The organism is Kitasatospora sp. NPDC057965 (assembly GCF_042887135.1).
In the GTDB taxonomy this organism is placed as follows: Bacteria; Actinomycetota; Actinomycetes; order Streptomycetales; family Streptomycetaceae; genus Kitasatospora.
Map to the genome: position 1 here is coordinate 1 of NZ_JBHVPZ010000040.1, position 55485 is coordinate 55485.

Annotated in this window: 55 protein-coding genes and 1 pseudogene (1 of these 56 only partly in view); 19 read left to right on the forward strand and 37 right to left on the reverse strand. The window is 73.0% G+C overall.

Features of this window, described 5'->3' with window-relative positions; all coding sequences use genetic code 11:
- Positions 1-81: 81 nt before the first annotated feature.
- The 7 genes from ACFVVU_RS34795 to ACFVVU_RS34825 all read right to left on the reverse strand — a co-directional run bounded on the left by ACFVVU_RS34795 (position 82) and on the right by ACFVVU_RS34825 (position 6693).
- Entirely contained in the window at positions 82-1296 is a 1215-nt protein-coding gene (locus ACFVVU_RS34795; protein WP_387793925.1) for a hypothetical protein, read from the reverse strand.
- Positions 1297-1418: 122 nt separating this feature from the next.
- Positions 1419-1913 carry a DUF3180 domain-containing protein gene (locus ACFVVU_RS34800; protein WP_380689025.1) on the reverse strand — a complete coding sequence of 165 codons (495 nt, stop codon included), beginning with the start codon at positions 1911-1913 and terminating at the stop codon, positions 1419-1421.
- Positions 1914-2071: 158 nt separating this feature from the next.
- Positions 2072-2671 (reverse strand): 2-amino-4-hydroxy-6-hydroxymethyldihydropteridine diphosphokinase, encoded by a 600-nt coding sequence (gene folK / locus ACFVVU_RS34805; RefSeq protein ID WP_380689023.1) that lies wholly within the window; start codon positions 2669-2671, stop codon positions 2072-2074.
- 58 nt (positions 2672-2729) lie between these two features.
- Complete coding sequence (gene folB, locus ACFVVU_RS34810; protein ID WP_350570091.1) at positions 2730-3089, reverse strand: dihydroneopterin aldolase; 360 nt, start codon at positions 3087-3089, stop codon at positions 2730-2732.
- Between the two features lie 258 nt (positions 3090-3347).
- Positions 3348-3848, reverse strand: coding sequence for a nuclear transport factor 2 family protein (locus ACFVVU_RS34815; RefSeq protein ID WP_355357491.1), 501 nt, complete (start codon positions 3846-3848; stop codon positions 3348-3350).
- A 24-nt stretch (positions 3849-3872) separates the two neighbouring features.
- Positions 3873-4745, reverse strand: a complete 873-nt coding sequence (gene folP / locus ACFVVU_RS34820) for a dihydropteroate synthase (protein ID WP_387793926.1) — start codon at positions 4743-4745, stop codon at positions 3873-3875.
- A 112-nt stretch (positions 4746-4857) separates the two neighbouring features.
- Entirely contained in the window at positions 4858-6693 is a 1836-nt protein-coding gene (locus tag ACFVVU_RS34825) for a phosphatidylglycerol lysyltransferase domain-containing protein (protein ID WP_380683539.1), read from the reverse strand.
- Positions 6694-7070: 377 nt separating this feature from the next.
- On the opposite strand from ACFVVU_RS34825, the gene ACFVVU_RS34830 reads away from it, so the two are divergent.
- On the forward strand, positions 7071-8225 hold the full coding sequence (locus ACFVVU_RS34830) for an alpha/beta hydrolase (protein ID WP_380683538.1): 1155 nt from the start codon (positions 7071-7073) through the stop codon (positions 8223-8225).
- Positions 8226-8376: 151 nt separating this feature from the next.
- Positions 8377-9171, forward strand: a complete 795-nt coding sequence (locus tag ACFVVU_RS34835) for a ferritin-like domain-containing protein (protein WP_380683537.1) — start codon at positions 8377-8379, stop codon at positions 9169-9171.
- 64 nt (positions 9172-9235) lie between these two features.
- Here ACFVVU_RS34835 and folE read toward each other — a convergent pair whose 3' ends face one another.
- The 6 genes from folE to dacB all read right to left on the reverse strand — a co-directional run bounded on the left by folE (position 9236) and on the right by dacB (position 17603).
- Positions 9236-9841: a GTP cyclohydrolase I FolE gene (gene folE, locus ACFVVU_RS34840; RefSeq protein WP_030309924.1), complete on the reverse strand. Its 606-nt coding sequence runs from the start codon at positions 9839-9841 to the stop codon at positions 9236-9238.
- Positions 9842-9953: 112 nt separating this feature from the next.
- Positions 9954-12005, reverse strand: coding sequence for an ATP-dependent zinc metalloprotease FtsH (gene ftsH / locus ACFVVU_RS34845; RefSeq protein ID WP_355357475.1), 2052 nt, complete (start codon positions 12003-12005; stop codon positions 9954-9956).
- Between the two features lie 226 nt (positions 12006-12231).
- Positions 12232-12786: a hypoxanthine phosphoribosyltransferase gene (hpt, locus tag ACFVVU_RS34850; protein ID WP_049654051.1), complete on the reverse strand. Its 555-nt coding sequence runs from the start codon at positions 12784-12786 to the stop codon at positions 12232-12234.
- Positions 12787-12857: 71 nt separating this feature from the next.
- Entirely contained in the window at positions 12858-14015 is a 1158-nt protein-coding gene (gene tilS, locus ACFVVU_RS34855; RefSeq protein WP_380683536.1) for a tRNA lysidine(34) synthetase TilS, read from the reverse strand.
- A gap of 265 nt (positions 14016-14280) precedes the next feature.
- Positions 14281-15462: a zinc-dependent metalloprotease gene (locus tag ACFVVU_RS34860; protein ID WP_380683535.1), complete on the reverse strand. Its 1182-nt coding sequence runs from the start codon at positions 15460-15462 to the stop codon at positions 14281-14283.
- A gap of 536 nt (positions 15463-15998) precedes the next feature.
- Positions 15999-17603, reverse strand: coding sequence for a D-alanyl-D-alanine carboxypeptidase/D-alanyl-D-alanine-endopeptidase (dacB, locus tag ACFVVU_RS34865; RefSeq protein WP_387793927.1), 1605 nt, complete (start codon positions 17601-17603; stop codon positions 15999-16001).
- Between the two features lie 143 nt (positions 17604-17746).
- Between dacB and ACFVVU_RS34870 the strand changes: the two genes are divergently transcribed.
- Both ACFVVU_RS34870 and ACFVVU_RS34875 read left to right on the forward strand, forming a co-directional pair.
- Positions 17747-18238 (forward strand): inorganic diphosphatase, encoded by a 492-nt coding sequence (locus ACFVVU_RS34870; RefSeq protein ID WP_030397564.1) that lies wholly within the window; start codon positions 17747-17749, stop codon positions 18236-18238.
- Positions 18239-18456: 218 nt separating this feature from the next.
- Positions 18457-19131 (forward strand): heme oxygenase (biliverdin-producing), encoded by a 675-nt coding sequence (locus tag ACFVVU_RS34875; RefSeq protein ID WP_387793928.1) that lies wholly within the window; start codon positions 18457-18459, stop codon positions 19129-19131.
- A gap of 118 nt (positions 19132-19249) precedes the next feature.
- On the opposite strand, the gene ACFVVU_RS34880 is transcribed toward ACFVVU_RS34875, so the two are convergent.
- The 3 genes from ACFVVU_RS34880 to ACFVVU_RS34890 are packed head-to-tail and all read right to left on the reverse strand — an operon-like array spanning position 19250 to position 20069.
- On the reverse strand, positions 19250-19492 hold the full coding sequence (locus tag ACFVVU_RS34880; RefSeq protein ID WP_387793929.1) for a hypothetical protein: 243 nt from the start codon (positions 19490-19492) through the stop codon (positions 19250-19252).
- Complete coding sequence (locus ACFVVU_RS34885) at positions 19489-19704, reverse strand: hypothetical protein (protein WP_380683531.1); 216 nt, start codon at positions 19702-19704, stop codon at positions 19489-19491. The genes ACFVVU_RS34880 and ACFVVU_RS34885 overlap by 4 nt, the downstream gene beginning before the upstream one ends.
- Positions 19701-20069 carry an ATP-binding protein gene (locus ACFVVU_RS34890; RefSeq protein WP_387793930.1) on the reverse strand — a complete coding sequence of 123 codons (369 nt, stop codon included), beginning with the start codon at positions 20067-20069 and terminating at the stop codon, positions 19701-19703. The genes ACFVVU_RS34885 and ACFVVU_RS34890 overlap by 4 nt, the downstream gene beginning before the upstream one ends.
- A 312-nt stretch (positions 20070-20381) precedes the next feature.
- On the opposite strand from ACFVVU_RS34890, the gene ACFVVU_RS34895 reads away from it, so the two are divergent.
- Complete coding sequence (locus ACFVVU_RS34895) at positions 20382-21242, forward strand: helix-turn-helix domain-containing protein (RefSeq protein ID WP_387793931.1); 861 nt, start codon at positions 20382-20384, stop codon at positions 21240-21242.
- 11 nt (positions 21243-21253) lie between these two features.
- On the forward strand, positions 21254-21448 hold the full coding sequence (locus ACFVVU_RS34900) for a DUF397 domain-containing protein (RefSeq protein ID WP_387793932.1): 195 nt from the start codon (positions 21254-21256) through the stop codon (positions 21446-21448).
- Between the two features lie 155 nt (positions 21449-21603).
- On the opposite strand, the gene ACFVVU_RS34905 is transcribed toward ACFVVU_RS34900, so the two are convergent.
- Positions 21604-23274, reverse strand: coding sequence for an HtaA domain-containing protein (locus ACFVVU_RS34905; protein WP_387793933.1), 1671 nt, complete (start codon positions 23272-23274; stop codon positions 21604-21606).
- 46 nt (positions 23275-23320) lie between these two features.
- A complete protein-coding gene (locus ACFVVU_RS34910; RefSeq protein WP_387793934.1) occupies positions 23321-24868 on the reverse strand; it encodes an HtaA domain-containing protein in 1548 nt (515 codons plus the stop codon).
- 161 nt (positions 24869-25029) lie between these two features.
- Here ACFVVU_RS34910 and ACFVVU_RS34915 point away from each other — a divergent pair, with 161 nt between their 5' ends.
- From ACFVVU_RS34915 to ACFVVU_RS34925, 3 genes are read left to right on the forward strand one after another with little or no spacing between them, the layout of a single operon-like run.
- Positions 25030-26055 carry a hemin ABC transporter substrate-binding protein gene (locus tag ACFVVU_RS34915; RefSeq protein WP_387793935.1) on the forward strand — a complete coding sequence of 342 codons (1026 nt, stop codon included), beginning with the start codon at positions 25030-25032 and terminating at the stop codon, positions 26053-26055.
- Complete coding sequence (locus ACFVVU_RS34920; protein WP_387793936.1) at positions 26052-27122, forward strand: FecCD family ABC transporter permease; 1071 nt, start codon at positions 26052-26054, stop codon at positions 27120-27122. The genes ACFVVU_RS34915 and ACFVVU_RS34920 overlap by 4 nt, the downstream gene beginning before the upstream one ends.
- Complete coding sequence (locus tag ACFVVU_RS34925; protein WP_387793937.1) at positions 27119-28012, forward strand: heme ABC transporter ATP-binding protein; 894 nt, start codon at positions 27119-27121, stop codon at positions 28010-28012. The genes ACFVVU_RS34920 and ACFVVU_RS34925 overlap by 4 nt, the downstream gene beginning before the upstream one ends.
- On the opposite strand, the gene ACFVVU_RS34930 is transcribed toward ACFVVU_RS34925, so the two are convergent.
- The 3 genes from ACFVVU_RS34930 to ACFVVU_RS34940 all read right to left on the reverse strand — a co-directional run bounded on the left by ACFVVU_RS34930 (position 27954) and on the right by ACFVVU_RS34940 (position 29899).
- Positions 27954-28172 (reverse strand): dodecin, encoded by a 219-nt coding sequence (locus ACFVVU_RS34930; RefSeq protein ID WP_387793938.1) that lies wholly within the window; start codon positions 28170-28172, stop codon positions 27954-27956. The two genes, ACFVVU_RS34925 and ACFVVU_RS34930, sit on opposite strands and share 59 nt — an antisense overlap.
- Positions 28173-28270: 98 nt before the next feature.
- A complete protein-coding gene (locus tag ACFVVU_RS34935; protein WP_380681973.1) occupies positions 28271-29230 on the reverse strand; it encodes an asparaginase in 960 nt (319 codons plus the stop codon).
- Positions 29231-29308: 78 nt separating this feature from the next.
- Complete coding sequence (locus ACFVVU_RS34940) at positions 29309-29899, reverse strand: ABC transporter substrate-binding protein (RefSeq protein ID WP_387793939.1); 591 nt, start codon at positions 29897-29899, stop codon at positions 29309-29311.
- A gap of 535 nt (positions 29900-30434) precedes the next feature.
- Between ACFVVU_RS34940 and dtd the strand changes: the two genes are divergently transcribed.
- Positions 30435-30875, forward strand: a complete 441-nt coding sequence (gene dtd / locus ACFVVU_RS34945) for a D-aminoacyl-tRNA deacylase (protein WP_380681975.1) — start codon at positions 30435-30437, stop codon at positions 30873-30875.
- Positions 30876-30888: 13 nt separating this feature from the next.
- Here dtd and ACFVVU_RS34950 read toward each other — a convergent pair whose 3' ends face one another.
- The 3 genes from ACFVVU_RS34950 to ACFVVU_RS34960 all read right to left on the reverse strand — a co-directional run bounded on the left by ACFVVU_RS34950 (position 30889) and on the right by ACFVVU_RS34960 (position 33047).
- Positions 30889-31851 carry a YgfZ/GcvT domain-containing protein gene (locus ACFVVU_RS34950; protein WP_387793954.1) on the reverse strand — a complete coding sequence of 321 codons (963 nt, stop codon included), beginning with the start codon at positions 31849-31851 and terminating at the stop codon, positions 30889-30891.
- A 19-nt stretch (positions 31852-31870) separates the two neighbouring features.
- Positions 31871-32335: a Fur family transcriptional regulator gene (locus ACFVVU_RS34955; RefSeq protein WP_380681976.1), complete on the reverse strand. Its 465-nt coding sequence runs from the start codon at positions 32333-32335 to the stop codon at positions 31871-31873.
- 109 nt (positions 32336-32444) lie between these two features.
- Entirely contained in the window at positions 32445-33047 is a 603-nt protein-coding gene (locus tag ACFVVU_RS34960; protein WP_380681977.1) for an FABP family protein, read from the reverse strand.
- Positions 33048-33322: 275 nt separating this feature from the next.
- Between ACFVVU_RS34960 and ACFVVU_RS34965 the strand changes: the two genes are divergently transcribed.
- The gene (locus tag ACFVVU_RS34965; protein ID WP_380681978.1) at positions 33323-33688 is read left to right on the forward strand and encodes a DsrE family protein; all 366 of its coding nucleotides are present in this window, start codon (positions 33323-33325) and stop codon (positions 33686-33688) included.
- Positions 33689-33698: 10 nt separating this feature from the next.
- On the opposite strand, the gene ACFVVU_RS34970 is transcribed toward ACFVVU_RS34965, so the two are convergent.
- The 7 genes from ACFVVU_RS34970 to ACFVVU_RS35000 all read right to left on the reverse strand — a co-directional run bounded on the left by ACFVVU_RS34970 (position 33699) and on the right by ACFVVU_RS35000 (position 38612).
- Positions 33699-33944, reverse strand: a complete 246-nt coding sequence (locus ACFVVU_RS34970; protein WP_387793955.1) for a hypothetical protein — start codon at positions 33942-33944, stop codon at positions 33699-33701.
- Positions 33945-34057: 113 nt separating this feature from the next.
- The gene (locus ACFVVU_RS34975; protein ID WP_344343425.1) at positions 34058-34348 is read right to left on the reverse strand and encodes a DUF1416 domain-containing protein; all 291 of its coding nucleotides are present in this window, start codon (positions 34346-34348) and stop codon (positions 34058-34060) included.
- A gap of 40 nt (positions 34349-34388) precedes the next feature.
- Entirely contained in the window at positions 34389-35222 is an 834-nt protein-coding gene (locus ACFVVU_RS34980) for a sulfurtransferase (RefSeq protein WP_380681995.1), read from the reverse strand.
- A 251-nt stretch (positions 35223-35473) separates the two neighbouring features.
- Positions 35474-35554 carry an Ms5788A family Cys-rich leader peptide gene (locus ACFVVU_RS34985; RefSeq protein ID WP_350517234.1) on the reverse strand — a complete coding sequence of 27 codons (81 nt, stop codon included), beginning with the start codon at positions 35552-35554 and terminating at the stop codon, positions 35474-35476.
- A gap of 236 nt (positions 35555-35790) precedes the next feature.
- Positions 35791-36507, reverse strand: coding sequence for a DUF2993 domain-containing protein (locus ACFVVU_RS34990; protein ID WP_387793940.1), 717 nt, complete (start codon positions 36505-36507; stop codon positions 35791-35793).
- A gap of 195 nt (positions 36508-36702) precedes the next feature.
- On the reverse strand, positions 36703-38307 hold the full coding sequence (locus tag ACFVVU_RS34995; protein ID WP_387793941.1) for a hypothetical protein: 1605 nt from the start codon (positions 38305-38307) through the stop codon (positions 36703-36705).
- A gap of 5 nt (positions 38308-38312) precedes the next feature.
- A complete protein-coding gene (locus ACFVVU_RS35000; RefSeq protein ID WP_380681982.1) occupies positions 38313-38612 on the reverse strand; it encodes a MoaD/ThiS family protein in 300 nt (99 codons plus the stop codon).
- Between the two features lie 681 nt (positions 38613-39293).
- Here ACFVVU_RS35000 and ACFVVU_RS35005 point away from each other — a divergent pair.
- The 5 genes from ACFVVU_RS35005 (at position 39294) to ACFVVU_RS35025 (ending at position 44833) form a co-directional block, all read left to right on the forward strand.
- The gene (locus ACFVVU_RS35005; protein ID WP_380681983.1) at positions 39294-40037 is read left to right on the forward strand and encodes a response regulator transcription factor; all 744 of its coding nucleotides are present in this window, start codon (positions 39294-39296) and stop codon (positions 40035-40037) included.
- A gap of 146 nt (positions 40038-40183) precedes the next feature.
- Positions 40184-41230 carry a LacI family DNA-binding transcriptional regulator gene (locus ACFVVU_RS35010; RefSeq protein WP_380681984.1) on the forward strand — a complete coding sequence of 349 codons (1047 nt, stop codon included), beginning with the start codon at positions 40184-40186 and terminating at the stop codon, positions 41228-41230.
- Between the two features lie 94 nt (positions 41231-41324).
- Positions 41325-42500: a S1C family serine protease gene (locus ACFVVU_RS35015; protein ID WP_387793942.1), complete on the forward strand. Its 1176-nt coding sequence runs from the start codon at positions 41325-41327 to the stop codon at positions 42498-42500.
- A 57-nt stretch (positions 42501-42557) separates the two neighbouring features.
- Positions 42558-43334, forward strand: a complete 777-nt coding sequence (locus ACFVVU_RS35020; protein WP_380681986.1) for a response regulator transcription factor — start codon at positions 42558-42560, stop codon at positions 43332-43334.
- Positions 43331-44833 carry a sensor histidine kinase gene (locus ACFVVU_RS35025; RefSeq protein WP_387793943.1) on the forward strand — a complete coding sequence of 501 codons (1503 nt, stop codon included), beginning with the start codon at positions 43331-43333 and terminating at the stop codon, positions 44831-44833. The genes ACFVVU_RS35020 and ACFVVU_RS35025 overlap by 4 nt, the downstream gene beginning before the upstream one ends.
- Before the next feature lie 66 nt (positions 44834-44899).
- Here the strand turns inward: ACFVVU_RS35025 and ACFVVU_RS35030 are convergent, their stop codons facing one another.
- The 6 genes from ACFVVU_RS35030 to ACFVVU_RS35055 all read right to left on the reverse strand — a co-directional run bounded on the left by ACFVVU_RS35030 (position 44900) and on the right by ACFVVU_RS35055 (position 52654).
- Positions 44900-46690, reverse strand: coding sequence for a bifunctional metallophosphatase/5'-nucleotidase (locus ACFVVU_RS35030; RefSeq protein ID WP_387793944.1), 1791 nt, complete (start codon positions 46688-46690; stop codon positions 44900-44902).
- A 179-nt stretch (positions 46691-46869) separates the two neighbouring features.
- Complete coding sequence (locus ACFVVU_RS35035; protein WP_380681989.1) at positions 46870-48219, reverse strand: ATP-binding protein; 1350 nt, start codon at positions 48217-48219, stop codon at positions 46870-46872.
- Between the two features lie 38 nt (positions 48220-48257).
- Entirely contained in the window at positions 48258-49832 is a 1575-nt protein-coding gene (locus ACFVVU_RS35040) for an SCO6880 family protein (RefSeq protein ID WP_380681990.1), read from the reverse strand.
- 7 nt (positions 49833-49839) lie between these two features.
- Complete coding sequence (locus ACFVVU_RS35045) at positions 49840-50889, reverse strand: hypothetical protein (protein WP_380714744.1); 1050 nt, start codon at positions 50887-50889, stop codon at positions 49840-49842.
- A gap of 319 nt (positions 50890-51208) precedes the next feature.
- Positions 51209-52012, reverse strand: a complete 804-nt coding sequence (locus tag ACFVVU_RS35050; protein ID WP_380681992.1) for a hypothetical protein — start codon at positions 52010-52012, stop codon at positions 51209-51211.
- 291 nt (positions 52013-52303) lie between these two features.
- Positions 52304-52654: a hypothetical protein gene (locus tag ACFVVU_RS35055; protein WP_355357364.1), complete on the reverse strand. Its 351-nt coding sequence runs from the start codon at positions 52652-52654 to the stop codon at positions 52304-52306.
- A gap of 248 nt (positions 52655-52902) precedes the next feature.
- Between ACFVVU_RS35055 and ACFVVU_RS35060 the strand changes: the two are divergent.
- The 3 genes and pseudogenes from ACFVVU_RS35060 to ACFVVU_RS35070 all read left to right on the forward strand — a co-directional run.
- Positions 52903-53910, forward strand: a pseudogene (locus tag ACFVVU_RS35060) (NlpC/P60 family protein); the annotation flags it as partial.
- 408 nt (positions 53911-54318) lie between these two features.
- On the forward strand, positions 54319-55038 hold the full coding sequence (locus ACFVVU_RS35065; protein ID WP_387793945.1) for a phosphatase PAP2 family protein: 720 nt from the start codon (positions 54319-54321) through the stop codon (positions 55036-55038).
- Positions 55039-55448: 410 nt separating this feature from the next.
- Positions 55449-55485, forward strand: partial view of a hypothetical protein gene (locus tag ACFVVU_RS35070; protein ID WP_387793946.1) — the 5' end (the start) only. Its footprint extends 902 nt past the window's final position; the window shows 37 of its 939 coding nt (coding positions 1-37); it begins with the start codon at positions 55449-55451; its stop codon lies off the right edge, out of view.

The following is a 55485-nucleotide window of genomic DNA, read 5'->3' on the forward strand; positions in this document are numbered from 1 at the left end:
GGGGGGGGCCCGGCCACCGGGGGGGGGGGGGCGGGGCCCCCCCCCCCCCCCCCGCCGCTCGTCGTCCGCCGGCCGCCCGCCTCAGCGCGAGGCGCGCAGCTCCGGGACCTCGATCTGCTCGGTCTCGTCGTGCGGGGTCAGGTCGACCACCTCGGGGGCGTCCTCCTCGACCTTCGGCAGCACCCGGGTCTCCGCCTCCGGGCCCGTCGCGGCCGGCACGGGCTCCTGCGACTGCTCCGGGGCCCGTGCATCGGCCCGGACCCGGGCCTGCTCGGCCTGCTCCTGCGCCTGGGCCGCGAGCGCCTCGTCACCGACCACGTCCGCCAGGTCCGCCCGCTCGCCGAGCTCCGCGACGCTGCGCACGGCCGGCGCCGGGGCGGCCGCGCGGACCGCCGCGCCGGCGCCGCGGCCGAAGAAGCTGAAGCCCTGCGGGCGCGGGGCCGCCGAGGCCGCCGGGCGCGGACGCTGCCGCTCGGCCGCCCGTACCGGCGGCACGGCGGGCGCACCGCCGAGCTGCCCGACGGTCGCCGTCAGCGCCGGCCGGACCGCCGCCGCGGGGTCGGCGGGAGCCGCCGGAGCGGCCGCGGACGGCGCCGTCCCGGGAGCGGGCACCGAGGGAACGACCGGGGCCGGAACCGCCGGAGCGACCCGCTGGGGCGCGGACGTCGTCGCGGGCGCCGTCCGCGCGCGCAGCGCGACCTCCGCACCCGCCGCGCGCTCCGCCGCCCGCCGGGCCTCCTGCTCGCGCTGGGCCTCCTGCTGCGCCGCCCGCCGCTCCAGCTGCCGCAGCACGGCCGCGGCGCGGACGTACGCGGCCGGACTGGCCGGGTGCCTGGGCCGGCTCGCGGCGAGCGCCCGCTGGGCCGCCTCGGCCTCCTTGAGCGCCTGCTCGGCGACCGTCACGGCCCGCTCCTTGAGCAGCCGGGCGATCTCCGTCTCGGCCTTCGCCAGCCGGGACTTCTCCGCGGTCAGCCGGCGCCCGAACCTGGTCGCCCGCTCCTCGGCCACCTCGGCCGCGTACTCGGCCTCGGCGAGCTGCTCCTCGAACCGCTCGTCGGCCCGCAGCCGCTGGGCGACGGAGAGCTCGGCCGCCGCCCGCGCGGCCCGGTCACGCTGCCGCAGCAGCACGGCGAAGCCGAGCGTGGCGAGCACCGCGGCCGCGCCCACCGAACGGACCAGCACGGTGTCCTGACTGAAAAGCAGCGCCCCCAACGCGGCGACGATGAGCACGCCGGCGGCGGTGGGGGGAAGGACCCGGCCGAGGACGGAGGAATGACGGTGGCGTCCGCGAGACATGCCACGAAACTAGCGTGCGAATTGGGGCCGTGTCAGCCCAGGGTCCGGTTCGGCCCTTGACAGCGCACCGGTTTTACCGGACGCATCCGGAAAATAACTCAAGATCACCGGAAATGCGCTGGTCAGCGATGGGTGGGCGCCGGCCCGTGGCCGCCCGGGTCGTCATGGTTCTCCGGCAGCCGGCAGACGTGCTGCAGCCAGAGCGCCGCCGCGATCACGGCCGCGCCGGCCAGTACCGCGAAGCCGGCGGTGATCGCCTGGTCCTTGCGGGCCGGCACGTCCAGCTCGCCCAGCAGGTAGATCCCGGCGCCCGCGTAGACCCCGGTGACCACCGCCGAGACCAGCGCGCTGGCCTGCCCGAGCACCACCGCCCGGGCCGCGCCCAGCGGGTCCACCCGCTTCGCCCCGGGCTGCCGCTCGCGCACCGCCTTGAGCCGCGAGCGCAGCGAGAGCGCGGTCGCGAGCAGGATCACCGCCACCGCGGCCAGCACCACCGGCGCCGCGCCCGGTACCGCGGGCAGCGTGTCCAGGGCGGCCCACAGCTTGGCGCCGGCCCAGGACAGCGCCGTCGTGGCGGCGGTGATGCCGATCAGCAGACGGAGGCGAAGCAGCTTCACTCGGACGAGGTCCTTTCCCGGGCGGCGGGTACGAGGGCGTCAGGCCACCGTACCGGGCCCCGGCCCAACGGGCCCCCGACCGGGGCGTGCCCCTAGGTCTACGCCCGGCGGCCCGGCAGGAGTTCCCCGACCTGCACGGACCGCCCCGGACGAACGGCCTACTCGGGCAGCGTCAGCCGGATGTCCTCGCGCCGCCGGACGCCCTGGGTGTCCGGGCCGCCGAGCGCCGCCAGCAGCTCGGCCACCGGCCCGTGCCCGGGCACCTCGGCGTCCGGCTGGGCGTCCAGCCACGGGGCGAGCACGAAGGCCCGCTCGTGCGAGCGCGGGTGCGGCAGCAGCAGCTGCGGGTCCTCGCTGACGACGCCCTCGTAGACCAGGATGTCGACGTCCAGGGTGCGCGGGCCCCAGTGGACGCTGCGGACCCGTCCGAAGGCGTCCTCGATCGCGTTGCCGCGCTCCAGCAGGTCGCGCGGCGGCAGCGAGGTGCGCAGGACGACCACCGCGTTGTAGTAGGCGGGCTGCTCGGCGGGGCCGCCCACGGCCTCCGTCTCGTACACCGCGGAGACGGCCTTGACCTTCAGCCCGGGCGTGTCGGCGAGGGCGTCCACGGCCCCCTGGAGGGTGTCCAGGCGGTTGCCGAGGTTGGAGCCGAGGGCGACCACGGCGCAGCGCTGGCTGTGCAGGGTCGTGTCGACCGAGTCCACCCGCTGCTCCAGGTCGAAGGCGCTCGGCGCGGCGTTCGGGTCACTTGTGGTCATCGGACTTCCCCTATGGCTGAGACGGGCCCTGCGGCGGGCACCGGACGGACCTGGCGGGTCATCCGCGGGTCCGGTGGATGGTCACGGTCACGTCGTCGAACGGCACGGTGATCGGGGCGTCCGGCTTGTGCACGGTCACCTCGACCTCCTCCACCGGCTCGTGCTTCAGGCACTGGTCCGCGATCCGCTGGGCCAGGGTCTCGATCAGCTCCACCGGCTCGCCGGCGATGATCGCGGTGACCTCCTCGGCCACGATGCCGTAGTGCGCCGTACGGGTCAGGTCGTCGTCGGCGGCGGCGGGGCGGGTGTCCAGGTACAGCACCAGGTCCACCACGAAGGTCTGGCCTTCGGCCCGCTCGCGCTCGAAGACGCCGTGGTGACCGCGGGCGCGCAGGCCCCTCAGGGTGACGCGGTCCAGCAAACGAATCACTGCTCCCAGTCGGACGGGCCCCGTCCCGGGCAAGAGCGACGGGCAGGGCGGAGACGGGCGTCGCGCCCGCCGCTGACCTTTTCGAATCTACCCGCGCGCGCCGACAACACCCGACCGTCCTACCCGGCACGAACCGTCGCCACGCGCACCGGAATGGCGATTGACGTGAACGTTCGGTGACTTGTCGGGAATTGCCCGGTCACCGTCCGGCGACGTTTTCCCGTGATTTCCCGCCGCGGCCCGGAATCAGTCCTCGTCGTCCTCGTCGGCGCTGGTCAGAACGGGTGAACCGTGGTGCGACCACAGTTTCCACCCGCCCGGGGTGCGCCGGAAGAGATTGGTGGACACGACCTTTCCCCCGACCAGTGGCCCGAGCTCGCCCTCCTGTTCGGCCTCGCCGCCGGAAAGGATGTTCTCGGTGCACGTGACAAGGGCCACATCGCCGTGCACCTCCGCTTCCTCGTCGGTGAGGATGAACTGGATGTACTCGGTGTTCGCCATGATCAGCATGTACGAGCGGGTCACCTGGGCCCGTCCGCGCAGCACCGGCCACCCCGGGTGGACGCAGACCACGCCCCCCTTGTCGTCCGCCTCGCCGGCGCCCAGCCAGGCGTCCTCGACCGCCGCGAGGTCACCGGTCTCCAGCGCCTCGTAGAGCGCCCGGTTGGCGGCCAGGACCGCCTCCCGGTCCTCCCCGCCGGCCCGTCGGCCCGCCGTCTCCCCGCTCAACCTGCCGTCACCCGCCATGACCCTCCCGTCTTCGCCAAGCGCTCATCCCTGCCGGGCGGCGCGCTGCCAGGCCGCGACCACCCGGACGGCGTCCGCGGTACCGGCCACGTCGTGCACCCGCACCGCCCAGGCACCGGCCCGTGCCGACAGCACCGACACCGCGGCGGTCGCGTGGTCGCGCTCCCGGGCCGGGCGCAGTTCCCCGGTTTCCGGGTCGGCGAGCAGCGTACCCAGGAACCGCTTGCGCGATGCGGCGACCAGGACGGGCCGGCCGAGCGCGGTGAGCGCGTCGAGCCGGCCGAGCAGCGCCCAGTTGTGCTCGGAGGTCTTGGCGAAGCCGAGTCCCGGGTCCAGGATCAGCTGCTCCTCCTTGACGCCGGCGGCGAGCAGGGCGTCGACCCGGGCGGTCAGCTCGCCGACCACGTCGGTCACCACGTCGTCGTAGACGGCCAGCCGGTCCATGTCGGCGGACTGCCCGCGCCAGTGCATCACCACGAACGGCGCGCCGGTCCCGGCCACCACCCGGGCCATCGCCGGGTCGGCCAGGCCGCCGGAGACGTCGTTGACGATCAGCGCGCCGGCTTCGACGGCCCGCTCGGCCACCGAGGCCCGCATGGTGTCGACGGAGACCGCCACCCCGGCGGCGGCCAGCTCCCGCACCACCGGTACGACCCGGCGCAGCTCCTCCTCCTCGGGCACGCGCTGCGAGCCGGGGCGGGTGGACTCGCCGCCGACGTCGACCAGGTCGGCGCCCCGGGCGCGCAGCGCGAGCCCGTGCGCGATCGCCTTGGCGGGGTCGTGCCACAGCCCGCCGTCGGAGAAGGAGTCCGGGGTCACGTTGACCACGCCCATGACGGCGCAGCGGTCGAGCCGCGGCAGTCCGGGCGGCGGCGGGAAGGGCACCGAATCGCTCATAACCCCCATTATCCGACCCCTGCCTCCGGCCACCCGGCGCCCACCCCCCGGAAGGCGGCCGGCCCCCGCCGAGGAGCGTCCTCGACGGGGGCCGGCACCGCTGCCGCACGGCTCAGGCGGCCTCGGTGACCTCCGGCCTGGGGCCGTCCGGCAGCCCCTGGCGCTGCGGCTTGCGGCCGAAGCGGGGCATGCCCAGGGTGATGAAGGCCTCCGCCTGCATCGCCGCGAAACCGATCCGGGGCAGGTCGCGGTTGTTCGGGAAGACCAGGAACCGGGGCTCCCACTCCGGCTGGAACTTCGCGTTGAACTTGTACAGCGACTCGATCTGGAACCAGCGCGACAGGAACACCAGCAGCCCGCGCCAGGCGCGCAGCACCGGTCCGGCGCCGATCCGCTCGCCGCGGGCCAGCGCCGAGCGGAACATCGCGAAGTTCAGCGACACCCGCCGCACGCCCATCGCCGGGACGGCCTGCAGCGCGGCGACGATCAGCAGCTCGTTCAGGCCCGGGTCGGCCGCCCGGTCACGGCGCATCAGCTCCAGCGAGATGCCGTCCTCGCCCCAGGGCACGAAGTGCAGCACGGCCTTGAGGTCGTCGCCGCTCTCGCCCTCCTCGGGCGCCTTGTGGGCGGTGACCACCACGCAGTCGTCGTCACCCGGGTCGCCGAAACGGCCGAGCGCCATCGAGAAGCCGCGCTCGGTGTCGGTGCCGCGCCAGCGGGCCGCGGCGTCGGCGATCCGCTGCTTCTCCTCCAGGGGCAGCTCGGCGACGCGGCGGACCTGGCAGGAGTAGCCGTTGCGCTCGATCCGCTTGACCATCTGGCGGACGTTGCGCATGGCCCGCCCGGCGAGCGAGAAGGTCGCGGTGTCGACGATCGCCTCGTCGCCCAGCTCCAGCGCGTCCAGCCCCGCCTCGCGGGTCCAGACCTCGCCGCCGACCTCGCTGCAGCCCATCACGGCCGGCACCCAGGCGTGCTCGCGGGCCTCGGCCATGAACACCTTGATCGCGCCGGGCCAGGCCTCGACGTCGCCGACCGGGTCGCCCGAGGCGAGCATGACGCCGGAGACCACCCGGTAGGAGATCGCGGCCTTGCCGGTGGGCGAGAACAGCACGCTCTTGTCCCGGCGCAGCGCGAAGTAGCCGAGCGAGTCCCGCTCGCCGTGCCGCTGCAGCAGCGCCCGGACCTTCTCCTCGTCCTCGGCGGTCAGCTCCGGCTTGGGCTTCTCCGGCCGCAGCGCCAGATAGGTGGTGGTGAGGGCGGTGAACAGACCCATCGCGCCGAGCAGGTAGCCGACCAGGTCCTCGATCCGGTCCGCGTTGTAGTGCACCGGGCCCTCGAAGCCGAACAGCCCGTAGACCACGTGCTCCAGCCGCTGGTACAGGCCCGGGTCGCCGACCTCGTACTTGGTGCGGGTGCTGACGACCAGCAGGCCGAGCAGGACGCTGACGGTGCCCAGCACGACCAGGTTGACCACGGCGCGCCAGCGGGTGCGCGGGTCGGCCTTGGCGTAGAACTCGCGCCGGTGGATCAGCATGACCGCGAACAGCACCATCGAGATGACCGCCGGGCCGAGCTGGTGCCAGCGCAGCAGGTGCAGCGCCGCGCCGATCGGCAGCAGCACGCACACCGCGCGCCACGCGCGCCGCTTGCGCCGGCGCAGCGCGTGCGCGAGCAGGACCAGCAGCAGGCCGATCATCAGGGTGCCGGCGGCGGCCAGCGTGGTGGTCCCGCCGGGCAACTGCCCGGCGAAGGTGTGCACCCTGGTGTGCCGGAGCCTGGGGAACACCGCGCTGGCGATGTCCACCAGACCGATCAGCAGACAGGTGTAGCCGACCGCACCGGGGAGCCAGGCCCTCGGAACGGCGGCCGCCTGGGTGCGAAGCGTCTGCAGACCGCGACGACGCGGGGGCTGCTCGGGGCTCGGCTCAACGGACACGGGAACGCTCATGGAGGTTCAGCGTAGGGGCTGTGGAGGGGTGTCCGGTCACTCCGGGGTGGGAGCCGTGATGGACCTTCATGCGTTTTCCTTCATCTGGCAATACGCACACCAAGGAACCGGAAACGAAGGGTAAACCGGCACCCTGGGGGCGCTGCGAATTGAGCCGAGGGGTGGGCGCCGGGGCCCCTCACCGCGTGGCGCGACGGGCCCCCGCGTACGTCCTACGTACGGTGGACGCCGCATTTTAGGGCGTCGGTTGCGTGCGCGCACCGCCGGCCTCCCGGGCCCCGCCCGGCGTCCGGACAGCCTAGCCGCGGTGGCCGGGACTGACGCACCGCCAGACGATGAAGCCTGCACCGACAGTGTCCCACCGGAAGGCCGACGGTATGGAACTGACCAGCGACGCGCTGATGAACTCGCTGCTTGCCCTGGGTTCGGCGGCGCTCGTCACCACCCTCTGGGTCTGGCCCAGACTGGCGCGGCAGCGACCGCTGCCGATGCTCGGCCGGGTGGGACTGCTGACCGTCACTCAGGCCTCGGTGCTGGCGGTGCTGGCGCTCAGCGTCAACAATTCCTTCGGGTTCTACACCTCCTGGGACGACCTGCTCAACCCCGGCGGCACCAAGCTCGCCCTCACCAGCAACGAGAACCACCGCAACGGCGTCCCGGCCGGCGACGCCCTGCTGGAGCCGACCGACGACGCCGGCATGCAGAGCATCGGGGACCTGCCCAAAGGGGCACCCGAGGAGGTGGGGAAGGTCGAGTCGGTCCGGATCACCGGAAAGGAGACCGGACTGTCCGACCAGATGTTCGTCTACCTGCCGCCGGAGTACTTCGACCCGAAGCTCGGCCTGACCCGCTTCCCGGTGCTGCTGACCATCGCCGGCTACCCCGGCACCACGCTCAATCTGATGAAGGACCTGCCGGTCATCCAGACCGCCGTGGAGCTCCAGCGCTCCGGGAGGATGCAGCCGGCCATCGTGGTGCTGGCCCGTCCGACCCTCGCCCCGCCGCGCGACACCGAGTGCGTGGACGTCGTCGGCGGGCCGCGCACCGAGACCTGGTTCACCAAGGACGTCCCCGAGGCGCTGCGCTCCGCCTACCGGATCGGCCGCTCCCCGGCCTCCTGGGGCGTCTTCGGCTACTCGACCGGGGGCAGCTGCGCGCTGCGGCTGGCGATGCGCTTCCCGGCCGTCTTCGGCAGCGCGGGCGGGCTGCACGCCGACTTCAAGGTCAACGAGGACCAGTTCACCGGCGGCAGCCTGTTCGGCGGGGACCGGACGCTGGCCGAGCAGAGCGACCTCGCCTGGCGGCTGCAGAACCTGCCCGCCCCGCCGCTGTCGATGCTGGTGGTCTCCACCCGCAAGGAGTCCGACTACCCGCAGACCGTCCAGTTCGTCGAGCTGGCCCAGCAGGTCGCCGCCGCCAACCCGCAGTTCCAGGCGGAGTCGATGTACCTGGACGACGGCGGCCACAACTTCGAGAGCTGGGTGCGCGAGCTGCCCGCCGCGCTGGAGTGGATGGGCCGCCACCTCGGCTGACCCCTCGACCGCCCCCTCCGCCGGCCCCGGGCGCCGCTGGGCGGGTGATTACCGGCCGGTCGGGCGCGCTGCCGGCCGCCGCGGGGGACGTATCTCGACCGCCCCGGCCGAACGACGGCCGGGGCCGCCCCGGATCCGGGCAGGAGGCCCCATGCTCAGCACCCGATCGCTGTTCGACGAGATCTACCGGAACGACGAGGCCTACCAGCTGTTCTGCAGCATCGCCGCCGGCGGCGAGGACCAGGGCGGGTGGGAGAACGAACGGATCACCGAACTCACCCGCGACCCGGTGCTCGCGCCGAAGATCGCCCGGCACGGCGCCGACGAGCGCAAGCACGGCCGGATCTTCGCCCAGCTGCTGCACAAGCGCGGCCTGCCGAAGGTCGGTGTGCCCGCCGACACCGACTACTGCATGCTGCTGGAGCGCCAGGGCGTCGGCCTCGCCCACGAGCGGCTGACCAGCGCGGTCCCGCTGACCGACCGCGAGATCATCACCTACCTGGCGCACAGCCGGGTCACCGAGCAGCGCGCGGCCGAGCAGATGCGCCAGCTCGTCAAGGCGTACGGGGACAACCCCGACCTCGGCCGGGCGATGCGGATGATCTCGGCCGACGAGGACAACCACCTCGCCTACTGCCACGAGGAGCTGCTGCGGCTGACCGCCGAGGGGCACGGACCGTACATCCGCCACGTGCTGGAGACCAGCGCCCGCGGCGAGATCCGCACCCACCGGGACGTCGGCCTCGCGGTGACGTCCCGGATGGCGCGGATCCTCGGCTGGCCGCGCTGGCAGCTGACCGTGGTCACGGCCGGCGTGCACGCGCTCTACCTCTACGACCTGCTGTACGGCTGGCGGCGGATGGTGCGGCTGCGGATGCCCGCGCGCCGCAACGCGCTGGGCACCCCAGCCCCGCCGCACGCCGAACCGGAGCCCGAGCCGATCTGACGCCGATCCGACCGGCCCGCGCCCGTCCGGCCCGCGCGGCGCCCGCGGGGACGCCGCGCCCCGGTCAGCGACCGATGATGAGGCTCATCGCCTCGGCCCGGGTGGCCGGGTCGCGCAGCTGTCCGCGCACGCAGGAGGTGATGGTCTTGGCACCGGGCTTGCGGATGCCGCGCATCGACATGCACATGTGCTCGCACTCGACCACGACGATCGCCCCGCGCGGCTCCAGGATCCGCATCAGGGCGTCGGCGACCTGGCTGGTGAGCCGCTCCTGCACCTGCGGCCGGCGGGCGTACACGTCGACCAGCCGGGCCAGCTTGGACAGGCCGGTGATCTTGCCGCTGGTGGACGGGATGTACCCGACGTGCGCGACGCCCCGGAACGGCACCAGGTGGTGCTCGCAGACCGAGGTCAGCTCGATGTCCTTGACCAGCACCATCTCGTCGTGGCCGAGGTCGAAGGTGGTGGTCAGGACGTCCTCGGGCTCCTGCCAGAGTCCCGCGAATATCTCCTTGTACGCCCGGGCCACCCGGGCCGGAGTCTCCAGCAGGCCCTCGCGGTCCGGGTCCTCGCCGACGGCCAGCAGCAGCTCGCGGATCGCGTTCTCGGCCCGCTTCTGGTCGAAGGTGCCGACGGCGGGCGGACCGTCGAGCGTCACCGGGTCGATCATGCGGGCCTCGCTAACTGGTTGACGAACAAGGGTTGAACAGCACGGATGCCGCGCCTCCAGGGTACAAACCCCGGTGACGCGGCATCCATTCCGTCGGGTGCCGGGCTCCCCGTCAGCCCTCGGTGGGCGGGTCGATCGGCAGCGGCGGGAGCTTCACCACGTCGGCCGGGGCGGCCTCGGCGGCGGTGGCGCCGTTGGTGAGCGCCAGCTCCTTGGGCGACTGCACCGGCGGGCGGGTGGACGGCGTCCGGCGGGCGGAGCCGGTCCACGCCGGACGGGCCGGGCGCTTGACGATCGGGGCGAAGATCTCGGCGATCTGCTCCTTGTTGAGGGTCTCCTTCTCCAGGAGCTCCAGGACAAGGTTGTCGAGCACGTCGCGGTTCTCGACCAGGATCTCCCAGGCCTCGTTGTGCGCGGACTCGATGAGCTTCTTGACCTCCTCGTCGACCAGCCCGGCGACCTCCTCGGAGTAGTCGCGCTGGTGACCCATCTCGCGGCCCAGGAACGGCTCCGAGTTGTCGCTGCCGAACTTGATCGCGCCCAGCCGCTCGGTCATGCCGTACTGGGTGACCATGGCCCGCGCGGTGGCGGTGGCCTTCTCGATGTCGTTCGAGGCACCGGTGGTCGGGTCGTGGAAGACCAGCTCCTCCGCCGCGCGCCCGCCCAGCATGTACGCCAGCTGGTCGAGCATCTCGTTGCGGGTGGTGGAGTACTTGTCCTCTTCCGGCAGCACCATGGTGTAGCCGAGGGCCCGGCCGCGGGACAGGATGGTGATCTTGTGCACCGGGTCGCTGTACTGGCAGGCCGCCGCCACCAGGGCGTGACCGCCCTCGTGGTACGCGGTGATCTTCTTCTCCTTGTCGGACATGATCCGCGTGCGCTTCTGCGGACCCGCCACGACGCGGTCGATCGCCTCGTCCAGGATGTTGTTGTCGATCAGCTTCTTGTCCGAGCGGGCGGTCAGCAGGGCCGCCTCGTTCAGGACGTTCGACAGATCGGCACCGGTGAAGCCGGGGGTGCGCTTGGCGACGGCCGACAGGTCGACGTCGGGCGCGATCGGCTTGCCCTTCTGGTGCACCTTGAGGATGTCCAGACGGCCCTGGAGGTCGGGGCGCTCGACCGCGATCTGGCGGTCGAAGCGGCCCGGGCGCAGCAGCGCCGGGTCCAGGATGTCCGGGCGGTTGGTGGCGGCGATCAGGATGACGCCACCCTTGACGTCGAAGCCGTCCATCTCGACCAGCAGCTGGTTGAGGGTCTGCTCACGCTCGTCGTGGCCGCCGCCGAGGCCCGCACCGCGGTGCCGGCCGACGGCGTCGATCTCGTCGACGAAGACGATCGCCGGGGCGTTCGCCTTGGCCTGCTCGAAGAGGTCGCGGACGCGGCTGGCGCCGACACCGACGAACATCTCGACGAAGTCCGAGCCCGAGATCGAGTAGAACGGCACACCGGCCTCGCCCGCGACGGCGCGCGCCAGCAGGGTCTTGCCGGTACCGGGCGGGCCGTAGAGCAGCACGCCCTTGGGGATCTTGGCGCCGACGGCCTGGAACTTGGCCGGCTCCTGCAGGAACTCCTTGATCTCGTGGAGCTCCTCGACCGCCTCGTCCGCGCCGGCGACGTCGGCGAAGGTGGTCTTCGGGGTGTCCTTGGTGAGCAGCTTGGCCTTGGACTTGCCGAACTGCATGACGCGCGAGCCGCCGCCCTGCATCTGGTTCATCAGGAACAGGAAGACCAGCACGATGATCACGATGGGCAGCATCGACAGCAGCAGGCTGACGAGGGTGCTCTGCTTCTCCGGGCTGATGGTGTAGCCCTCGGAGAGCGTGCTCTGATCGTTGTCGTTGATCTGGGCCTGCAGCTTGTCGGCGATCGCGACGCCCTGGTCGCCGATGTACGAGGCCTGGAACTTGCTGCCGGACTGCGGCTTGCCGGTGCCCACGTTGGGCAGCTTGGCGCCGTCCTTCAGCTGGATCTTGATGGTGTTCGAATCACCTGTGGTGATCTGCGCCGACTTGACCTGCTTCGCGTCGATCGCTGCGACGACCTGGCCGGTGTCCACCGTCTTGTAGCCGTTCGAGTCCGAAACGACCTGCATCAGCACGACAACGGCGAGGACGGCCAGCACGATCCACATGATCGGCGCACGGAAGTATCGCTTGACGTCCATCCATGCGGGGCGTTGCCGCCCCGTCCCTCCTGCCACTCAACGGCGCCGCGTGGCTCTGGGCCGCCGGCGCATTCGGTCAGTGCTCATGTGAAGAGCGGTTTATTGGACCGTACCGCAGTGCGACCCCCACGTGGCGGGAGCACGGCGATACGACGTTCTTCTATGGTCCCCCGGATCCAACGGGCGGGAACAGGCTCCTGTTCCCGCCCGTCGTCCGAACGGGTTCTCAGCCGCCGTAGACGTGCGGCGCGAGGGTGCCGATGAACGGCAGGTTGCGCAGCTTCTCCGCGTAGTCGAGGCCGTAGCCGACGACGAACTCGTTGGGGATGTCGAAGCCGACGTACTTGACGTCGATCTCGACCTTCGCCGCGTCCGGCTTGCGCAGCAGGGCACAGACCTCCAGCGAGGCCGGGCCGCGGGAGCCCAGGTTGCCGAGCAGCCAGGACAGGGTCAGGCCGGAGTCGATGATGTCCTCGACGATCAGCACGTCGCGGCCGGCGATGTCGGTGTCGAGGTCCTTCAGGATCCGCACCACGCCGGAGGACTTGGTGCCCATCCCGTAGGAGGAGACGGCCATCCAGTCCATGGTGACCTGCGAGTGCAGGGTGCGGGCCAGGTCCGCCATGACCATCACGGCCCCCTTGAGGACGCCGACGATCAGCAGGTCCTTGCCTGCGTAGTCCCGGTCGATGCGCTCGGCCAGCTCCAGGAGCTTGGCGTCGATCTCGTCCTTGCTGATGAGCACCTTCGCGAGGTCAGCGCCCATGTCGTTCTGGTCCACCGGGGATACGTCCTCAAACGTGTCGGGGTCTGGATGGCCGGCGGCCGGCTCCCCCGGGGCATGCCCGCCCGTCAGTCGCCCTGTCGCCGAAAGACCAGCGTGCCACACCGCCGGGTCGCTTCGACGCCCCCGGGTAGGTGCAGCGGCCCCTGGCCGCGCCATCCGGTGACCAGCAGGTCGATCGTTTCGAGGTGCCGGGCGAACAGGTCCCCGGCCGGACAGCCCGCCCGCAGCGCGGCCCGGCGCAGCACCCGGCGGCGGACCGCGGGGGGAAGTTCGGCCAGTTTCGCCGCGTCCAGGGCGCCGTCGCCCGTACGGATGTCACGCTCAGCGAGGGAGGCCCACTGGTCGAGTGCGTCGGCGTCGTCGCGGAACAGCCGGGCCGTGCGGGCCAGCGCCTCGACCACCCCGCCGCCCAGGTGCTTCTCCAGCACCGGCAGCACCTCGTGGCGGACCCGGGAGCGGGTGTAGGCCGGGTCGCAGTTGTGCGGGTCGTCCCAGACCGGGATCGCCTGGGCCGAGCAGGCCTGCCGGGTGGCGGCCCGGTCCAGCTCCAGCAGCGGACGGCGGTAGCGGCCCTTCTGGGCCGGCATCCCGGCCAGCGAGCGGGCGCCCGAGCCGCGGGCCAGGCCCAGCAGGACGGTCTCGGCCTGGTCGTCGCGGGTGTGGCCGAGCAGCACGGCGACCGCGGCGTGCCGCTCGGCGGCCTCGTCCAGCGCGGCGTAGCGGGCGTCCCGGGCGGCGGCCTCGGGGCCGCCCTCCCGGCCGACCCGCACGGCGACCGCCTCGACCGGGTCCAGGCCCAGCTCCCGCAGCCGGCCGGCGACCTGGGCGGCGCGCTCGGCGGAGCCCGCCTGCAGACCGTGGTCGACGGTGACGGCGCCGACCCGCAGGCCGATCTTGGGGGCCTCGAAGGCGGCCGCGATGGCGAGCGCCATGGAGTCCGCGCCGCCGCTGACGGCGACCAGGACCAGCGGCGAGCCGGGCGCGGCGGGGGTGCGGGGCAGCCCGGAGGGGTGGCGGTGGGCGTTGCCGATCAGCGTGGTGCCGACGGTGGCGGGCAGCGCGGCGGGCAACGCGGCGGCGGGCAACGCGGCGCCGGTGCGCTCGCGCGGCTCCCGGGGCTCGCGGACGGGCGCGGTGAAGGTGGAACCGGCCTCGGCGGCGAGGTCGGTGAGGGTGCGGCGAACGGCCAGGCGTATCGCGGCGACGGCGGGGTGAGGGCCCACGGCGACGACTCCTCGGCGGAGGGGGGACAGGACGACGGTGGGCGCGGCGGGGACCGCGCATCTGTGAGCACCCTGTTACCGGGCGCTCACAGATGGTGGCAGAAAGGAGGCACCCGCTACGCCACCCGCGCCACCGGTACGACCACCGTCCCACGTTCGGGTGAATGAAGAAACGTATCTTCACCCGCCATGTGCACGACTGGACCACCCGTACGAACGGGTTTGAGCGCCGGTTGCGCCCCTGCGGGCCCCTACGGGCCCCGCCTCAGCGCGCGACGCGGGCCACCCAGGCGGCGGGGTCGTGGATCTCCTCCTTGGTCGGCAGCGTGTTCGGCGAGGTCCAGACCCGGTTGAAGCCCTCCATGCCGACCTGCTCGACCACGCCCCGCACGAAGACCGCGCCGTCCTGGTACTGGCGCAGCTTGGCGTCCATGCCGAGCAGCCGGCGCAGCACCAGGTCCAGCCGGTTGGCGCCGCGGTCCCGGCGCTGCTGGAACTTCTCGCGGATCTCGGAGACGCTCGGCACCACGGCCGGGCCCACCCCGTCCATCACCACGTCCGCGTGCCCCTCCAGCAGGGACATCACGGCCGTCAGCCGGCCGAGGATCTCCCGCTGGGCGGGCGACTGGACGATCTCCAGCAGACCGGCCGAGGAGGAGTTGTCCCCCCGGCCGCCGCCGAGGCCCGGCAGCCCGGCGCCCAGCGAGCCGGCGGCGTCCCGCAGCCGGTCCAGCAGCGCGCCCGGGTCGACGTCCGTCTCGGCCAGGAAGGACTGCACCTCGGACTGGATGTGGTCGCGCAGCCAGGGCACCGCGGTGAACTGGGTCCGGTGGGTCTCCTCGTGCAGGCAGACCCAGAGCCGGAAGTCGGCCGGGTCGACGTCCAGCTCCCGCTCCACGTGCACGATGTTCGGCGCCACCAGCAGCAGTCGGCCGGGGCCGGGGCCCTCGGGGCCCAGCCGCGGCTTGTCGAACAGCGCGGCCGGGCTGTCCGGCGCCTCCAGCGAGGGCTCGGCCGGGGCGAAGGTCTCGTACTGGCCGAGCACCTTGGTGGCCAGGAACGCCAGCAGCGCGCCCACCTCGATGCCGGTGGCCTTCTCCCCCACCGTGCCGAACACCGCGGAGGCCGACCCGTTCGCCCGGCGCGCCTGGAGCTTCTCCACCAGCGGCTGCACGATGGTGCGGAAGCCCGCCACGTTGGCCCGCACCCAGCCGGGCCGGTCCACGATCAGCACCGGGGTCGCGGCCGCCTCGGTCAGGCTGCTGGAGCGCATGCCGGTGAACTCCCGCACGTGCTCCTCCGCCGCCAGCGCGTGCCGGCGCAGCTCGGCGACCACCGCGCCCGCCTCGGCCCGGCTCACCTCGGGCCCCGGCCGCACCAGCCGGGTCGCGGTCGCGACCGCGAGATTCCAGTCGACCATGTCGGCACCGCCGCTCGCGCTCGTCATGCCCTCACCGTACGTGCTCCCGCCCGCCTGGGGGAGCCGGAACGGCCGGTCAATGACGGCCCGCCGACGGCCCACCGGCCGGTTGACCGGAACCCACCCACGCCGCCGCGGAGCCGCCCGCCCCCCGCACGGCCCGGGCCGACCCGGCCTCGCACCGGGGCAGCCCGGCCGGAAGGTGCGGCAGCAGGGCCACCCCACGCGGAGCCCGCCGGGGAAGGGAGCGGCGACCACACGCCGGAACCCTCCCGACAGCACCGCCAAGCCGCCCCTGCGGCACATGGCGAACCGTCCTGGTCCCACGGATGCCCCCAGTGCGGAGCCGCCCCGGCCCCACCATGCGTGATGCCTGCACCACCTCGGCCGACCGGCCTCGCACCGGGGCGCCCTGCCGGAAGGCACGGCAGCGGCGCCGCACCGGATTCACCCTGCCCGGCTCGGCCTGCGGCCCGCCCGCCGGGCTGGGAGGTGCGCCCGCCCGGGGCACCCCCCGGACGCCGGACTCGGACGTGGTGCCCGAGCCCGGCGGGGGCCCGGCCCTAGTGGCAGCCGCAGGCGGCGAGGCGGGCGACGACGCGGTCCATGGCGGTGCGGGCGGTGTCGGCGGGGGCGGTGGTCCGGGTCATCAGGGCGAAGGAGAGGAGGCGGCCGTCGGCGTCCACGACGGTGCCCGCCAGGGTGTTGACGCCGCTCAGGCTGCCGGTCTTGGCGCGGACCAGGCCGGCCGCGTCGGCGGCGCCCGAGGTGGAGCCGAAGCGCTTGCCGAGGGTGCCGGTGAACCCGGCGATCGGGAGGCCGGTCAGCACCGGGCGCAGGGTCGGGTGCTCCGCGGAGGCGGCCAGCGTGAGCAGCTTGACCAGGACGACCGGCGGGATCGCGTTGCCGGTGTGCAGGCCGCTGCCGTCGTTGAGCACCATGCCGGTGGTCGGCACGCCGAGCCGGGCGAGTTCCTGGGTGACGGCGGTGGCGGCGCCCTCGAAGCTGGCCGGCTGGTGGGCGGCGACCGCGGCCTGCCGGGCGATCGCCTCGGCGAGCGTGTTGTCGGAGGTGGTCAGCAGCCGCTCGACCAGCCGGGCCACGGTCGGGGAGTCGACCCGCCCGAGCACGGGGGCGTCGGCGGCGGCCGGGGCGGCGGCCTGCTTCGCCTTGCCCTGGACGGTGATGCCCTGGGCCTTGAGCAGGTTGGCGAAGGCCTCGGCCGCCGCCATGGCCGGGTCGGCGACGCGGGCGGGCGCGTCCTCGCGGCTCTTCGGATCGACCTTGGCCTCGTCCACCATCAGCGGCGTGACGGCGGGGATGTTCTCGTTGTCGTGGTTCTTGTGCAGCAGGGCGCCGGTGTAGAGGGAGACGTCGTAGTCGAGCGCGACGGTGGTGGTGCCCGCGGCCTTCAGCGCGGCGGCCGTCTGCGTGGCCAGCGCGTCCAGCGAGGCGGGGGCGGTGTCCGGGTCGGCGGGGATGCCGCCGATCTGCACCTGATCGGCGGGGAGCGCGGTCAGCGTCGGGTCGCCGCCACCCACGAGGGTGATCCCGCCGGTGGCCGCGTTCTTGACGACCCGGGTGGTCAGCCGGGTGTCGCCGGGGATCAGCGACAGGGCCGCGATCGAGGTGGCCAGCTTGGTGGTGGACGCCGGGGTCGCGGCGGTGTTCTCGCCGGTTCCGTAGAGGAGTTGACCGTCGGTGGCGTCCGCGACGGCGAGGCCGACGGTACCGAGGCTCTTGTCGGCGAGCACGGCGGCGAGGGCCTGCTGGAGGCCCTGGGTGGTGGGCACGCCGGTGTCCGGCCCGGCCCCGGCGGCGGCCAGCACCGTCCCGGTGGGGGCGGGGCGGACGGCTCCGGTGGGCTTGGCGCCGGGCGGGGTGGTGGCGGCACCGGTGGTGCCCGCCGTACCGGTGGCGGTGCCGGTGGCCGTGCCGGTGGAGCTCGCGGACGGGCGGGGCGACTCGCTGCCGCGGCTGCCCGGCCGGTCGCCCCTGCCCCCGTGGTCGCCCCGGTCCCCGTGGCCGTCCCGCCGGCCGTTGCCCTCGTCCTGGTCCCCCTGGGCGTTCCCGGTGGACCGGCCGCCCGGCGAGGCCGATCCGGTCGGCGTCGGGGACGGCTGCGCGTACGCACCACCCGTTCCGAGCACCGTTCCGGCGACCAGCAACGCCGCCCCGAACAGCCCCGCGGCCGTCCCCCCGCGTCGGTCCCCCGACCCAGCCCCTGCACGCACCGACCCGGCCCCTTTCCTGAGCACTCACTCCCGTAGGAGACACTTGGATTCTGTCAGTCCCTACCTTGGAGGAACCGTTGGAGTTCGACGTCCTTATCGAAATCCCGAAGGGCTCTCGTAACAAGTACGAGGTCGACCACGAGACCGGCCGTCTGCGGCTCGACCGGATGCTCTTCACCTCGACCCGCTACCCGGCCGACTACGGCTACGTCGAGGGCACCCTGGCGGACGACGGTGACCCGCTGGACGCCCTGGTCATCCTGGACGAGCCGACCTTCCCCGGTTGCCTGATCAAGTGCCGCGTCATCGGCATGTTCAAGATGACGGACGAGGCCGGCGGCGACGACAAGCTGCTCTGCGTCCCGGCGACGGACCCGCGCTGGGAGCACCTGCAGGACATCCACCACGTGTCGGAGTTCGACCGCCTGGAGATCCAGCACTTCTTCGAGGTCTACAAGGACCTGGAGCCCGGCAAGTCCGTCGAGGGTGCCAACTGGGTCGGCCGCGCCGAGGCCGAGGCCGAGGTCACCGCGTCGATCAAGCGCCTGGCGGAGCAGGGCGGTCACTGAGCCGTCGCGCCCATCTCGTCCGTCCGGCGGTCCGTCCGCCGGGGGGCTTTGAGGTAGGTCGAGGCAGTCGGAGGCCGGGGTTCGCGGAGTTTTCCGCGGCCCCGGCCTTCGCCGTTCCCGGGGGCGTGCGATTTTTCCCGACACCCTGTCGGCATGATGCTCGCTTAGGTTAGGCTAACCAAAGCAATCGGGGGTGTACTCGATCTCTGGAGGCCCGCATGCCCATACCCGAGCAGCCCGTCGTCCCGTTCTCCACCGTGCTGCGCACCGCGAGCAGCGCCGAGCACGAGGCGGCCGAGCAGTCCTCGTTCATGAGTCGCCTGCTCGGCGGGCACCTCGGCATCGAGGCCTACGCCGACCTCACCGGCCAGCTCTGGTACGTCTACCGCGCACTGGAGGAGCGGGCGGAGCAGTTGGCGGAGCACCCGGTGGCCGGCCCCTTCATCGATCCGGCGGTGCTGCGCACCGAGGCCATCGAGCGCGACCTGGCCCACCTGCGCGGCCCGCAGTGGCGCGAGGAGCTCACCCCGCTGCCCGCCACCGCCGCCTACGTCGCCCGTCTGGAGGAGCTCGCGGAGCAGTGGCCGGCGGGCTACGTCGCCCATCACTACACCCGCTACCTGGGCGACCTGTCCGGCGGTCAGATCATCCGGGGCATCGCCGAGAAGACCTGGGGCTTCGAGCGCAAGGGCGACGGCGTGCGGTTCTACGTGTTCGAGCAGGTGGACAACCCGGCCGCCTTCAAGCGCGACTACCGCGCCAAGCTCGACGCCGCCGGCGAGGCGATGGACGAGGTCGAGCGCCGCCGGGTGGTCGACGAGTGCAAGCGCGCCTTCCAGCTGAACGGCACCCTCTTCCGCGACCTGGACACCCGGTACCCGCTGAGCGCCTGAACGACCGATCGTGGAGCAGGAAGTCGGCCTGGCCGACTTCCTGCTCTTCGGCATTGCTCCCGTGGCCCCCTGGCCGGAGTAGGAAGTCGACGTGGCCGACTTCCTGCGCCGAGGTGTGTCATCGGGGTATGCGGCGGTGGTTGTGGGGGTTGGTTTCGGGGCTGAAGTGGCGGGCTTGGCGGGCGATCCAGGTGTATTCGGGGGTGCCGTCGGGGAGGGTGCGGAGTTCCCAGCGGCCGTGGCGGGTGATGGGCGGTGGGGGCGGGCCGACCTTGAGCGCGGTGATGACGCCGGTGATCACGGTGGTGAGGGCGAGGGCGAGGAGGGTGGCGAAGGCGGCGCCGATGAGGAAGTCGGTCACTTCGGGCTCGCTCGGCGGAGGAGTTCGAGGAGGTTGAGGAAGGTGGCGAGGGTGGTGTCGCCGAGGTGGACGGTGGTGCCGTCGACGGTGGCGGAGCCCCATCGGATGCCGAAGGGCTCGCCGCGCTCGTGGAGTTCGTGGAGGAGGGAGGCGATCTCGGGTTCGGTGTAGGTGCGGAGGTAGGGGTCGTGCGGGGTGAGGGGGAGGTTCACGCGGCGGCGTCCAGCTCGAACCAGGTGACCTTGCCGGTCCTGGTGGGGTGGGCGCCGAATCGGTGGGTGAGGGCGCGGATGAGGTGGAGGCCGCGTCCGGAGGTCGCGTAGGGGTCGGTGGGCGTGCGGGGTTCGGGCGGCAGGTCGGGGCAGTCGTCGCAGACGGCGACGCGCAGGGTGGTGGGCCGCAGGAAGACGAGGACGGACGGCGCCGGGGAGCCGGCGTGCTGCCAGGCGTTGATGTACAGCTCGTGGAAGGCGAGTTCGGCGTCGGCGATGACGTCGGGCGGCCAGCCGGCCGAGCGGAGGTTGGCGCGCAGTTCGGCGCGGAAGGTGGAGCAGTCGGGCGGATTGAGGGCACGCATGGGAGACCTCCATGGGGAGAGGCAGGGAGGGAGGGGAGGAGAGAACGTCGACGGATGCGTCGCCGTGAACGAGGCCAGCCCGGACCTGGCTGCTCTGCGGTGCGAAATGAGCAGCATGCGCCTACTGCCCTGGAAATTGGCATTACTGACGATCCGCCATGTGATCGACGCAACACTGACGTTAGGTCATTAGGTTCCACGCGTGCAACACGATCCGGGAAGATGAGCCGGTAGGGGCGAGAGGCCTCACCCGCGCGAGTGGCATCCCGAGCCCTTACAGCGGGAGACTGCTCCGACACGGAAGGACACCCCTTGGCACTCAGGACCCACATCAGTGAGAGGCAGCGGCGCTTCGGTGCTGAACTGAGGCGCCTCCGCGAGGGCGCCGGGCTGGCAGTCAAAGATGCCGGCGCACTCGTCGGCATGGGAGGCCCGCAACTCAGCCACATCGAGGCCGGCCGCACGGGGCTGGATCCGGATCGGTTGACCGTTCTGCTGGATGCCTATGGCCACACGGATGAGACCTATGCCGCGGCTCTGCACAGGATGGGACTCAGCAACGGGAAGGGCTGGTGGAGTGCCTTCAAGGGGTTCGTTCACACCTCGGCCCTCGATCTGGCCGAGTCCGAGTCGACCGCTGTTTCTCTCTCCAGCTACGAAACTCTGCTGATCCCCGGGCTACTTCAGGTCCCGCGCTACAGCGAGGTCATCCTCAGCGGCGATGAGAAGAAGATGGAATTCCGTCGCAGCCGCCAGCAGACCATAAGCAGCGACGGGTCCCTCCCCCTTCACGCTGTGATCCACGAAGCGGCCCTACATTCCCGGTTCGGCGGCCCCAGGGTCATGAGGGAACAGCTCGACTATCTGGTCGAGGTGAGCGAACTCCCCCACGTCACGATCCAGATCCTGCCCTTCCGCTGTACCGAGTACGTCTCCACGGACACGTCTTTCATGATTGTGCACGGTCCGCACTCCGACCTGGACACCGTGCTGATGGAGCACCCCGGCGGCTCCACCTACCATGGCGATCCAGAGTCGCTCGTCGCCTATCACTCAAAGTTCGAACGCCTCAAGTCCCTTGCGCTTCCGGAACTGGAAGCATCTCGCGCTCTACGATCCCGAGCCGACCACGACTCCTGGGGACTGATTCAGCACATCCGCTACGCCCTCTAAGGAAAGCGCACATGTCACAGCTCGATTGGCAGAAGTCCAGCTTCAGTGGCGACCAAGCCAACTGCGTCGAGATCCGCACAGGGGCCGCCGGCCTGGTCGAACTCCGGGAATCCGACGACGGCGGCATCGTCCTCCCTGCAAACCCGGCCGCCTTCGCCGATCTCCTCAACGCCATCAAAACCGGCGAACTCGACCACCACGCATAGCCTCGGCCTTCCGGTCGCGCAGGAAGTCGGGCCCGCCGACTTCCTGCGCAACCACAGTGGCCCTCGCTCTGATCGAGCGAGGGCCACCGGATGACGTTGTTCAGCGTGCCGGAGTAGGAAGTCGGATCCGCCGACTTCCTACTCCGCAGCCCGCATTAGGCGCCGGCGGACTTGCGGTGGCGGGCCAGGGCGGTGGCGCCGCCGCCGAGCAGCAGCAGGCCGCCGGCGGTGGCCAGCAGCGGGGCCACCGGGGTGGAGGAGCCGGTGGAGGCCAGCACGCCGGTGCCGCCGATCGTCGCGCCGCCGGTGGTGGTCAGGGAGGCGCCGCCGACGGTCCCGGATCCGGTGCCGGTGCCGGTGGAACCGGTCGTACCGGTGGTGGTGCCGCCCGCCGCACCTCCGCTGCTCGGCTGGGTGGTGGGCAGCTGGGCGTTCTTGTCGAAGGCCAGCGAAACGGTGACCGGGTCGAGGGCGTCGCCCTCCTTGTAGTTGACGAAGGCCGGGACACCCTCGGCGGTCAGGGTGGCCGGAACCGCAGTCAGCGTGACGACACCGTTCACCGGGGTGAGGTTCGCCTTCGACACGTCCAGCTTGGCGATCCGGGCGCCGGACAGCGAAGTCGTCTTCCCGTCCAGGGACTTGGCGTTGACGTCGGCCGTCAGGTAGGCGCCGTCCTTGGAGATGCTCAGGCCGAGCTTCGAGAGCGCGGTGTCGAGCTGGTACCCACCACCGGCGGCCGGGTGGCCGAGGAAGCGCACCGAGCCGGCGAAGCCCGCCGACAGGATGTGGCTCTTGGTGTTGTAGCTGCCGTTCGCCCCGGCGAAGCGGTAGTCGGCCGCGCCGCCGCCGAACTCGACCTTGCCGTTGGCCACCGGACTCTGCAGGTACTTGCGGAAGCTCTCCTTGACCGACCAGTCCAGCGTGCCGTTGACGACCGCGAGTTCACCGTTGCCGCTCGGCGCGGTGGACGGGGTACCGGTGGCGGACGGGGACGAGGTCGCGGACGGCGAAGAGGTGGCCGTCGGGGTCTGCGTGGCGGACGGCGAAGCGGTGGCCGTGGCCGTGGGCTCGGCGGTCGCGGTGGCCGACGGGGAGGCGGTGGCCGTGGTGGACGGCTCGGCGGTCGGGGTCGGCGTAGCCGTCGCCGTCGCCGTCGGAGTAGCGGTAGGCGTGGCGGTAGCCGTGGCCGTCGGCGTCGCCGTCGGGGACGGGGTGGCCGGGCTCTGCTGGAGCAGCAGCGCCAGCGGGTCCATGTCCGCCCCGGCCTGGTAGAAGCCCGCGAACGCCTTCGCGCCCTCCTCCGTCAGCTTCGCCGCCGCCGGCACGCCCGTCGTGGTGTCCCGGCCGACGGTGAACGTCACCAGCGGCACGTCGTCCCGCTTGGTGACCTCCGCCGCGCCCATCGACTCCTTGGAGGCGGTGTCGGCGGTGAGCGTGCCGGCCGTCCCCGACGTGGTGATCTTCAGGTCGCTGAGTGCCACGTCCAGCGCCCCGTGGTGGGCCGTGAAGTGCACGCCGCCGGTGAAGGAGGAGCTGAGCGCGTGGGTGGTGAGGTCGTACTTGGCGCTCACCAGGCCGAAGTGGAAGGTGCCGTCGGCGTTGCGGGTCGCGCCGTCGGTCAGCTCGATCGCGCCGCCCTGGGAGGCCGGGCTCTCGATGTAGTTGCGGAAGCTGGCCTTCACGCCCCAGTCCAGCGCGCCGGTGTCGTACGTGACGCTGCTCGGCGCGCCGGCGCCGAAGGCCAGGGCCGGGGCTCCGAACGCGGTCAGGCCGAGGCCGGCGGTGACGGCGGCCAGGGCGGCCAGCCGGGTGCGGTTGCGGGACATGGGGGGAACTCCGATCGATGAACGGGGGAAGGAGGTGGGGAGGGGGTCAGGCGCTGCGGCGGCGACGGACGAGGAACAGGCCACCTGCCGCGGCCAGCGCGACGGCGAGCAGACCGCCGGCCACCACGGCCGCCGTCGGCACACCGCCCGAGCCCCCGGCGTCGGCGGTGGCGGCGACCGGCGTGACGGACGGGCTCGGCGCGACGACCGGGGCGCTGCCGATGTCCGGCAGCGGCGGGAGGGCGGCGGCCGGGTCGAGGGCGACGGCGAAGCTCAACGGGTCCATCACGGTGCCCGCCGGGTACAGCCCGCCGAACGCCTTGCCGCCCGGCTCGGTGAGCGTGAGCGGGAGTTCGACGGCCTTGAGCAGCCCGCCCTCGGAGGTGAGCCCGGCCGGGTCGAAGGTCGCCAGCTCGACGCCGGTGAGCTGCTGGGCGGCGCCGTCCGGTGTGCGACCGGAGACATCGGCGCGCAGCACGCCCTTGCCGTCCGCGACGGTGACGCCCGGGTTGGCCACGGTGAGGTCCAGGCCGTAGGCGTCGCCGCTCTTCAGGCCGATGAAGCGGACGCTGCCGGTGAAGGCGGCGCTCAGCGCGCCGCTCGCCGGGTCGTAGCTGCCCTTGGCGGGCGTCCAACGGAAGAACGCGCCGCCGTCCGCCGCGCCGCCGGTGGGCTCCCAACGGCCCTGGGCGATACCGCCGGTGACGTAGTCGCGGAAGGTGCGGCGCACGCCCCAGTCGAGCGCGCCGTTGCCGAACTCGGTGGCGACGGCGGCCGGAGCGGTGGCGGGCGCGGTGGTCGGAGCCGGGGTGGCGACCGGGGTGTCGGCCGGGGTCGGGGCACCGGTCGGAGCCACCGGGGCGGACGAGGACGGCGCGGCACTCGGCGAAGCGGTCGCGGCAGCGCTGGGCACAGCAGTCGGCGCAGCCGGAGTCGTGGGCGCGGACGAGGCCGGCTGCGCCGCCGGGAGGTTGACCGACAGGTTGACCGGGTCGAGCGCCGTCCCGGCGGTGTAGAACCCGCTGAAGGCCTTGGCCCCCGCGTCGGTCAGCGTCGCCGGGACGTTGCTGAGCGTCAGGGTCCCGGCCGCGCCGCGCAGGTCGACGCCGGCCAGCGAGAGGTCCGCCAGCTTGGCCTGGCTCGCGTTGCTGACCTGCCCGGTCTCCCGGGACTTGCTGCTGACGTCCGCGTACAGCCCGGCCGAACCGCCCGGGGCGGCCCGGAAGGTGAGCCGTCCGATGCTCAGGTCGAGCGCGTTGGCGCCGCTCTCCTGGTGCCCGGTGAACCGGACCCCGCCGGAGAACGCGGCGCTCAGCGCGCCGCTCGCCGGGTCGTACGTGCCAGTGGCGGAGTGGAACCGGAAGCCGCTGCCGGAGACCGTGGCCGCGCCGCCGGTGAGCCCCCAACTCCCCTGGGCGATGGGCCCGGTGACGTACGTCAGGAAGGACTGCTTGATCCCCCAGTCGAGCCGCCCGCCGGACACCCGCCCCTCGGCCGCGACCGCCTGCCCGGGCAGCAGGGCGACCGTCAACAGGGCCGCCAACGCGGCCACCAGGCCGGCGGTCAGGCGGCGGAGCCGATGGGGCAGAGGCACGCGGATCACTCCTCGGCGCGACAGGGGAAGCGGGGTCGGCGCATCACCGACCCCCTTGCAAGGTTTAGGTAAGGCTAACCTAATATATGAGTCAAGAGCCCCGCCGGGCACCCCCGCACCCCACCCACCGGCGGCGACAACTCCCGACGAAGGGAACGACGTTGAGCAGCAGTACCACCCGACATCGGGCCGCCCGCGGCCCCGCGATCCTGCTGCTCCTCCTCGGTCCGCTGTTCGCCCTGACGGCCTGCGGCTTCTCGACCAGCGCGGGCGAGGCGACCGGCACCGGCACACAGGCCCCGGACACCGTCGAGCCGCTGCCCGACACGCCCACCCCGCAGCTGCCCGCCACCGCGGCCTCCGCCGACGGCCGGACCACCACCGTCACCAGCGCCGAGCGGATCATCCCGCTCAACGGCAGCCTGGCCGAGATCGTCTTCAGCCTCGGCCTCGGCCCCAAGGTCGTCGCCCGGGACGTCTCCACCACCTTCGAGCAGGCCACCGCCCTGCCCGTGATCACCCAGGCCCACGAGGTCTCCGCCGAGGGCGTGCTCTCCCTGCACCCGACCGTCGTCCTCGCCGACCGCTCCACCGGCCCGGCCGAGGCCGTCGCGCAGATCCGCGCGGCCGGCGTGCCGCTGCTCGTCCTGGACGACGCCAAGCGGCTGGAGGACGTCGGCACGCGCATCGACACCGTCGCCGCCGCCCTCGGGGTCCCCGACGCCGGGCGGCAGTTGAAGGAGCGCACCGAGCAGCGGATCACCGAGGCGAAGGCCGACCTGCCCGCCGTCGGACAGCGCCGTCCCAAGGTCGCCTTCCTCTACCTGCGCGGCAGCGCCTCCGTCTACCTGCTCGGCGGCCCCGCCTCCGGCGCCGGCTCGCTGATCGAGGCGGTCGGCGGCGAGGACGCCGGCACCGCCGCCGGGCTCAGCGGCGACTTCACCCCGCTCACCAGCGAGGCCCTGGTCAAGGCCGCCCCCGACGCGATCCTGGTGATGAGCAAGGGGCTCGACTCCGTCGGCGGCGTCGACGGCCTGCTCAAGCTGCCCGGCGTCGCCCAGACCCCGGCCGGGCTCGACCGCCGGATCGTCTCCGTCGAGGACGGCCAGCTGCTCAGCTACGGGCCGCGCACCCCGCAGGTGATCCGCGAGATCGCCGAACAGCTCTACCCGAAGGCCGCCCGATGACCGCCACGCTCACCGGCAAGAGCCTTCCCGTGGCCAGGCGCACCAGCCGCACCGCCCTGCTCACCACCGGCCTCGCCGTCGCCCTGGTGCTGTTCGCCCTGCTCGCGGCCGGCACCGGCGCCTACCGCATCCCGCTCGGCGACATCCTCGCCTCCTTCGGCCACCGGCTCGGCCTCGGCGGCCACGCCCTCGACCGCGTCCCCGAGTCGGTGCTCTGGAACGTCCGCCTCCCCCGGGTGGTGCTCGCCCTGCTGGTCGGCGGCTCGCTCGGCTGCGCGGGCGCGCTGATGCAGGGCGTCTTCGGCAACCCGCTCGCCGAACCGGCCGTCATCGGCGTCTCCTCCGGCGGCGCGGTCGGCGCGGTCGGCTGCATCGTGCTCGGCCTGGACGCCCTCGGCACCTGGACGGTGACCGCCTCCGCCTTCGCCACCGGCCTGCTGACCGTCTTCGCGGTCTACGCGATGTCCCGCTCCGGCGGCCGCACCGAGGTCGTCACACTGATCCTCACCGGCGTCGCGGTGAACGCCTTCTGCGGCGCCCTGATCGGCCTGTTCCTGTTCACCGCCGACTCCGCGGCGATCAGCCAGGTCACCTTCTGGCAGCTCGGCTCGCTCTCCCAGGCCACCTGGGGCAAGGTGCTCGCCGTCCTCCCGTTCGCCCTGGTCGGCCTCGCCGTCGCGCCCCGCTACGCGCGCTCGCTGGACCTGCTGGCGCTCGGCGAACGGCCCGCCCGGCACCTCGGCGTGGACGTCGAGCGGATGCGGCTGGTGCTGATCACCGTGGTCGCCCTGCTCACCGCCGCCGCCGTCGCGGTCAGCGGCATCATCGGCTTCGTCGGCCTGGTCGTCCCGCACCTGCTGCGGATGGTCGCCGGCCCCGGCCACCGCTTCCTGCTGCCCGCCTCCGCGCTCGGCGGCGCCCTCGTGCTGGTCGCCGCCGACCTCGCCGCGCGCACCCTGGCCGAACCGGCCGAACTCCCGCTCGGCGTGCTCACCGCGCTGATCGGCAGCCCGTTCTTCTTCTGGCTGCTGCGCCGCACCAGGACCAAGCAGGGAGGCTGGGCATGAGGATCGGCGCCCTGCGCAACCGACCCGAGGTACCCGCACGGCCCGCCCCGGGCACCGAACTGCTCACCGCCGAGGCCGTCCGGCTGACCGTCGGCGGACGCGAGCTGCTGACCGGGGCCGACGTCCGGGTCACCGCCGGCGAGGTGGTCGCCCTGCTCGGACCGAACGGCGCCGGCAAGTCCACCCTGCTCTCGGTGCTGGCCGGCGACCTCACGCCGACCGCCGGCGAGGTCCGGCTGGACGGCCGCCCGCTGGCCGGCTTCCGGCCCGCCGACCTCGCCCGCCGCCGCGCGCTGCTGCCGCAGGCGGCCGCGCTGTCCTTCCCGTTCCCCGCCGACGAGGTGGTCCGGATGGGCCGCGCCCCCTGGGCCGGCACCGCGGCCGCCGCCGAGGACGAGCGGGTGGTCGACGAGGCGATGGCCGCGACCGAGTCCGCGGCCTTCGCCGGGCGGCCGTTCACCGCGCTCTCCGGCGGCGAACGGGCCCGGGTGGCCCTGGCCCGGGTGCTCGCCCAGCGCACCGCTCTGCTGCTGCTCGACGAACCCACCGCCGCGCTCGACCTGCGCCACCAGGAACTGGTGCTGCGCCTGGCCCGCACCCGGGCCGCCGCGGGAGACGGCGTGGTCGTCGTCCTGCACGACCTGTCGCTCGCGGCGGCCTACGCCGACCGGGTGGTGCTGCTGACCGACGGCGCGACGGTCGCCGACGGGCCGGTGGCCGAGGTGCTGCGCGCACCGCTGCTCAGCGAGGTGTACGGGCACCCGGTCGAGGTCCTGCCGCACCCGCGCACGGGGGTGCCGCTGGTGCTGCCGGAGCGCGCCCAGGCTGCTCCTAGGCTCCCTCGTCGTCCAGCCGGAAGCCGACCTTCATGCACACCTGGTAGTGCTTGATCCGCCCCTCGGCGAGGTGGCCGCGGACCTGCGAGACCTCGAACCAGTCGAGGTGGCGCAGCGTCCGGGAGGCACGCTCGATGCCGTTGCGGATCGCGGCGTCGACGCTCTCCGTCGAGGACCCGACGATCTCGGTCACCCGGTACACGTGCTCGCTCATGGCGGACTCCTCAGCTGTGCGACGGCCCCCGGTCCACCGTGCACCGGGGGCCGTCGCTCCGCACGCGGAGAGCGGTCCGCGCTGGAGACAGGGCCTGGCTAGAACGCCGCGCGCACCTCACCGACCGGGAGGCCGCCGCCGAACAGCGGGGCCGCAGCGATCCGCTCCAGCGTGGAATCGCCGGTGGTCACCCCGAGGCGGCGCAGGGCGGCGGCCAGGACGGGGCCGCGGGCGCGCTCGGCGCCGTCCTCGATCTTGAAGGCGAGCGCCCGGCCGTCCGGCAGCGCCACCACCTGGACGGCCTCCGCGCCCATCTTGGCGAGCGCGCCGGGCACCGCCCGCATCAGCCGGGTGTCGGCCCGGCGGGTGCCGGCCACGTACTCGGGGTGCGCGCGCATCGCGTCGGCGACCCGGCGCTGCGGGGTGCCGGGCTCGGCCAGCAGCAGGGCGCGGTAGCCGCGGGCCAGGGCGGTCAGGCCGACGGCCAGCAGCGGCGCGCCGCAGCCGTCCACCCCGGCGTGCGCGGCCGGCTCGCCGACGGCCTCCTCCAGGGCCTCGCGGGCCAGTCGCTGGATCGGGTGCTCCGGGTCGAGGTAGCTGTCGGTGGGCCAGCCGTTGGCCGCGCAGGCGGCGAGCCAGCCGGCGTGCTTGCCGGAGCAGTCCATCAGGATCGGCTCGCGGTCACCGCCCCAGCGCAGGTGCAGCTCGGCCTCCAGGTCGTCGAGCGGGAGGTCGGCCGGGGTGCGCAGGGCGGACTCGTCCAGTCCGGCACCGGCGAGGATCCGCCGCACGCCGTCGAGGTGAAACGATTCTGCGGAGTGGCTGGAAGCCGCCAGCGCCAGCAGCTCCCCCTCGATCGCGAGCCCGGCCCGCAGCGTGGCCACGGCCTGGAAGGGCTTGGCGCAGGAGCGCGGGAAGACCGGCGCGTCCGGCTCGCCCAGCGCGAACTCGACGGAGCCGTCAGCGGCCAGCAGCACCAGCGAACCCCGGTGCCGGCCCTCGGTGAAACCCGAGCGGACGACTTCGGCGAGCACGGGCAGGGAGACGGAACTGGACATGGCGAAAGCCTTCCGGAGGTGAGGGTGAACCGGGGGCGAGCCGGGCCCGTCCCCCACCCCCGGCGCCCCCCGCACCTGTCAGAGCGGACCGCCTGCGAGCAGGTCGTCGACCCGTGCTTCCCCATCACGGTACCTGCGGGTGATTTCGGCGTTGCAGCCGTCCGCCGTCCGCAGCAGCCGCTGCCGTCGCCCGGACACCTCCCGCTCGTGCGCCCGCAGCCGCTCCAGCGCCGCCAGCAGCTCCTCGGCCGGGTGCGCGGCCAGGTCGGCCAGCTGGACGTCGCCCATCAGCGCGTCCGCCTCCAGCTGGGACTGCTGCCCGCGCGGCGGCCCCAGCGTGACGTGCCGGGCCGAGCGGCGGACGGTGGACGGGGCGTCGGTCAGGATCGCCGGCAGCCGCTCCAGCAGGGCGCCGGCCGGCTCCGCCGGGTCCGTGGTCCGGGCCGTACCGCCGGCTCCGGGCCGGCGGTCCAGTTCGGCCAGCAGGATGTCCATCCGGCCGTGCAGCAGCCGCCGCAGGTAGGAGAGGTCGGCCTCCTGGTCCAGGGTCTCCCGGCGCAGGGTCCGCAGCTGGTCCAGGCCCAGGCGTCCGAGGTCCGGCTCGGGGCCGGCCCCGGGCCCCTCGGGCAGCCGCCCGTAGCGGTCCTGCGCCGTGCTGATCGCGTCCATCAACCAACCACCTGCCGTCGTCCCGATCCCACCCGCTCGCGGCGCCCCGTCGCCTGCCGCCGGTCCGGCCCGCCAACCGCCGCGCGCGCCGCCGGCGCGTTCCCGTCCGGAGGCACGCCCGGACGACCGCGAAGGTTCCCGCCCCCGGCCGTGGCCACCCGGCGGGGCGACACGACCAGAACGCCTGACCTACCGGCTCGGCCGCCCGGCCGAACCGGGCCCGGCGCGGCGGACCTCGGCGCCCCGGACCTCGGGCGCGGCCGGCTCCCCGCCCTGGTGCGGCGGAGCGGCGGACACGCCCTCGTACGGTCCCCCAGCGTGCCACCCCGCCCGGCGCCGCCGCACTGCCCGTGCACCCGAACGGCCCCCTGGCGAAGAGGGGTGGCTGATACGACCGAAGCTTTTCGCCGGGAGAACGCTGCCATGGCGCACGCAGGCGCACGCAACCCGGCGTGCGCCAGGCCTTCGAGCGCCCACGGGGGCCGGCTCACGCCCCAGACGGCTCCGGCCCTGACGGCTCCGGCAGAATGGCGGCATGCGAGCAGTGGTGCAGCGAGTGACCGAGGCCAGGGTGACGGTGGCCGGGGAGACCGTCGGCGCGATCGAGGAACCCGGACTCTGCGTCCTGGTCGGCGTCACCCATGACGACACCCCCGCCAAGGCGGCCCAACTGGCCCGCAAGCTCTGGACGCTGCGCCTGCTGCCGGCCGACGACGAGGGCGTGGAGCAGTCCTGCTCCGACATCGGGGCGCCGCTGCTGGTGATCAGCCAGTTCACGCTCTACGGCGACGCCCGAAAGGGCCGCCGCCCCACCTGGAACGCCGCCGCGCCCGGTCCGGTCGCCGAGCCGCTGGTGGACGAGGTGGTCGCCCGGCTGCGCGCGCTCGGCGCCAAGGTCGAGACCGGCCGCTTCGGCGCCGACATGAAGGTCGCCCTGGTGAACGACGGCCCGTTCACCGTCCTCGTCGAAGTCTGACGGTGCCTTCGTCCTACTGCGGGACGATCACGTCCTGCGTCCCCGGCACCGTGCCGGCCAGCAGCACCGCGTCCACCGGGACGTTGCGCTTCACGACCGCCAGCGCGATCGGCCCCAGCTCGTGGTGGCGCGCCGAGGAGGTGACGATGCCGAGCGCCCGCCCCTCCGGGTCGGAGGCGAGCCGCACCGGCGTCCCGTGCGGGGGCAGCACCTCCTCGGTGCCGTCCAGGTGCAGGAAGACCAGCCGGCGCGGGGGCCGACCCAGGTTGTGCACCCGGGCCACCGTCTCCTGGCCCCGGTAGCAGCCCTTCTGCAGGTGGACGGCGGTGCTCAGCCAGTCCACCTCGTGCGGGATGGTCCGGTGGTCGGTCTCGAAGCCGAGCCGCGGCCGGTGGCCCTCGATCCGCAGCGCCTCGTACGCCCACACGCCCGCCGCCGGACCGTAGCCCGCGGTCAGCTCCGCCAGCCGGGCGCGGGGCAGGAAGAGGTCCCGCCCGTAGGGCAGTTCGCGGACAGCCGCCGCACCCTCGGCGGAGGCGGTGGAGCCGGCCGGCAGGTGGACCACCGCGTAGTCGGCGGTCGCGTCGGTCACCTCGACCCGGTAGAGGAACTTCATGCTCTCCAGGTAGCCGACCAGCGCCTGCTGGGTGCCCGGCTCGACGTGCGCCCAGAGGGTGGTGCCGTCGTCGACCAGGTAGAGCGCGTGCTCGACGTGCCCGTTGGGCGAGAGCACCAGCGCCTCGGTGGCCTGCTGCGGCGGCAGCGCGCTGACGTGCTGGGTGACCAGCAGGTGGAGCCAGCTCAGCCGGTCCGCGCCGGTCACGGTGATCACGCCGCGGTGCGAGAGGTCCACGAAGCCGGTGCCCCGGGAGAGGTTCCGTTGTTCACGGAAGAGGTCGCCGTAGTGGGCGGCGACGCCCTCGTCGGTTCCCTCGGCGGGGACGGCTCCGGACAGCGCAAGCAGCGGACTCTTCAGACCGGTCATACCGGCTAGCTTACGACCGCTCCGCGACGGGCCCGGCGGCGCAGTCGGCGCAGCGGCCGAAGATGGCGAAATGCTTGAGGTCCGTGTCGAAGCCGTGCTGGGCGCGGAGGCTGTCGATCAGCGGCTGGGCGATCTCGGTGCCGGTCTCGGTGACCTTCTCGCAGTCCCGGCAGACCAGGTGCAGATGGTGGTGGCGGCCGGCCAGGTGGTAGGTCGGGGCGCCGTGGCCGAGGTGGGCGTGCGAGACCAGGCCCAGCTCCTCCAGCAGCTCCAGGGTCCGGTAGACGGTGGAGATGTTGACGCCGCTGGCGGTCTGCCGGACGTGGCAGAGGATGTCGTCCGGGGTGGCGTGGTCGAGCGCGTCGACCGCCTCCAGCACGAGCTGGCGCTGCGGGGTGAGCCGGTACCCGCGCTCGCGCAGGTCGGCCTTCCAGTCGCCGGAGAGCTGCCAGTCGGTGGTGCCGGTGTCCGCCACGGTCCTGTCCCTGCCAAACGTCGGGGGTCCTGAACCAAGTGTAGGGACCGGCCGGGGGCCGGTCCCTACCCGTGCGCGCCCCTGCGGGCGGCCGTACCTGCTCGAAGGACTACTTGAAGAAGGCGATGCCGTCGTCCGGCAGGTCGTTGATGTCCTTGATCAGCTGGGCCGGCGAGAGCACCTTCCGCAGCTGGGCCGACATGTACGGGCGCAGCGGGACGTTCGGGGCGGCCTTCTCGCCCACCCAGAGCAGCTCCTCGTTGACGAAGCCGTAGAGCCGCTTGCCGCCCGAGTACTCCGGCGAGCCCTCGATCCGGGCCACCGCGTCGGTGGAGACGTCGATCTGCGGCTTGCCGTCGGCCAGCTCGCCGTACCAGATCTCCACCGTGCCGTCGTCACGGACGGACGAGATCTCGACCCCGCGGGCGCCGCTGGTGCCGTGCTGGTTGCTGGTGATGCGCCAGAAGGCGTGCTCGTTCTCCAGCGGACGGACCTTCTCGCCCTCGCTGTTCAGCACCCAGGTGCGGGAGCGGAACTCCAGGAAGGGCCGTCCGTCGTGGCGGATGACGATCTCCTGGCCGAAGTTGCACTTCTCGGTGCCCGGGCCCCCTTCACCCGGCAGAGGGGCGTAGACGCCCGCGCCCTCCCAGGTGCCGAGGAGGAAGGCGAGCGGGACGACGTCCTTGTGGAGGTCAGAGGGGATCTCGATCATGTTCCTGGTCGCTGTCGTCGGTGCGGGAGTACTTCAACCGTACGGCAGCGGGGTCAGCGCTGGCCCTGGTAGAGCTTCATCACCGAGAAGATGGCGAACCAGGTGATCAGCACGGCCATGAGGGCCAGCAGACCGTCGAAGAAGATTTCCAGACCGGACACGGGTGGCTCCCATTGCGGCGACAGTGTGGTGGATTTTGCTGCCGCTCACTCTATCCGGCGGGTGGGGGAGGGTCTCGGTGAGCCCCACCCACGTCGGCGATCTAGGGTGTCGGCATGTCTTCGAAGAAGCTCGTCATCAAGGTCACCGCGGGGGCCGACGCCCCCGAGCGGTGCTCGCAGGCGTTCACGGTGGCGGCGGTCGCCGTCGCCAGCGGCGTCGAGGTGTCGCTCTGGCTGACCGGGGAGTCGTCCTGGTTCGCCCTGCCCGGGCGGGCGGCGGAGTTCGAGCTGCCGCACGCGGCGCCGCTGCCGGACCTGCTGGAGTCGGTGCTGGCCGGTGGCACGCTCACGCTGTGCACCCAGTGCGCGGCACGGCGCGGGATCGAGGAGAAGGACCTCGTCGAGGGTGCCCGGATCGCGGGCGCGCAGGTCTTCGTCAGCGAGATCATGGCCGACGGCGTGCAGGCGCTCGTCTACTAGGCGCCGGCCGCTACGGCCGCTGAGGGCGGTCCTCGTGGTCGGGGTGGTCCCGGTCGTGGCCGGGATCGTCCCACTTCGGGTCCTCCCAGCGCGGGTCGTCCCACCAGTCGTCCTCGGGGTCGCGCCGGTTGGCGAACACCGCCGCCGCCGGCGGGATGACCATCGCGACCACGCACAGGGCCACGGCCGCCGGCACGGAGACGAACCGCACCGCCCCCCAGGCCAGCACGAAGAGGCCCAGGCAGACGGTCATCATGACGTAGTAGTAGCGGCGCCGCCGACGGGACTGCACACTTCCACGGTATGCCCGAGGGCCCCCGCTCGGCAGGGGCCCCCGGTACTGCTGTTCCGCTGTTCCGGCGTCGCCGGTCAGACGGCGATGGCGACCTCGGTCAGGTTGCCCTGGGAGGCGACCACCTGGCGGTCCACGGTCTGGCCCGGGATGAGCGCGCGCAGGGTCCACTTGCCCGGGCGGGCGAAGAACCGGAACTGGCCGGTCGCCGAGGTGGGCACCTCGGCCGTGAACTCGTTGTTCTCGTCGAGCAGTCGGACGTAGCCGTTGACCGGCTCACCGTCGCGGGTCACCGAACCCTGGATGATCGTCTCGTTCGCCACGTCAACTCCTGCCAGGTCCGGGCCGCCGGCCTTCGCACCGCACATTGTCTTGTTTCCCTTCTGCCTTACGGGTGGAGCCGGTGGCTCAGTTGCCGAGCTCGATCGGCACGCCGACGAGGCTGCCGTACTCGGTCCACGAGCCGTCGTAGTTCTTCACGTTCTCCTGGCCGAGCAGCTCGTGCAGGACGAACCAGGTGAGCGCGGAGCGCTCGCCGATGCGGCAGTAGGCGATGGTGTCCGTCGCCAGGTCGACGCCCTCGGCCTCGTACAGGGCCTTGAGCTCGTCGTCGCTCTTGAAGGTGCCGTCGTCGTTGGCGTTCTTGGCCCACGGGATGTTGCGCGCGGTCGGCACGTGGCCCGGGCGCTGCGACTGCTCCTGCGGGAGGTGGGCCGGGGCGAGCAGCTTGCCGGAGAACTCGTCGGGCGAGCGGACGTCGACCAGGTTGAGGTTGCCGATGGCGGCGATCACGTCGTCGCGGAAGGCGCGGATCGAGGAGTCGGCGGCCTGCGCCGTGTACTCGGTCGCGGCGCGCTGCGGCACCTCGGCGACCAGGTCGCGGGAGTCCAGCTCCCACTTCTTGCGGCCGCCGTCGAGCAGGCGGACGTCACCGTGGCCGTACAGCTTGAAGTACCAGTAGGCGTAGGAGGCGAACCAGTTGTTGTTGCCGCCGTAGAGGACGACGGTGTCGTCGTTGGCGATGCCCTTGGCGCTGAGCAGCGCCTCGAAGCCGGCCTGGTCGATGAAGTCGCGGCGGACCGGGTCCTGGAGGTCGTCCTTCCAGTCGATCCGGACCGCGTTGCGGATGTGGTTCTTGTCGTACGCGGAGGTGTCCTCGTCGACCTCGACGATCACGACCTTCGGGTCGTCCAGGTGGGCCTGGACCCAGTCGGCGTCGACCAGGACGTCGCTGCGGCTCATGGTGATGTTCTCCATCCGGGGGCGGTTGGCGGAAGGTGCTCGCTGCTTCGGGGTGCTGCTGCTCAGCGGTGGTGCGGGTCGCCCGTCGGCCATCGGTCCGAATTCCTGTCCGAATGGTGGGACGGGAGCCGGTGTGCGGCGCGACCGGGCGGTGCGTGGCGGAGTACGGCGGGGACGCCCGGCCAAAAGGGCCGGCTGCGATCACCGGAAGAAATCGGCGGCGGGGGCAACTGCCCTGCCTGGACGCCGAGTTAACGCATTCGACACAGACAGGCGGCCACGCGGCACAGGTCTACCGCCCGCCGCTTGGTGAGGTCCGTCTGTCGCTTCATGCGAACGATGCTAGGGACACCCGGCGCCCGCTGTCACCAGCGTATCGGATGATGAGACCGGATGGCTCACATCTCGGGATTTGACCATTTCATGGGCGTCGGGAACCGGCCGGGGCGCGGGCCGTGGGCGCTCTGAGGGGGGCCGGAAGGCGGGAACGGCACCGCTCCGCGGCCGGCGCTGGACAGCGCGTCTCGCGGAGCGGAACGACGGAACGGTTGGTGGGGAGGTGTTCGGGTCAGCCGATGAGCTTGATGCCCTTGCCCTCGAAGCCCAGCCGGAGGCCGTCCTCCTGCGGCGTGACCGAGGACAGGTTCAGCCCGGCGGGCAGCGTGGAGAGGGTGAAGCTGATCGGGGCGAGGGACTGGTCGGACACCCCGGCCAGCAGCGAGGCCATCGAACTCAGCTTGAACCCGTCCACCGTCACGGTGTCGCCCTTGCTGTGCACTGCGGCGTCGCCGATCGGGAACGGCCCCAGCGAGGCCTTGATCTTGCCCGGACCGCCGTAGGAAAGGCTCAGCCGGGTGCCGCCGCCCAGGGAGAGCCGGCCCGCGTTCGGCACCAGCTCCGAGGCCGGCGGCAGCAGACCGGACAGGTCCGCGTAGGTGATCAGCGCGGAGCCGGCCCCGCTGTCCACGGTGGCGCTGCTCATGTTGCCGCTCACCTCGACGCCGGAGAGCTCGGCCCGGAACGCGTGCAGGGACACCTTGTCCTTGCCCTCGCCGACGGTCAGCGCGTCCGAGGAGATCCGCACGTCGTCCAGCTTCTTCGCGACGACCTGGGTGAGGAACGGGAAGCCCTCGATCGAGACGTCCGGCTTCTGGCTCATCCGGCCGCTCTTCAGGATCTGGTCGGCCGCCTCGTCCTCGGCGACGCCGACGGCGATCCGGTCGGCGCCCACCAGCACGCCGGAGAGCACCACCACGCCGATCGTCGCCTTCAGCCAGCCGCGCATCGCTCTCCCCCGTCGTCGCCGGTCGCTGTCGTCCGTCGCTGTCGTTCGTCGCCGTGGTTCGTGGTTCGTGGTTCGTGGTTCGTGGTTCTCATCGTGGCCGGCCGTGCGGATCGGGCCGTTCCGGTGCGGCCGCTCCCGCACGACCGTACGACGTCCCGCCCCGGAGCATGGTTCCGGGACGGGACGTCGCGGCGGTCAGCCGAGCAGCGCGGTGGCGATCCAGACCAGCGGTGCGGACACCGCCAGCGGCAGGGCCACGCCCGCCGTCATGTGCACGAACCTGGACGGGAAGTCGTACGCGGCCACCCGGCGTCCGATCAGCGCGCCGAGACCGGCCGCCACACCCAGGAACGGCGGTGCGCCGACCGCGAAGCCCAGACCGACCGCCGCGGCCAGGCCCAGCAGCGGGCCCAGCCAGCGCGGTCCGGGCAGCGGCGCGGCCGCCAGCAGGGTCGCCAGCGCGACCGCGCCGACCGCCGCCGGCACCCAGTCCGCCAGCAGCAGCGCGGTGCAGAGCACCGTCACCACGGTGGCGGAGCCGAGCACGGTGAGCGCGTAGAACCGCTCCTTCGGATCGGCCGGCCGGAACGTCTGCAGTACCAGGACCAGCAGGAAGAACCCGCCGAGCGTGCCCACCACCGCGGCCGTGCCGCCGTCCGCGTCGGCCAGCAGCACCGAGACGTCGGCCACCACGCCGGACAGCGCGGCCAGCGCGATGCCCTGGCGGGCCGGCCACATGCCGTTCAGCCGGAACCAGCCGGCCGCCGTCAGGCCCTGGAGCAGGACGAGCACCAGGGCAAGCGGCACCTGGCCGAGCGCCGCGCCGCCGGCCAGCAGGGCGGCGGCGCCGGCGGTGATCAGGGCCGGCTGGAGGCCCGGGTCGTGGATCGGCGAACCGGTCCGCGCGGGCGCGGCCGGAGCCGCCGCCTGGACCGGGGACGGCTGGGCTACGGGGGCCACGGGGGTCGCGGGCGGGAACGGAGGCGTGCCCAGGGACGGCGCCGGGCCGGGGAACGACGCGGCCGGACCGGCGGGCGCGGCGTGGGCGTTCTGCGCCGCCCGGGCGGCCCGCGCGGCACGGGCCGCGGCCGGGTCGGTCAGCACGGGGGCCGGGGGCTCCGGGCGCTTGAGCGTCATGGTCGGCTGGTCCAGACCCTGTCCGTGATCCGGGGACTGGACCGGCGGGTAGGCCTGGGCCGGGGCCTGCGCCTGCGTGGGTGCGGGCGACGGCGCGGGCGCCGGGGGCTCCGCCCGACGGTGCGACCGGCCGTGCCGCGGCTCGGTGTAGGGCCGCGCCGGCCCCTGGACCGAATCCGGAGCCTGCGCCGGGGCCGGGGCCGACGGCATCGGGCCCGCCGCCGACACGGGCGGGAGCAGCGCGGTGGGAGCGTCGTCCAGCGGCGGCACCGGCGGCAGCAACGTGGTCGCCGCGGCGTCCTCCAGCGGCGGCACCGGCGGCAGCAGCGCCGTCGCGGCGTCGTCCATACCCGGACCGGCTCCGTACGGCGGCTGCCCGTACACCTGCCCGCCGTACGGCGCCTGTCCCGCGCCGGGGGCGTACGGCTGCGCCGCGTGCCCCTGCTGCGCATAGGGATCCGGCGCGTACGCCTGCTGCGGGGTGTACGGATACGGCGGCTGCCCGGGCTGGTAGCCCTGCGGCGGCTGCTGCTGCGGCTGGTACGGCGGTTGCGGCTGCTGCTGCGGCTGCCCGTACGGGTACTGCGGCTGGTACGGCGGCTGCGGCTGCTGGGGCTGGGCCTGCTGGGGCTGCCCCTCGGGGGTTCCGTTCGTTCCGGTCACGCCGCTCACCCGCCCGCGAACGGGGGGAGGACCTCGATCGTCCCGCCCTCGGTGAGCGCCACCGTCGCGCGGTCACGGCCGCCCACCGGCGAGCCGTCCACCAGGTAGGAGCAGTGACCGAACAGCCGGACCAGCTTCGGCCGGTCCGCGTGCCGCTCCTCGGCCCGCGCCAGCGCCTCGGCCAGGGTCGCCGCCAGGTACGGCTCCTCGGCCAGCCCGGCCTCCGACTTCGCCGCCGCCCAGTAGCGGATCGTCCCGCTCACCCGAACGGCGGCCGCCGGGTCGTGCCCGGTGGTCGCGCCCATGGCAACCCCTTCTCGTCGTCCTCGCCCGGGCCCGGGTGTCCCGGCCGGGTCCACCACCGGGGCGCCCGCGCCTCGCCCGAAAGGTGTACGCGCGCGGTGCCGCCGATGTGTCCCCCATGATGTCGTGTTCGCCCGCGCGAGCGGCAATCGCCCTGGCCCGGCGCCCGGCGGCGCCGTCGCGAAGCTGTGGCCGGGCTCACCCGGGGCGCGCCCGAAAAGGCCGAACCGCCGGATTCGAGCCCTCCCGGCGTGGTGGGCCGGTCGGCTATCCTCGATCCGTGAGGGATCCGGGCAGAGTCGCCCCCGGATCCTTTTGTGCTTTCAGGACGCCAGTACGGACGTCCGTGCGAATCGTCGGCCCACCCCCGGCGTGCCGCAGGGACCGCCCCGCCACACACGGCACAACGAGGTGCCGGGACGAGGCCGGGGCGTCGGACAACCCCGGCTCCGGGCCGCCGCCCGGGACGGGCCAGGACCGGAAGGTTCGCGGATGAGCAGGGCAGAAACGGTGCACCGGGGATCACAGGACCCCCTGGGCGCACGCCGTCCGGCCACGCGCGCCGCCGGATCCCCCGCGTCCCCCCTGGCCTCCGTCTCCTCCCCCTCATCAGCACCTGCGCCATCCGGCCGTGGCGGCGGCCGGACCGCGACCGCGACGACCCGGAAAGGGGACTACCGGGTATGAGTTCTCTGCTCCTCCTCACCAACGCGCTGCAGCCCTCCGCGGAGGTCCTGCCCGCGCTCGGCCTGCTGCTGCACAACGTCCGGGTGGCCCCCGCCGAGGGCGCCGCCCTGGTCGACACGCCCAGCGCCGACGTCATCCTGGTGGACGGCAGGCGTGACCTGCCGCAGATCCGCAGCCTCTGCCAGCTGCTGCGCTCCACCGGCATCGGCTGCCCGCTGATCCTGGTGGTCACCGAGGGCGGCCTGGCCGCCGTCACCGCCGAATGGGGCATCGACGACGTCCTGCTCGACACCGCCGGCCCCGCCGAGGTCGAGGCCCGGCTGCGGCTCGCCCTCGGCCGGCTCCAGGTGTCCACCGACGACAGCCCGATGGAGATCCGCAACGGCGACCTCTCGGTCGACGAGGCCACCTACTCGGCCAGGATCAAGGGCCGGGTGCTCGACCTCACCTTCAAGGAGTTCGAGCTGCTCAAGTACCTCGCCCAGCACCCCGGCCGGGTCTTCACCCGGGCGCAGCTGCTGCAGGAGGTCTGGGGCTACGACTACTTCGGCGGCACCCGGACGGTCGACGTGCACGTCCGGCGGCTGCGCGCCAAGCTCGGCGTCGAGCACGAGGGCCTGATCGGCACCGTGCGCAACGTCGGCTACCGCTTCGTCGTCCCCGACAAGGGGGACAAGGGGGAGCGGGCCGAGCGGAACGATCCGCCGGCCCGGCGCTCCCCGGCCGCCCTGGAGGCCTGACCGGCCGGCCGGACGGGGCCGCCCCGCGCCGTCCCGCCCGGCCTGTCCTGGTTCGTCCCGACCCGTCCGGGGCGCTCCGCGCGCCACGCCCGCCCGACGCGGGTCCCCCACTGCCCGGCCACATGCCACACGCGTAGACTCCCCCCGTGGCCAAAGTGACGCGCGACGACGTAGCCCGACTGGCTGGTACCTCGACCGCGGTCGTCAGCTACGTGATCAACAACGGACCGCGCCCGGTCGCGCCCGCCACCCGGGAGAAGGTGCTCGCCGCGATCGAGCAGCTCGGCTACCGGCCGAACAGCGTCGCGCAGGCGATGGCCTCCCGCCGCACCAACCTGATCGGCATGGTCGTCCCGGACGCCCGCCAGCCGTTCTTCGCCGAGATGGCGCACGCCGTCGAACGGGCCGCCTCCGAACGCGGCAAGCTCGTGCTGATCGGCAACTCCGACTACGTCGACGACCGCGAGGTCCACTACGTCCGCGCCTTCCTCGGCATGCGGGTCTCCGGCCTGATCCTGGTCAGCCAGGGCCCCTCGCAGCGGGCCGCCGAGGAGTTCGCCGCCATGGAGGGCGCCAAGGTGGTGCTGCTGCACCGCCGCCCCGAGGCGATCGACGACGTCGCCGTGGTCACCGACGACGTGGCCGGCGCCGAGACGGTCGTCCGCCACCTGCTGGAGGTGCACGGGCACCCGTACGTGGCCTGCTTCGGCGGCCCGGTGGAGTCCCCCGCGCCCGGCGACCCGGTCATCGACCACGTCGAGGGCTGGCAGCGCGCGATGGACGCGCACGGCCTGCCCACCGAGCCGCACCTGATCGACGCGCCGTTCCACCGGTACGGCGCCTTCGACGTCGCGCTCGACCTGCTGCGCTCCGAGAACCGCCCGCCGGCGATCTTCTGCTCCACCGACGACCAGGCCATCGGCGTGCTGCGGGCCGCCCGCGAGCTGGGCCTGCGGGTGCCGGAGGACCTCGCGGTGGCCGGGTTCGACGACGTGCCGGAGGCCGCGCTCGCCGACCCGCCGCTGACCACCGTCGCCTCCGACCGCGACGCGATGGCCCGGGCGGCGGTGGACCTGGTGCTGGACGACTCGCTGATGGTGCCCGGCTCGGACACCGAACGGGTCCGCACCTTCCCGTCGCGCCTGGTCGTACGGCGTTCCTGCGGCTGCTCGCCGGACGGCGCCGACTCCTAGCCTGACCAGGCTTTATGAGAAGTCAACGGGCTTCTCGGGGCGTTCTGAGCGGACTCTCATCGGATTCTCATCCCCCGGGCGGACGTTGGTCGCCATGAGCGATCACCAGCAGTGGCAGCCCCGCACCGACGGCGAGCAGTACGACGGCCCGTACGGGTACCCGCAGCCCCGGATCATCCCGGGCACCGTCCTCGACAGCACCACGCAGGACCGCACCGCGCAGGACCACCCCGGGTACGACGGCACCGGGTACGACGGCACCGGGTACGGCACCGCCGCCCACCCCGCTGCCGGCACCCCGCCCCCTCCCCCGGCCCCGCCGTTCCCGCCCGAGGCGGGCACGGCGCCCACCCCCGGCGGCCCCGGCCACCGCGCCCGGCGCGGCCTGCTGCGCGGCCGGCTCGCCCTGGTCACCGCCGTCGCCGCGATCGCCGCCGTCCTCGGCGGGGTCACCGGCGGCCTCGTCGCCGCCCGGGACCACGACTCCACCGCCCGCACCGGCACCATCGCCAGCCCCGTCGCCGCCCGCTCCGACGGCAGCGCCGACGTCGCCGCCGTCGCGGCCGCCGTCTCCCCCAGCGTCGTCCAGATCACCGTGAAGACCGCGAACGGCACCGCCACCGGCACCGGCGTGGTGCTCACGGCGGACGGGCAGATCCTCACCAACTACCACGTGGTCTCCGGCGCGGCCGGCGGCGGCCAGATCACCGTCACCTTCCACGACGGCTCCACCGCCCGGGCCACGCTCACCGGCACCGACAAGGGCCTGGACGCCGCCGTGATCACCGCCCACGGCGCCAAGAAGCTCACCCCCGCCGTCCTCGGCGACTCCTCCGCCGTCGCGGTCGGCGACCCCGTCGTCGCCATCGGCAACCCCGAGGGCCTCACCGGCACCGTCACCTCCGGCATCATCAGCGCCGAACACCGCGAGGTCACCGTCCAGCTCGACGAGGGCACCACCGGCGGCAACGGCGGCTTCGGCCTCCCCAACCTGCCCGGACTGCGCGGCACCGCCCCGCAGAGCGGCGGCGAGACCGCCACCTACCAGGCCTTCCAGACCGACGCCGCGCTCAACCCCGGCAACTCCGGCGGCCCGCTCATCAACGCGGGCGGGCAGGTCATCGCCGTCAACTCGGCCATGTACTCGCCGAGCGGGTCCAGCGCCACGGCCGGCGGCAGCGGAGCCGGCAGCGTCGGCCTCGGCTTCGCCATCCCGATCGACGACGTCAAGCAGGTGCTGCCGAAGCTGCAGTCCGGCCAGAACATCTGAGCACGTCCGACAATTGACCCGAGCAGGCCCTCCCGCCACCAGAAAGGGCAACCGCCGATGACCCCGTCCGCCGACGACCGCACCCCCGCCGAGCCCGGGCACCAGACCAGCGCCCGGCTCCTCGTGGTCGACGACGAACCCGCGCTCCGGGACGCCCTGGAGAGCAGCCTCGCCTTCGAGGGCTACGAGGTCGCCACCGCCACCGACGGCTACGAGGCGCTGGAGTCCGTCGAACGCGAACGCCCGGACCTCGTCCTGCTCGACATCATGATGCCCAGGATGGACGGCCTCACCGCCGTCCGCCGGATGCGCTCGCGCGGCGACACCGTCCCGGTGCTGATGCTCACCGCCCGGGACGCCGTCGGCGACCGGGTCACCGGCCTCGACGTCGGCGCCGACGACTACCTCGCCAAGCCCTTCGAACTCGACGAGCTGCTCGCCCGGGTGCGCGCCCTGCTGCGGCGCAACGCGCTCGCCACCGAGGCCGCCGCCCGGGCGGCCGCCGTCGAGGAGGAGACCGACGTCCTCGCCTTCGCGGACCTGCGGATGAACACCGCCACCCGCGAGGTCACCCGGGCCGGCCGCCCGGTCGAACTGACCCGCACCGAGTTCATGCTGCTGGAGATGTTCCTCGCCCACCCCCGCCAGGTGCTCACGCGCGAGCAGATCCTCAAGGCGGTCTGGGGCTTCGACTTCGAGCCCTCGTCCAACTCGCTGGACGTGTACGTGATGTACCTGCGCCGCAAGACCGAGCAGGGCGGCCTGCCCCGGCTCATCCAGACCGTCCGCGGAGTCGGCTACGCGCTCCGCCCCGCCGCCGGCACCACCGCGTGAGCCCCACCGTCCCGCCGCCCCCGCTCGCCCCGCCCCGCATCCCGCGCCGCGGCCGCGTCACCACCTGGTACCGCGCCCGCTCGCTGCGCACCCGCCTCACCTTCCTCACGGCGGCGGCGGTGGCGGTGGCGATCGCGCTATCGGCGCTGGCGTGCTGGTTCATCGTGGAGGAGCGGATGTACGGGGTGGTGCGCAGCGACCTGGAGACCGTCCGGGTCCAGCTCGCACCACCCAGCGGCAGGGACTGCGCCACCACCCCCCAGGCCGCGCTCAAGAACGTCCAGAGCACCGGTCTGCAACCGCCGGCTGGGGGTCCGGCCCCCCGGGACACCCAGTACGTCTTCAGCGGACCGGTTCCCCTTGTCTGTCTGCCTCCCAAGGCGGCCAAGGCCATCGCCGTCGAGCCCGGTGACTCAAATGTGCTGGATCTCAGGCCCGGCCAATCCGTCATCCGAGACGGTCACTACACCGACGGCACCCCCGCCATGGTGCGCGTCACCTGGTACCCGTCCGACGTTCCCGGGTACCCGCAGGCTCTGGTCATGGTCGCCACCCCGACCAAGGGCGTCGAGGAGTCCCTGAACCAGCTCGCCTTCCTCCTCGGCGGCGTCGCCCTCGGCGGCATCATCCTCGCCGGTGTCGCCGGCCGGCTCGTCGCCCGCTCCGCGCTCAAGCCCGTCGACCAGCTGACCGACGCCGTCGAGCACATCGCCCGCACCGAGGAGGTCGGCACCACCATCCCCGTGCAAGGCGAAGACGAGATCGCCCGGCTCTCCACGTCCTTCAACTCCATGAGCACCGCCCTCGCCAACTCCCGCGAGCGGCAGACCCGCCTGATCGCCGACGCCGGGCACGAGCTGCGCACCCCGCTCACCTCCCTGCGCACCAACGTCGACCTGCTGATCCGCAGCGACGACACCGGCCGTCCGCTCCCGCCCGCCACCCGCACCAAGCTGCTCGGCAACATGAAGGCCCAGATGCAGGAGCTCACCGTCCTGATCGGCGACCTGCTCCAGCTGTCCCGCCCGGACTCCCCCAAACCGGTCCGCACGCTCGCCGTGGTCGCCCTGCACGAGCTCGCCGAACGGGCCGTGGAGCGCGCCAAGCTGCGCGGTCCGGGGCTGGTCTTCGAGACGGCCACCGCGCCCTGGTACGTGCACGCCGACGCGGCCGCCCTGGAGCGCGCGGTGATCAACCTGCTGGACAACGCGGTGAAGTACAGCCCGCCCGGCGGCACCGTCGAGGTCCGGCTCGACGCGGGCGTGCTGACCGTCCGCGACCACGGTCCCGGCATCCCCCAGGACGAGCTCCCGTACGTCTTCGACCGCTTCTGGCGCTCCCCCTCCTCGCGCCAGCTCCCGGGCTCGGGCCTCGGGCTGTCGATCGTGGCGCAGAGCGTCCGGGAGGCCGGCGGCGAGGTGTCGCTCGGCCCGGCCCGGGACGGCGGCCCGGGCACCCTCGCCACCGTCCGCCTGCCCGGCGGCCCCGCCCCCGCATAGCCGGAAGGGGCGGGGCGCCCCGACAGCGCCCCGCCCCTGGTCGGCTCACGGCCGGCGACCCTCGGCTCAGCCGGTGGTGCTGCCCGCGGTGATGATCTTGATCCGGTCCTGCGCCGGGGCCTTCAGCGGCGCGGCGGCCGAGCTGTTGGCGCCCAGGTAGGCGGCGAAGACGTCCAGGTCGGAGGCACCGACGAGCTTGTCGGCACCGGCCGCGAAGGCCGGGAAGCCGTCGCCACCGCCGGCCAGGAACTCATTGGCCGCGACCCGGTACTTGGCCGCCGGGTCGACCGGCGCGCCGTTGAGGCGGATCGAGTCGACGACGATCCGGTCCGCACCCTTGTTGCGCATGTCCAGCGTGTAGCTGAGCGACTTGGACGGCTGGAGGATCTTCGGCGAGGCCTCGTTGGAGCCGCTGACCTGCTGCTGCAACAGCTGGATCAGCTGGGCCCCGGTCAGCGTCTTGACCTGCATCATGTTGGTGAACGGCTGGACGGTGAACGCCTCGCCGTAGGTCACCACGCCGTCGCCCTCGGCGCCGCTCGCCTTGTAGACGAGGTCGGCGCGGATGCCGCCGGGGTTCATGAAGGCGACCTGCGCGCCGCCCTTGTCGGCGGGCGCGAGGCCGACCTGCTGGGCGTCGGCGATGACGTCGCCGAGCGGCTTCTCCAGGTCGCTGTTGCCACGGCCGTTGATGTCCGAGGCGATGTAGCCGATCGGGCGGTTGGCGATCGGCGCGGCCAGCTTCGAGTAGTGGTCGATCAGCTGGGTCAGGTCGGGGGCCTTCTCGACCGTGCGGCGCACGATGTGGTTCTCGGCCTTGACCGACGGGCGCACGATGGTGCCGCTGGCCTTGTCGAGCTTCAGGTCGATCTCGGTGTACAGCCGGCCGAAGGAGGCGGCGCTGGTCACCGAGCGCGGCACGCCCTGCGGGTCCGGGATGGTGCAGGCGTACGCGTTGTGGGTGTGGCCGGTGACGATGGCGCCGACCGCCGGGTCGATCTTCTTGGCGATGTCGACGATCGGGCCGGAGATGCCCTGGCCGGCCGCGCCGCAGTCGTAGTTGTAGGTGCTGCTGGCCGGCAGGCCGCCCTCGTGGATCAGCGCGACGATCGAGTTGACGCCCTTGGCCTTCAGCTCGGCGGCGTACTTGTTGATCGTGTCGACCTCGCCCGCGAACTTCAGGCCCTTGACGCCCTCGGCGGTGACGATGTTCGGCGTGCCCTCCAGGGTGACGCCGATGAAGCCGATCTTGACACCCTGGGACTTGGTCACCCAGTACGGGGCCAGCACCGGCTTGCCGGTCTTCTCGCTGGTGACGTTGGCCGACAGGTAGTTGAAGTTGGCGCCCGCGAACTTGCGCCCCTCCTCGTAGCAGCCGTCGGTCGGGTGGCAGCCGCCGTTCTGCAGGCGCAGCAGCTCGGCGGAGCCCTCGTCGAACTCGTGGTTGCCGACCGAGGAGACGTCCAGGCCGAGCTTGTCCAGCGCCTCGATGGTGGGCTCGTCGTGGAAGAGCGCCGAGGTCAGCGGCGAGGCGCCGACCAGGTCGCCGGCGGCGACGGTGATCGAGTCGTCGGCGGGGATGCGGGCCTGGCGCAGCGCGGTGGCGAGGTACTCGACGCCGCCGGCCGGGGTGCTGACCGGCTGGCCGGTGGCCGGGTCGATCTCGCGGATGGTCCCGGACGAACCGGCCGGGGGCTCCAGGTTGCCGTGCAGGTCGTTGATGGCCAGCAACTGGAGGTTGACGGTCTTGGGCTTGGCGGTCGCGGCCTGGGCCGCGGACGGCATGGCCACCGTGCCGACGAGGCCGGCCGCGGCGACGACGGCCAGCGCCGACCGTCGAGTTCTGACGGAGAGCATGTAGGGGGTCCCCTGCACCTGTGAGAGCGCCCAGCTGTGGACAGGCCCGGGCGCGCGAGACGAGTGTCGTTGCGCGAGTGCAGCCTAGAGTCAACGCGCGTAGCTGTCAGGCCCCCGGACGTAACGACAGGGTTACCTACTGACGAATCGTCGTCGGACTTTCTCCGCCGGGCCGGGCCTCAGACGCCCGGCTCGGCCGCCAACTGCCGCTCGGCCCGGACCCGTTCGGCCACCGCGTCCTCGGTCATCGCGCGGTCGGTGTAGACCAGCGGGCGTTCCGCCTCGGTGATGATGTGCTTCACCACCTGGACGTTGCCGTTGACGTCCCAGACCGCGATGCCCGGCGAGAGCGTGGGGATGATCTCCACCGCCCAGCGCGGCAGGCCGAGCACCCGCCCGGTGGCGCGCGCCTCCTCGGCCTTCTGCATGTAGATGGTCCGGGTGGAGGCCATCTTGAGGATCGCCGAGGCCTCCTTGGCCGCCGCCCCGTCCACCACGTCCGACAGGTGGTGCACCACGGCGACGAAGGACAGGCCCAGCCGGCGGCCGAACTTCAGCAGCCGCTGGAACAGCTGTGCCACGAACGGGCTGTTGATGATGTGCCAGGCCTCCTCGACCAGGAAGATCCGCTTCTTGCGGTCCGGCCTGATCCAGGTGTGCTCCAGCCAGACCCCGACGATCGCCATCAGGATCGGCATGGCGATCGAGTTGCGGTCGATGTGCGAGAGGTCGAAGACGATCAGCGGCGCGTCCAGGTCGATGCCGTCGGTGGTCGACCCGTCGAACATGCCCCGCAGGTCGCCGTCGACCAGCCGGTCGAGCACCAGCGCGACGTCCAGGCCCCAGGACTGCACGTCCTTCACTGCCACGCCCAGCGACTCCACCGAGGACAGCTCGGGGTTGCGCAGGGTGTCGATGATGTCGTTCAGCACCGGCTGCCGGTCCCGGACCGTCGCCACCACGTGCGCGTGCGCGGCCTTCAGCGCGAAGCCCGCCCGCTCCTCCAGCCCGCGCCCCATCGCCACCTCGATGATGGTGCGCAGCAGCGACAGCTGCCCCGTCTGGGTGATCGCCGGGTCCAGCGGGTTCAGCTTCACCCCGCCGTCCCGGGCCGCCATCGGGTCCAGCCGGATCGACTTTATGCCCAGCGCGTTGGCGATCAGGTTCCACTCGCCGACCCCGTCCTCGCCCTGCGCGTCCAGCACCACCACCTGCCGGTCCCGGAACCGCAGTTGGCGCAGCACGTAGGTCTTCTCCAGCGCCGACTTGCCGTTGCCGGACTCCCCCAGCACCAGCCAGTGCGGGGCCGGCAGCTGCTGGCCGTACAGCTGGAACGGGTCGTAGACGTACCCCTTCCCGCTGTACACCTCCCGTCCGATGATCACCCCGGAGTCGCCCAACCCCGGCGCGGCGGTCGGCAGGTAGACCGCCTGCGCCTGGCCGGTGGAGGTGCGCACCGGCAGCCGGGTGGTCTCCACCTTGCCGAACATCAGGCTGGTGAACGCGTCGGTGAGGTTGCCGATCGCCATACGGGGGCCTCCAGATCAGTCGCTCGGCCGGTGCCCGCTCAGCGGCGGATACCGGTGGCGAACGGCAGGGTGTTGACGAACGCACGGTGGTGCTCGCGGTCGCACCACTCCAGCTTCAGGTAGCTCTTGCCCGCCGACGCCCGGATCGTCCGCTTGTCCCGGGCCAGCGCGTCGGGGTTGCGCGAGGAGACCGTGATGTAGCCGACCAGGTTGACGCCGGCCGCGCCGGACGCCAGGTCGTCACCGCGCTGGTCCACCCGGCCGGTGTGGGCCAGGTCGCGCGGGTCGATCGTCCGGTTCATCTTGGCGGCCCGGCTGGCCTCCGCCTCGTCGTTGGTCTTCTCGGTGAGCATCCGCTCGATCGCGACGTCGGTGGGCTCCAGGTCCATCGTCACCGCCACCGTCCGGATCACGTCCGGGGTGTGCACCAGCAGCGGCGCCAGGAAGTTGACGCCGACCGGGGTCAGCGGCCACTCCTTGATCCACGCGGTGGCGTGGCACCACGGCTCCCGGGTCGCCGACTCGCGGGTCTTCGCCTCCAGGTACTGCGGGTGGGTCGCGTCCAGCTCGGCCGGCCAGGCATTCCGCTTGGACATCGCCTGGATGTGGTCGATCGGGTGGTCCGGGTCGTACATCGAGTGCAGCAGCGAGGAGAGCCGGGCCTGGCCCAGCGGCTGCCGCACCCGGATGTCCGCCTCCGCCAGCCGCGCGCAGATGTCGGTCAGCTCGCGGGCCATCACCGCGGCCAGCCCCTCGTCGTCCCGGGCCCGCCGCCCGGTCGCGGTGCGGCCCATCGCGTGCGCCTCGGCCGCGAGGTCCCGGGTGTAGTGCATGCACGCCACCAGGTACGCCCGGTGCTGCTCCGACGAGGTCGACACCATCGACTGCAGCTGGTCGTACGAGTCCATCAGCCAGCGCGGCGCTCCCGGATCGCCGCGCCGCTCCACGTCCTTGGCGTGCGCGTCCGGGTCGGCCGGCAGGGTGCGGGCCAGGATCTGCAGCCGGGTCACGAAGCCGTCCCCGTTCGCGACGTGCTTCAGCAGCGTCCCGAACCGGTCGACCAGCGCCTCCTGGTCCTCCGAGTCGCGCAGCCCGACACCCGGACCCTCGATCTCGATCGCCGCCGTCACCGTGCGCCGCTCCAGGTGCATCAGCACCCCGACCTCGTCCGGCCCGAACGGCGCCGACAGCCAGCGCAGCCGCCCCACCCCGGGCGGCGGCCCGATCTCCACCTCACGGCCGTCCAGCCGCGTCCCGGCGTCCATCGCGTCCGACTTCCACACCGCCCGGCCGCTGCGGACCGTCCGGCGGTAGGTGCGGTTGATCTCCACCCACTTGTAGTACGTCCGGCGCCGGTACGGCACGTACACCGCCGCGATCGCCAGCGCGGGCAGGCCGACCAGGCCGGCGATGCGCAACGGCAGGATCGGCATCATCAGGCCCCAGACCATGCCGAGGAAGGCCCCGAAGATGATCAGCACGATCTCCCCGGACTCCCGGTTCCGGCCGATCGGCGCGTTCGGGCGGGCCTTGCCGATCAGGTAGGTACGGCGCTGGTGCACGTACGGCTGGGCGTACTGGGCGCCGTACTGGCCGAGTGGTTCGCTGCTCACTTACCCGTCACCCTCCCTTCGCTGGATTGCTGTCGCGGACCGCGCCCGAGGACTGGGCCGGCGGCCCGGCCTGCGCCGGCGGCGCGGGCGTGCGCGCCGCGTGGGCCGCGATGCCCGGGGCGACCGAACCGCCGCCCGCGCCCGAGCCGCCCCCGCCGCCACCCGCCTGCGGGCCGCGGTCGCCGTGCGTGCTGATGCCCTGTCGCATGAAGTTCGCGGTCCCGTTGATCATCGCCGATCCGGCCGACACCGCACTCGCCCGGGCCCGGCGCATGTTCATCATCTCGTCCCCGAAGCCCGGCACGAACCGGTACACGGAGGCACTCGCGAAGATCGACAGGAACAGGATCGCCAGCCCCGACAGCACCCGCGCGAAGTCGTCGCTCGCGCCCGCCCCGGCCGACACCGCCCCGGCCAGCCCGAGGATGATCACGATGATCGGCTTCGCCAGGTCCACCGCCACCATCACCCCCGCCCAGCGGCGCACGTGCTTCCACAACTGCTTGTCCACCAGCCCCGCGTACACCGCCGTCCCCAGCAGCGCGCCCACGTACAGCATCGCGGCCCGGATCAGCAGCTCGATCCAGAGCACCGCCGCCGCCAGCACCGCCACCAGCGAGGTGATGATCAGGATCAGCGGCCCGCCGCCGATGTCACCCTTCTCCAGGGTGTCCGCGAACCCGCCCAGGTACGTCCCGGTGTCCGACTTCGTCCCCACCGCGATCGCCTTGGTCAGCCCGTCGGTCGCGCTCACCACCGTGTACAGGATCAACGGCGTGAACGCCGACGCGACCACCGTCAGCCACAGGAACCCGATCGCCTCCGAGATCGCCGTCGCCAACGGCGCCCCGCGCACCGCCCGCTTGGTCACCGCGAGCAGCCAGAGCACCAGCGTGATGATCGTCGACGCGGCGAACACCACCGCGTACTGCTGCAGGAACGACGCATTGGTGAAGTCCACCTCCGTCGTCCCGTCGATCGACCCCGACAGCTTCCGCACCACCCACGCCGCCGCCTGCGCACACCCCTTCGCCAACGACCCCAACGGATCCGTCACCGACCCCACCGTCCCACTCCCGGGCAGCGAAGCCCCACCGCCTGGTTTGTCCACGCAGAGGATGCCGTTCCCGGAAATGGGGAGATCCGGACAGTTCGCATTGGGGGTGGCACTCGGACTGCCGCTCGGGGTGCCAGTCGGCGAGCCCGTCGGGGACGGCTCGGCGAACACCCGCTGGGCCGCGAGGAGCGCGCCGAGCTGGAGGGTCGCCAACGCGCCCGCCAGCGTCCCGGCGCGGCGGACGGCGGTCCGCGGGGCGCCCCCGGCCCCAGTGCCGCAGCGTGGACCGCGACGGGCCGCCGGCGGGGCGACGGTCATCTCAACGGGCATAGCGGAAACCCCCGAACTGCTGGACGGCGCCGGTGATCTCCTCGGCGGTGGCGGCCTGTTCATCTCCCGGCATGGGGGCGGGCCCCTGCCGGCTCGTGTAGTCCGTGAGCTTCCAGTCGCCGCCCGTCCAGCGCAGGGAGAGGGTGAGCGTGAACCAGCTCGTCACCACCGGCAGCATGGAGCGCTCGCCGGCGAGGCCGGTCAGGCCGGTGCACCAGACCTCGGCCTTGGTCTCCGCATCGGTGTAGCCGACCGACTTGGTACCCACCGGAATGGTGCGGCTGACGAAGGTGAGGCCCTTGGGCGCCCGGCCCTGGGCATCCAGGCCGTAGCGGGCCACCGTGTCGCCGCCGAACCCCTGGTCCAGGCGGGACTGAAGGTTCGGGGCGGTGGCGGGGTCGGCGATGGTGGTGATGATGGTGTGGCGGGTGTCGGTGCGGAACATGTCGGCGGAGCCGATGGCCACCGCGTAGTTGGCGGCGGCGGACTGGGCGCCCTGGTCGGTGTGCGGGAAGCCCGAGGCGATGCCGTTGGCGGTGGTGGTGACGGGCTGTTCGCCGCTGGAGGCGGCGGTGGCGGCGGCCCGGTCGGCGGAGCGGCCGGTGTTGCCGGTGCCGGGGTCGGGCTTGCCCCGGTTGGCCACCGAGATCGCGAGCACGAGCAGGGCGACGACGAGGAGCGCGGTCAGCAGGGTGCGCAGCGGCCGCGCCTGAAGGGCACCCGGCTGGGAGGAGGGCTGTTCGCCGACCGGCAGCCGCGTACGGGTGTGCGGCTGGTCGTCGGACAACGACACGGCGGCCCTCCTGGTGCGGGGAGCCGGCTGGCGGCTCCGGGGGCCCCTCCGGCCGTGGGCGGGCGCGGAGGGAAGGGGTGATGGATGGATTCCCGGCGGGGCTCCGAGCATTCACGGATGCCCGGACAGACGTACAGACGTACAGACGTACAGACGTACAGACGGTCGGACGGTCAAACGATCGGACAGGCCGGCCGGCGCCGCGGGCGCCGCCGGCACGTCACGACGGTCCGAAGGACCCGAAGAGTCCGAACCGCCGCTTCCGTCCCGACTGTCCGATCTGCCTGTTCGTCAGATCGCCATGCCGTAAACAATGGTGAACAGAGTGCCGAGTGATCCAATGATGAACACGCCGGTCAGCCCGGCGATGATCAGCCCCTTGCCCTGTTCGGCGCCGAAGCTGTCGCGCATCGCGGTGGCGCCGATCCGCTGCTTGGCCGCACCCCAGACGGCGAGGCCCAGGCAGGCCAGGATGGCCACGGCCATGACGACCTCGACCATCACCCGGGCCTCCGACCCGAGGCTCGCGAACGGGCCCCAGTCCGGGGCGATCCCGCCGATGATGGTGTCGATATTCGGCTTCTTTGGAGGGTCCTCGGCCAGGTGGCCGATCGCGATGCTCTGCACGCTGCTCTGGTTCATTTCCATCTCACCGCCCGATCAGGCAAATTCAAGGGCCCAGACCCCGCCCGCGCGAAGGGTCGGTACCTATTCTTGGCCAGATCTGATGTCGACTTGGCTACTTCTCGCGGATTGGTCGTGAGGCATCGGACACGTACGCGAGGATGTCCACCGTACGAAGGATAGCGCTCACTCTTTGTATCTCTGATGATTGCGGTGAGCAACGCCTTCCGGGACACTTCGACTGACGATTCGTCGGGATGGTGCTGATGGTACTCCGGAAAGGCGGTACGGCCGCCGCTGCCGCGGGAGTTGTCCTCGCCGGCTTCGTCGGCCTGGTGACGCTCGGGACGTATGCGGCGAGCGGGACGCCACAGCAGCAGGGCAATGCCGCCGGGCTCTCCCCGGGGACCGTTCCGGCGGCCTTCCAGGCGCAGATCGAACAGTGGGGCCGGCTCTGCCCCGATCTCTCCCCCCCGTTGCTCGCGGCGCAGTTGTACCAGGAAAGCGGTTTCGACCCGCGGGCCCGTTCCGGTGTGGGTGCGGAGGGCCTGGCGCAGTTCATGCCGGGCACCTGGGCGTCGTACGGCACGGACGGCAACAACGACGGCCGGCGGGACCCCTGGGACCCGCTGGACGCCATCGCCTCGGCGGCCACCTTCGACTGCGCGCTCGCCCGGGACGTCTCCAAGGTCCCGGGCGACCGTCAGTCCAACATGCTGGCCGCCTACAACGCCGGGCCGGGCGCCGTGACGAAGTACCAGGGTGTGCCGCCGTACCGGGAGACCCAGGGGTACGTGCGGAACATCCTGGCGACGGCCCGCAGCTTCGCCGCCCCGGTCACCCCGTCCGCCCCGGTGGAGGTCTCGGCGCAGTCGGCGGGCGCCATCTACTTCGCCCAGACCAAGCTCGGCACCCCGTACCTGTGGGGCGGCGACGGAAAGGCGTGGCAGAACGGGCGGTTCGACTGCTCCGGGCTCACCAGGGCCGCGTTCGAGAGCGTGGGCATCCTCCTGCCGCGGGTGGCCAACGACCAGTGGTACGCCGGTCCGCACCCGTCGCGCGACCAGCTGCGCCCGGGTGACCTGGTGTTCTGGGCGACCGATCTGACGGATCCGCGGAGCATCCACCACGTCGGCATCTACGTGGGCGGCGGGTACATGCTCAACGCTCCGCACACCGGCGCGGTGATCCGCTACGACAAGATCGACACCCGGGAGTACATCGGCGCCACCCGGGTCACCTCGGACGGTGCCCAGGCCCTGCCGGACCGCAACGAGGAGGGCGGGGTGATCGCTCCGAGCCGCCCCGGCGACCCGACCCCGACGCCGCCCCAGACGCCGACCCCGACACCCACGCCGGCCCCACCCGCCCCGGCCGGGCAGCCGCCGGCCCCGGCCGTACCGCCCGGCCGGTCCGGTGCCGCCGCGGCCGCCGGCGCACCCGGCGTCGGAGCGGCAGGTTCAGGTCAACTCCCCGCAAAGAACTGAACCCGCCCACCCGCCGGGTGTGCGCGCGGTGTGGACGCTGAGTCAAGTTTCCATAACTGCGTGTTCCCGTGGAACGCTGTACTCCAGTGATGACGTTGTGTCCGGTGGTCGACCGTCAACCGCCCCGCACCGGGCGGCGGCAGGTGGGCCACGGTGCGAACGACCAGGTGCAGCGGACCCGGAAGGAGGTGCGGCGTGTCGACGCCGCTTGCCGACACGACCAACCCCGACCTCGGGCTGCTCTACGCCGTCAACGGCCTGGCCAGACACGCCCCGGCCGCCCTGGACCACCTGGTCTCCTGGGTCGGCGAGTACGGCATCCTGATCGGCCTGGCCCTGCTGGGCCTGGTGGGCTGGCTGCGGGCCCGGCGGCGCCCGGACGCCCCGGTGGCGGTGGCCGGGCTGCTCTGGGCCCCGCTGGCGGTCGCCATCGCCGAGCTGGCCAACCTGCCGATCTCGGCGATCGTGGACCGCCCCCGGCCCTTCGTGGACCACCCCGGGCTGGAGGTGCTGGTCGAGGGCAAGGCCGGCACCCATTCCTTCGTCAGCGACCACTCCACGATGTCGATGGGCATCGCGGTGGCGCTGTTCCTGGTCAACCGGCGGCTCGGCTGGATCGCCGGCGGCCTGGCCCTGCTGCAGGGCTTCTGCCGGATGTACATGGGCGTCCACTACCCGACCGACGTGATCGGCGGCTTCGCGCTCGCCACCGCGGTGGTGCTGCTGCTGGCGCCGATCGCGATGGCCGTGCTCGTGCCGCTCTGCCACGCGATCGCGCGCACGCCGCTGGCCCCGCTGATCCGCGCCGGACGGGGCTCCGAGCGGAGTCCGGGTCGGCCGGGCGGGCGTGGCGGCGGGAGGCGGGGCACGGTCCGCGCCGAGGAGCAGCCGCGGGAGTCCGACCTCGCCGCCTGAGACGACCGGCTGAGGCGACCACCTGGGACGACCGCCCAGGACGACCGCCCCGGAACGGCCTACCCCGGGACCGCCCCGCTGTCGGCGAGGTGGGCGTCCGCCTCGCGCCGGGAGAGGTCGCGCGAGCGCCGGGCCGGCGAGAACCAGCCGCAACTGCAGGTCGCTAAGGAGAAGGAGCCGCGTTCGCTGATCGCGACGCAGTGCTCGGGCGTCGGGGTGGTGCCGGGTACCGCCGGCAGCTCACTGTGCACGTGGTTCACGGTAACGCGCGGGGGCGCCGCCGCGCGACGCCTGTGACGCGCGGGACATGGCGTAACTCCTCGCGCCCCAACTCGTTTGCCCGGCAAGAGCTCTGCCCACCCGCGACGGTGGCCGGCGGGGCAGTCGGGCCCGAAGGGGTTGTCGCGAGGATGAAGATGACCGACCAGCAGCGCACCGCCGGCCCGA

Bases quoted from the DNA above. Each gene is read 5' to 3' on its own strand.
- ACFVVU_RS35035 (WP_380681989.1), bottom strand. From the start codon at position 48,219: ATGGCGATCGGCAACCTCACCGACGCGTTCACCAGCCTGATGTTCGGC.
- ACFVVU_RS34980 (WP_380681995.1), bottom strand. From the start codon at position 35,222: ATGAGCCGCAGCGACGTCCTGGTCGACGCCGACTGGGTCCAGGCCCAC.
- folE (WP_030309924.1), bottom strand. From the start codon at position 9,841: ATGATCGACCCGGTGACGCTCGACGGTCCGCCCGCCGTCGGCACCTTC.
- ACFVVU_RS35015 (WP_387793942.1), top strand. From the start codon at position 41,325: ATGAGCGATCACCAGCAGTGGCAGCCCCGCACCGACGGCGAGCAGTAC.
- ACFVVU_RS34875 (WP_387793928.1), top strand. From the start codon at position 18,457: ATGCCCATACCCGAGCAGCCCGTCGTCCCGTTCTCCACCGTGCTGCGC.
- ACFVVU_RS34990 (WP_387793940.1), bottom strand. From the start codon at position 36,507: ATGCGCGGCTGGCTGAAGGCGACGATCGGCGTGGTGGTGCTCTCCGGC.
- folK (WP_380689023.1), bottom strand. From the start codon at position 2,671: ATGACCACAAGTGACCCGAACGCCGCGCCGAGCGCCTTCGACCTGGAG.
- folP (WP_387793926.1), bottom strand. From the start codon at position 4,745: ATGAGCGATTCGGTGCCCTTCCCGCCGCCGCCCGGACTGCCGCGGCTC.
- ACFVVU_RS34905 (WP_387793933.1), bottom strand. From the start codon at position 23,274: ATGTCCCGCAACCGCACCCGGCTGGCCGCCCTGGCCGCCGTCACCGCC.
- ACFVVU_RS35055 (WP_355357364.1), bottom strand. From the start codon at position 52,654: ATGAACCAGAGCAGCGTGCAGAGCATCGCGATCGGCCACCTGGCCGAG.
- ACFVVU_RS34970 (WP_387793955.1), bottom strand. From the start codon at position 33,944: ATGATGACCGTCTGCCTGGGCCTCTTCGTGCTGGCCTGGGGGGCGGTG.
- ACFVVU_RS34925 (WP_387793937.1), top strand. From the start codon at position 27,119: ATGAGGATCGGCGCCCTGCGCAACCGACCCGAGGTACCCGCACGGCCC.
- ACFVVU_RS35030 (WP_387793944.1), bottom strand. From the start codon at position 46,690: ATGCTCTCCGTCAGAACTCGACGGTCGGCGCTGGCCGTCGTCGCCGCG.
- ACFVVU_RS35020 (WP_380681986.1), top strand. From the start codon at position 42,558: ATGACCCCGTCCGCCGACGACCGCACCCCCGCCGAGCCCGGGCACCAG.
- ftsH (WP_355357475.1), bottom strand. From the start codon at position 12,005: ATGGACGTCAAGCGATACTTCCGTGCGCCGATCATGTGGATCGTGCTG.
- ACFVVU_RS34815 (WP_355357491.1), bottom strand. From the start codon at position 3,848: ATGGCGGGTGACGGCAGGTTGAGCGGGGAGACGGCGGGCCGACGGGCC.
- ACFVVU_RS34795 (WP_387793925.1), bottom strand. From the start codon at position 1,296: ATGTCTCGCGGACGCCACCGTCATTCCTCCGTCCTCGGCCGGGTCCTT.
- ACFVVU_RS35005 (WP_380681983.1), top strand. From the start codon at position 39,294: ATGAGTTCTCTGCTCCTCCTCACCAACGCGCTGCAGCCCTCCGCGGAG.
- ACFVVU_RS34935 (WP_380681973.1), bottom strand. From the start codon at position 29,230: ATGTCCAGTTCCGTCTCCCTGCCCGTGCTCGCCGAAGTCGTCCGCTCG.
- ACFVVU_RS35000 (WP_380681982.1), bottom strand. From the start codon at position 38,612: ATGGGCGCGACCACCGGGCACGACCCGGCGGCCGCCGTTCGGGTGAGC.
- ACFVVU_RS34860 (WP_380683535.1), bottom strand. From the start codon at position 15,462: ATGACGAGCGCGAGCGGCGGTGCCGACATGGTCGACTGGAATCTCGCG.
- ACFVVU_RS34835 (WP_380683537.1), top strand. From the start codon at position 8,377: ATGCTCAGCACCCGATCGCTGTTCGACGAGATCTACCGGAACGACGAG.
- ACFVVU_RS34830 (WP_380683538.1), top strand. From the start codon at position 7,071: ATGGAACTGACCAGCGACGCGCTGATGAACTCGCTGCTTGCCCTGGGT.
- ACFVVU_RS34890 (WP_387793930.1), bottom strand. From the start codon at position 20,069: ATGCGTGCCCTCAATCCGCCCGACTGCTCCACCTTCCGCGCCGAACTG.
- ACFVVU_RS34900 (WP_387793932.1), top strand. From the start codon at position 21,254: ATGTCACAGCTCGATTGGCAGAAGTCCAGCTTCAGTGGCGACCAAGCC.
- dtd (WP_380681975.1), top strand. From the start codon at position 30,435: ATGCGAGCAGTGGTGCAGCGAGTGACCGAGGCCAGGGTGACGGTGGCC.
- ACFVVU_RS34930 (WP_387793938.1), bottom strand. From the start codon at position 28,172: ATGAGCGAGCACGTGTACCGGGTGACCGAGATCGTCGGGTCCTCGACG.
- ACFVVU_RS34985 (WP_350517234.1), bottom strand. From the start codon at position 35,554: ATGAAGCGACAGACGGACCTCACCAAGCGGCGGGCGGTAGACCTGTGC.
- ACFVVU_RS34960 (WP_380681977.1), bottom strand. From the start codon at position 33,047: ATGATCGAGATCCCCTCTGACCTCCACAAGGACGTCGTCCCGCTCGCC.
- ACFVVU_RS34965 (WP_380681978.1), top strand. From the start codon at position 33,323: ATGTCTTCGAAGAAGCTCGTCATCAAGGTCACCGCGGGGGCCGACGCC.
- ACFVVU_RS34975 (WP_344343425.1), bottom strand. From the start codon at position 34,348: ATGTGCGGTGCGAAGGCCGGCGGCCCGGACCTGGCAGGAGTTGACGTG.
- ACFVVU_RS34920 (WP_387793936.1), top strand. From the start codon at position 26,052: ATGACCGCCACGCTCACCGGCAAGAGCCTTCCCGTGGCCAGGCGCACC.
- ACFVVU_RS34825 (WP_380683539.1), bottom strand. From the start codon at position 6,693: ATGAGCGTTCCCGTGTCCGTTGAGCCGAGCCCCGAGCAGCCCCCGCGT.
- ACFVVU_RS34940 (WP_387793939.1), bottom strand. From the start codon at position 29,899: ATGGACGCGATCAGCACGGCGCAGGACCGCTACGGGCGGCTGCCCGAG.